General features: G+C 66.3%; 53 protein-coding genes, 1 tRNA gene and 1 pseudogene (2 of these 55 cut by a window edge). 27 read left to right on the top strand and 28 right to left on the bottom strand.

The genetic code is table 11. The features are described 5' to 3' along the window. The 3 genes in view from BST12_RS07530 to BST12_RS07520 are tightly spaced (at most 20 nt apart) and all read left to right on the top strand, a layout consistent with a single transcriptional unit that may run on beyond the window. Nucleotides 1-360, top strand: the 3' portion of a protein-coding gene (locus tag BST12_RS07530; protein ID WP_083112479.1) for an NAD(P)/FAD-dependent oxidoreductase. Its footprint begins 1,023 nt before the window's first position; only the last 360 of its 1,383 coding nucleotides appear in the window; its start codon lies off the left edge, out of view; the stop codon is at nt 358-360. A gap of 20 nt (nt 361-380) precedes the next feature. Continuing rightward, nucleotides 381-1,667 (top strand): cytochrome P450, encoded by a 1,287-nt coding sequence (locus tag BST12_RS07525; protein WP_083112478.1) that lies wholly within the window; start codon nt 381-383, stop codon nt 1,665-1,667. Between the two features lie 10 nt (nt 1,668-1,677). Continuing rightward, nucleotides 1,678-1,878 (top strand): hypothetical protein, encoded by a 201-nt coding sequence (locus BST12_RS07520; protein ID WP_083112477.1) that lies wholly within the window; start codon nt 1,678-1,680, stop codon nt 1,876-1,878. Between the two features lie 9 nt (nt 1,879-1,887). Here BST12_RS07520 and BST12_RS07515 read toward each other — a convergent pair whose 3' ends face one another. The 7 genes from BST12_RS07515 to BST12_RS07485 all read right to left on the bottom strand — a co-directional run bounded on the left by BST12_RS07515 (nt 1,888) and on the right by BST12_RS07485 (nt 8,905). Continuing rightward, complete coding sequence (locus tag BST12_RS07515) at nt 1,888-3,408, bottom strand: molybdopterin-dependent oxidoreductase (RefSeq protein WP_372510896.1); 1,521 nt, start codon at nt 3,406-3,408, stop codon at nt 1,888-1,890. A gap of 66 nt (nt 3,409-3,474) precedes the next feature. After that, nucleotides 3,475-3,672: a hypothetical protein gene (locus BST12_RS07510; protein ID WP_083112476.1), complete on the bottom strand. Its 198-nt coding sequence runs from the start codon at nt 3,670-3,672 to the stop codon at nt 3,475-3,477. 83 nt (nt 3,673-3,755) lie between these two features. Continuing rightward, complete coding sequence (locus BST12_RS07505; protein ID WP_211281231.1) at nt 3,756-6,503, bottom strand: MMPL/RND family transporter; 2,748 nt, start codon at nt 6,501-6,503, stop codon at nt 3,756-3,758. Nucleotides 6,504-6,562: 59 nt separating this feature from the next. After that, nucleotides 6,563-7,006, bottom strand: a complete 444-nt coding sequence (locus tag BST12_RS07500; RefSeq protein WP_245850124.1) for an MmpS family transport accessory protein — start codon at nt 7,004-7,006, stop codon at nt 6,563-6,565. A 74-nt stretch (nt 7,007-7,080) separates the two neighbouring features. After that, nucleotides 7,081-7,497 carry a hypothetical protein gene (locus BST12_RS07495; RefSeq protein WP_083112475.1) on the bottom strand — a complete coding sequence of 139 codons (417 nt, stop codon included), beginning with the start codon at nt 7,495-7,497 and terminating at the stop codon, nt 7,081-7,083. A 65-nt stretch (nt 7,498-7,562) separates the two neighbouring features. After that, nucleotides 7,563-8,246: a C39 family peptidase gene (locus BST12_RS07490; RefSeq protein ID WP_083112474.1), complete on the bottom strand. Its 684-nt coding sequence runs from the start codon at nt 8,244-8,246 to the stop codon at nt 7,563-7,565. A gap of 125 nt (nt 8,247-8,371) precedes the next feature. Next, entirely contained in the window at nt 8,372-8,905 is a 534-nt protein-coding gene (locus BST12_RS07485) for a hypothetical protein (protein ID WP_083112473.1), read from the bottom strand. A gap of 144 nt (nt 8,906-9,049) precedes the next feature. Here BST12_RS07485 and BST12_RS07480 point away from each other — a divergent pair, with 144 nt between their 5' ends. Then, complete coding sequence (locus BST12_RS07480) at nt 9,050-9,301, top strand: hypothetical protein (protein WP_083112472.1); 252 nt, start codon at nt 9,050-9,052, stop codon at nt 9,299-9,301. 7 nt (nt 9,302-9,308) lie between these two features. Here BST12_RS07480 and BST12_RS07475 read toward each other — a convergent pair whose 3' ends face one another. Then, complete coding sequence (locus tag BST12_RS07475; protein WP_083112471.1) at nt 9,309-10,055, bottom strand: class I SAM-dependent methyltransferase; 747 nt, start codon at nt 10,053-10,055, stop codon at nt 9,309-9,311. Nucleotides 10,056-10,138: 83 nt separating this feature from the next. On the opposite strand from BST12_RS07475, the gene BST12_RS07470 reads away from it, so the two are divergent. From BST12_RS07470 to BST12_RS07460, 3 genes are read left to right on the top strand one after another with little or no spacing between them, the layout of a single operon-like run. Next, on the top strand, nt 10,139-11,131 hold the full coding sequence (locus BST12_RS07470) for a GNAT family N-acetyltransferase (protein ID WP_083112470.1): 993 nt from the start codon (nt 10,139-10,141) through the stop codon (nt 11,129-11,131). Nucleotides 11,132-11,137: 6 nt separating this feature from the next. Then, nucleotides 11,138-11,812: a DUF5642 family protein gene (locus tag BST12_RS07465; protein ID WP_083112469.1), complete on the top strand. Its 675-nt coding sequence runs from the start codon at nt 11,138-11,140 to the stop codon at nt 11,810-11,812. A gap of 28 nt (nt 11,813-11,840) precedes the next feature. Continuing rightward, nucleotides 11,841-12,500, top strand: coding sequence for a DUF5642 family protein (locus BST12_RS07460; protein WP_083112545.1), 660 nt, complete (start codon nt 11,841-11,843; stop codon nt 12,498-12,500). Nucleotides 12,501-12,503: 3 nt separating this feature from the next. On the opposite strand, the gene BST12_RS07455 is transcribed toward BST12_RS07460, so the two are convergent. Further along, nucleotides 12,504-13,100 carry an alpha-ketoglutarate-dependent dioxygenase AlkB family protein gene (locus tag BST12_RS07455; RefSeq protein WP_211281226.1) on the bottom strand — a complete coding sequence of 199 codons (597 nt, stop codon included), beginning with the start codon at nt 13,098-13,100 and terminating at the stop codon, nt 12,504-12,506. A 69-nt stretch (nt 13,101-13,169) separates the two neighbouring features. Here BST12_RS07455 and arcA point away from each other — a divergent pair, with 69 nt between their 5' ends. Next, entirely contained in the window at nt 13,170-14,378 is a 1,209-nt protein-coding gene (gene arcA / locus BST12_RS07450) for an arginine deiminase (RefSeq protein ID WP_083112467.1), read from the top strand. Between the two features lie 60 nt (nt 14,379-14,438). Here arcA and BST12_RS07445 read toward each other — a convergent pair whose 3' ends face one another. Both BST12_RS07445 and BST12_RS07440 read right to left on the bottom strand, forming a co-directional pair. Next, entirely contained in the window at nt 14,439-15,284 is an 846-nt protein-coding gene (locus BST12_RS07445) for a hypothetical protein (RefSeq protein WP_245850123.1), read from the bottom strand. Between the two features lie 119 nt (nt 15,285-15,403). Continuing rightward, nucleotides 15,404-16,915 (bottom strand): dolichyl-phosphate-mannose--protein mannosyltransferase, encoded by a 1,512-nt coding sequence (locus BST12_RS07440; protein ID WP_139801542.1) that lies wholly within the window; start codon nt 16,913-16,915, stop codon nt 15,404-15,406. A 69-nt stretch (nt 16,916-16,984) separates the two neighbouring features. On the opposite strand from BST12_RS07440, the gene rsmI reads away from it, so the two are divergent. Continuing rightward, nucleotides 16,985-17,842: a 16S rRNA (cytidine(1402)-2'-O)-methyltransferase gene (gene rsmI, locus BST12_RS07435; protein WP_083112464.1), complete on the top strand. Its 858-nt coding sequence runs from the start codon at nt 16,985-16,987 to the stop codon at nt 17,840-17,842. Between the two features lies 1 nt (nt 17,843). Here the strand turns inward: rsmI and BST12_RS07430 are convergent, their stop codons facing one another. From BST12_RS07430 to BST12_RS07415, 4 genes are all read right to left on the bottom strand, one after another. Then, nucleotides 17,844-19,199 carry an NEL-type E3 ubiquitin ligase domain-containing protein gene (locus tag BST12_RS07430; protein WP_083112463.1) on the bottom strand — a complete coding sequence of 452 codons (1,356 nt, stop codon included), beginning with the start codon at nt 19,197-19,199 and terminating at the stop codon, nt 17,844-17,846. Between the two features lie 133 nt (nt 19,200-19,332). Beyond that, nucleotides 19,333-20,622, bottom strand: a complete 1,290-nt coding sequence (locus tag BST12_RS07425; protein WP_083112462.1) for an aminodeoxychorismate synthase component I — start codon at nt 20,620-20,622, stop codon at nt 19,333-19,335. A gap of 47 nt (nt 20,623-20,669) precedes the next feature. Further along, nucleotides 20,670-21,569, bottom strand: a complete 900-nt coding sequence (locus tag BST12_RS07420; protein WP_139801534.1) for an RNA polymerase sigma-70 factor — start codon at nt 21,567-21,569, stop codon at nt 20,670-20,672. 5 nt (nt 21,570-21,574) lie between these two features. Then, nucleotides 21,575-22,750: an NAD(P)/FAD-dependent oxidoreductase gene (locus BST12_RS07415; RefSeq protein WP_083112460.1), complete on the bottom strand. Its 1,176-nt coding sequence runs from the start codon at nt 22,748-22,750 to the stop codon at nt 21,575-21,577. A gap of 295 nt (nt 22,751-23,045) precedes the next feature. Between BST12_RS07415 and BST12_RS07410 the strand changes: the two genes are divergently transcribed. The 4 genes from BST12_RS07410 to BST12_RS07395 all read left to right on the top strand — a co-directional run bounded on the left by BST12_RS07410 (nt 23,046) and on the right by BST12_RS07395 (nt 28,405). After that, nucleotides 23,046-24,914 (top strand): putative bifunctional diguanylate cyclase/phosphodiesterase, encoded by a 1,869-nt coding sequence (locus tag BST12_RS07410; RefSeq protein WP_083112459.1) that lies wholly within the window; start codon nt 23,046-23,048, stop codon nt 24,912-24,914. Between the two features lie 12 nt (nt 24,915-24,926). Next, complete coding sequence (locus BST12_RS07405) at nt 24,927-26,630, top strand: hypothetical protein (protein WP_083112458.1); 1,704 nt, start codon at nt 24,927-24,929, stop codon at nt 26,628-26,630. Nucleotides 26,631-26,944: 314 nt separating this feature from the next. Beyond that, nucleotides 26,945-27,619, top strand: coding sequence for a TetR/AcrR family transcriptional regulator (locus BST12_RS07400; RefSeq protein WP_083112457.1), 675 nt, complete (start codon nt 26,945-26,947; stop codon nt 27,617-27,619). Between the two features lie 90 nt (nt 27,620-27,709). Next, the gene (locus BST12_RS07395) at nt 27,710-28,405 is read left to right on the top strand and encodes a TetR/AcrR family transcriptional regulator (RefSeq protein WP_083112456.1); all 696 of its coding nucleotides are present in this window, start codon (nt 27,710-27,712) and stop codon (nt 28,403-28,405) included. A gap of 73 nt (nt 28,406-28,478) precedes the next feature. Here the strand turns inward: BST12_RS07395 and BST12_RS07390 are convergent, their stop codons facing one another. Both BST12_RS07390 and metG read right to left on the bottom strand, forming a co-directional pair. Next, a complete protein-coding gene (locus BST12_RS07390) occupies nt 28,479-28,844 on the bottom strand; it encodes a PAS domain S-box protein (RefSeq protein WP_083112455.1) in 366 nt (121 codons plus the stop codon). 196 nt (nt 28,845-29,040) lie between these two features. Then, a complete protein-coding gene (metG, locus tag BST12_RS07385) occupies nt 29,041-30,588 on the bottom strand; it encodes a methionine--tRNA ligase (protein WP_083112544.1) in 1,548 nt (515 codons plus the stop codon). A gap of 41 nt (nt 30,589-30,629) precedes the next feature. Here metG and BST12_RS07380 point away from each other — a divergent pair, with 41 nt between their 5' ends. The 5 genes from BST12_RS07380 (at nt 30,630) to BST12_RS07355 (ending at nt 36,508) form a co-directional block, all read left to right on the top strand. Then, complete coding sequence (locus tag BST12_RS07380; RefSeq protein WP_083112543.1) at nt 30,630-31,481, top strand: TatD family hydrolase; 852 nt, start codon at nt 30,630-30,632, stop codon at nt 31,479-31,481. A gap of 166 nt (nt 31,482-31,647) precedes the next feature. Further along, a complete protein-coding gene (locus tag BST12_RS07375; RefSeq protein WP_211281225.1) occupies nt 31,648-32,775 on the top strand; it encodes a resuscitation-promoting factor in 1,128 nt (375 codons plus the stop codon). Beyond that, on the top strand, nt 32,748-33,662 hold the full coding sequence (gene rsmA / locus BST12_RS07370; protein WP_083112454.1) for a 16S rRNA (adenine(1518)-N(6)/adenine(1519)-N(6))-dimethyltransferase RsmA: 915 nt from the start codon (nt 32,748-32,750) through the stop codon (nt 33,660-33,662). Before BST12_RS07375 ends, rsmA begins: the two co-directional genes overlap by 28 nt. A 48-nt stretch (nt 33,663-33,710) precedes the next feature. Continuing rightward, nucleotides 33,711-34,667: a 4-(cytidine 5'-diphospho)-2-C-methyl-D-erythritol kinase gene (locus BST12_RS07365; protein WP_211281230.1), complete on the top strand. Its 957-nt coding sequence runs from the start codon at nt 33,711-33,713 to the stop codon at nt 34,665-34,667. A 206-nt stretch (nt 34,668-34,873) separates the two neighbouring features. Beyond that, on the top strand, nt 34,874-36,508 hold the full coding sequence (locus BST12_RS07355; protein ID WP_083112540.1) for a fatty acyl-AMP ligase: 1,635 nt from the start codon (nt 34,874-34,876) through the stop codon (nt 36,506-36,508). 13 nt (nt 36,509-36,521) lie between these two features. Here BST12_RS07355 and pth read toward each other — a convergent pair whose 3' ends face one another. The 8 genes from pth to BST12_RS07315 form a co-directional block, all read right to left on the bottom strand. Next, nucleotides 36,522-37,097, bottom strand: a complete 576-nt coding sequence (gene pth, locus BST12_RS07350; RefSeq protein ID WP_083112453.1) for an aminoacyl-tRNA hydrolase — start codon at nt 37,095-37,097, stop codon at nt 36,522-36,524. A gap of 6 nt (nt 37,098-37,103) precedes the next feature. Further along, entirely contained in the window at nt 37,104-37,769 is a 666-nt protein-coding gene (locus BST12_RS07345) for a 50S ribosomal protein L25/general stress protein Ctc (RefSeq protein ID WP_083112539.1), read from the bottom strand. Nucleotides 37,770-38,066: 297 nt separating this feature from the next. Continuing rightward, nucleotides 38,067-38,936 (bottom strand): oxidoreductase, encoded by an 870-nt coding sequence (locus tag BST12_RS07340; RefSeq protein WP_083112538.1) that lies wholly within the window; start codon nt 38,934-38,936, stop codon nt 38,067-38,069. 8 nt (nt 38,937-38,944) lie between these two features. Then, nucleotides 38,945-39,589 (bottom strand): LpqN/LpqT family lipoprotein, encoded by a 645-nt coding sequence (locus BST12_RS07335; RefSeq protein ID WP_083112452.1) that lies wholly within the window; start codon nt 39,587-39,589, stop codon nt 38,945-38,947. Further along, entirely contained in the window at nt 39,586-39,951 is a 366-nt protein-coding gene (gene arsC, locus BST12_RS07330; protein ID WP_083112451.1) for an arsenate reductase (glutaredoxin), read from the bottom strand. Before arsC ends, BST12_RS07335 begins: the two co-directional genes overlap by 4 nt. Continuing rightward, the gene (locus BST12_RS07325) at nt 39,952-40,932 is read right to left on the bottom strand and encodes a ribose-phosphate diphosphokinase (RefSeq protein ID WP_083112450.1); all 981 of its coding nucleotides are present in this window, start codon (nt 40,930-40,932) and stop codon (nt 39,952-39,954) included. It lies immediately after the preceding gene. 70 nt (nt 40,933-41,002) lie between these two features. Continuing rightward, nucleotides 41,003-42,466 carry a bifunctional UDP-N-acetylglucosamine diphosphorylase/glucosamine-1-phosphate N-acetyltransferase GlmU gene (glmU, locus tag BST12_RS07320; RefSeq protein ID WP_083112449.1) on the bottom strand — a complete coding sequence of 488 codons (1,464 nt, stop codon included), beginning with the start codon at nt 42,464-42,466 and terminating at the stop codon, nt 41,003-41,005. A gap of 105 nt (nt 42,467-42,571) precedes the next feature. Further along, nucleotides 42,572-42,643: transfer RNA gene (locus BST12_RS07315), tRNA-Gln, on the bottom strand. Nucleotides 42,644-42,832: 189 nt separating this feature from the next. On the opposite strand from BST12_RS07315, the gene BST12_RS07310 reads away from it, so the two are divergent. Continuing rightward, the gene (locus tag BST12_RS07310) at nt 42,833-43,426 is read left to right on the top strand and encodes a TetR/AcrR family transcriptional regulator (RefSeq protein WP_069418729.1); all 594 of its coding nucleotides are present in this window, start codon (nt 42,833-42,835) and stop codon (nt 43,424-43,426) included. 172 nt (nt 43,427-43,598) lie between these two features. Here the strand turns inward: BST12_RS07310 and lysA are convergent, their stop codons facing one another. Then, the gene (lysA, locus tag BST12_RS07305) at nt 43,599-44,975 is read right to left on the bottom strand and encodes a diaminopimelate decarboxylase (protein WP_083112447.1); all 1,377 of its coding nucleotides are present in this window, start codon (nt 44,973-44,975) and stop codon (nt 43,599-43,601) included. Nucleotides 44,976-45,081: 106 nt separating this feature from the next. Between lysA and mfd the strand changes: the two genes are divergently transcribed. The 8 genes and pseudogenes from mfd (at nt 45,082) to BST12_RS33250 (ending at nt 54,734) form a co-directional block, all read left to right on the top strand. Beyond that, on the top strand, nt 45,082-48,750 hold the full coding sequence (mfd, locus tag BST12_RS07300; protein ID WP_083112446.1) for a transcription-repair coupling factor: 3,669 nt from the start codon (nt 45,082-45,084) through the stop codon (nt 48,748-48,750). Further along, nucleotides 48,747-49,808 (top strand): nucleoside triphosphate pyrophosphohydrolase, encoded by a 1,062-nt coding sequence (locus BST12_RS07295; protein WP_083112445.1) that lies wholly within the window; start codon nt 48,747-48,749, stop codon nt 49,806-49,808. The genes mfd and BST12_RS07295 overlap by 4 nt, the downstream gene beginning before the upstream one ends. A 233-nt stretch (nt 49,809-50,041) precedes the next feature. Further along, entirely contained in the window at nt 50,042-50,776 is a 735-nt protein-coding gene (locus BST12_RS07290; protein WP_083112444.1) for a lytic transglycosylase domain-containing protein, read from the top strand. Between the two features lie 54 nt (nt 50,777-50,830). Then, nucleotides 50,831-52,120 carry a phosphopyruvate hydratase gene (gene eno, locus BST12_RS07285; RefSeq protein ID WP_083112443.1) on the top strand — a complete coding sequence of 430 codons (1,290 nt, stop codon included), beginning with the start codon at nt 50,831-50,833 and terminating at the stop codon, nt 52,118-52,120. 12 nt (nt 52,121-52,132) lie between these two features. Then, a complete protein-coding gene (locus BST12_RS07280; RefSeq protein WP_083112442.1) occupies nt 52,133-52,759 on the top strand; it encodes an FtsB family cell division protein in 627 nt (208 codons plus the stop codon). Then, nucleotides 52,752-53,234, top strand: coding sequence for a DUF501 domain-containing protein (locus tag BST12_RS07275; protein WP_083112441.1), 483 nt, complete (start codon nt 52,752-52,754; stop codon nt 53,232-53,234). The genes BST12_RS07280 and BST12_RS07275 overlap by 8 nt, the downstream gene beginning before the upstream one ends. Then, the gene (locus BST12_RS07270) at nt 53,225-54,172 is read left to right on the top strand and encodes a Ppx/GppA phosphatase family protein (protein WP_083112440.1); all 948 of its coding nucleotides are present in this window, start codon (nt 53,225-53,227) and stop codon (nt 54,170-54,172) included. The genes BST12_RS07275 and BST12_RS07270 overlap by 10 nt, the downstream gene beginning before the upstream one ends. Nucleotides 54,173-54,388: 216 nt before the next feature. Continuing rightward, nucleotides 54,389-54,734, top strand: a pseudogene (locus tag BST12_RS33250) (hypothetical protein). A gap of 1 nt (nt 54,735) precedes the next feature. Here BST12_RS33250 and BST12_RS07260 read toward each other — a convergent pair. Further along, nucleotides 54,736-55,416, bottom strand: a complete 681-nt coding sequence (locus BST12_RS07260; RefSeq protein WP_083112439.1) for a response regulator — start codon at nt 55,414-55,416, stop codon at nt 54,736-54,738. Next, nucleotides 55,413-57,671 carry the 3' portion of a sensor histidine kinase gene (locus BST12_RS07255; protein ID WP_245850128.1) on the bottom strand. The gene runs 288 nt beyond the window's last position, so only the last 2,259 of its 2,547 coding nucleotides appear in the window; the start codon falls outside the window, past its right edge — the gene reads right to left on this strand; its stop codon occupies nt 55,413-55,415. Before BST12_RS07255 ends, BST12_RS07260 begins: the two co-directional genes overlap by 4 nt.

Genomic DNA, 57,671 nt, shown 5'->3' with positions numbered 1-57,671 from the left:
TGGTCGGGCCAGTTCGGCATCAACATAAAATCCGTCGGGGTTCCCTCCTACGGCGAGGAAATCATGTTCACCCAGGGCTCGGTCAAGCAACGCCGGTTTGCCGCGGCCTACGGCCGCCGGGGGCGCATCGTCGGTGCCGTCACCTTCAATCACGGCAAATGGATCCCCTATTACGAAGCGCAGATTGCGCGTTCGGCACCGTTCCCGCCGAATCCGGCTGGCACTGATTTTCCCGAGGACATGCGGGTAATGCCGGCCGATTTCCCGGCGCGCGGGGTGCCCACCGAGGCGCCCGACGTGGTGCTGACCGGTCACGACCCATCCGAACGCCGAGCCGAATTCCGGCCCCGCCGAAGCTGATTGACGACAAGCGAGCCGTTATGACCCCCGAAGAGGCCTGGAACGAGGCCATGAAACACGAGAACCGGGCCAACCCTTACCCGTTCTTCGACGAGCTGCGCAAGACGCCGGTCGACCGGGTGGCCAACGGCGTCTACGCCGTCACCGGATATGAGGAACTCATTGCACTGGCGCACGATCCGCGAGTCAGCTCCGATATGCGCAGGAGTCCGCTGGGTGCGCGTCCCCGGGAAATCACCGATCCGGCAGTGGCCGAGATGGTCGAACGATATGGGCAGGACGCCAGTTTCATCATGCAAGACCCGCCCGACCACGACCGGGCGCGCCGATCGTGCATGCGGTATTTCGGCCCACCGCATGCGGTAGACGTCATCCCCAGCCAGGAGCCGCTGTGTCGCCAGATCGTCAACGACCTGCTCGATGCGGCGATCGGCAAAACGCGCATCGACGTGGTCGACGAATTCGCCTACCCGCTGCCGGTGCAGGTGATCTGCCACATCCTGGGTGTGCCGACGGAAGACGAGCCGCAGTTTCACGCCTGGATTGCCGACGTGATGGCCGGCATCTTCGACTTGGGTCCCGAGATCGAAACCGAGGAGGGCCAAGTCCGTCGCGCCAAAGGCCTTGCGGCTAACCAACAATTCAGGAGATACCTGATCGGGCTGGTCGAGCGGGCCGAGAAATCGCCGTGCCCCGGCATGATTTCGCAACTGGTGCACGACCGCGGACCCGACGGACCCATGTCGCCGAGCGAAATCGTGAACAACACGGCACTACTGTTGGTCGCCGGCCACGATTCCACGGTCAACCTGATCTCGCACTGCATCCTCACCGTGCTGCGCAACCCGGAGTCCATCGAATTGTTGTGTAGCCGGCCGGAATTGATTCCCGGCGCCATTGAAGAGGTACTGCGCCTGCAGTCCTCGGTGCAGTTCTTCCCCAGCCGCTCGGCGCTGGCCGACATCGAGATCGCCGGCACGGTAATCCCCAAGGGAGCGCCCATTTTCCTGATGTACGGCGCAGCCAACCGTGACCCCCGGCGCTTCGCCGACCCCAACAGCTTCAACCCCGAACGAAAAGACAACGAGCACGTGGGTTGGGGGCGCGGCATTCACGTCTGCTTCGGCGGTCCTCTTGCCCGCCTGGAGGTCAACACCGCATTCGAGGCGTTCCTGCGCCGGGTGGTAAACCCGCGGTTGGTAGCGGACCCGCCGCCGTACCGTATAAGCCAGGTCTTCCGAGGGCCGCGCCATCTGCTCGTCGACTTCGACGAAATAGCGCCCGAAGAAGGACGAGAGAGGCCCTAGGCTTCCGGGTATGAGTAGGGCTTTCGTCGTCACATTCGCATTCGGGTTGCTCGTTGCGCTGTTCGGTCTGATCTGGGCACTGCAGGGTTTCGGCGTGCTGGGCGGCAGCCCGATGAGCAATACCACCACCTGGTCCATCATTGGTCCGATCACCGTGCTGATCGGCATCGGGATTGCGGTAATCAGTTGGCGGAAACTGTCTTCCAAATAGGAAGTCGCCCTAGCCGACGGTGAAGTTCACCGTATGCCAGCCGGTGGCACCGTCGGGGTCAGGGCTGGCCCGCTCGGAGGTCTGGACGGCACCGGTGTTGTCGGTGGCGCGCACCGAGATGGTGTGTTTGCCAGGGCTGTCCGCCTGCCACGGGAAGCGCCACAACCGCCACGTCTCGTTGGAATAGCTTGCGCCCAGTTCAGCCGGCTGCCACTCGCCGTCGCCGATGCGTACCTCCACCGCCCGTACGCCACGGTTTTGCGCCCACGCGACACCGCCGAACATTGCGGGTCCCAGCGGCACTTGCTGGCCACCCCGCGGCACGTCGATGCGCGATTCAGTCTTAATGGGTGCCCGCGCCGCCCAGCCCTGGCGGGTCCAGTACGCCTTGGCTCTGTCGAAGCGGGTCAGCTCCAAGTCGACGACCCATTTGGTAGCCGATACATATCCGTACAGCCCGGGCACCACCAGCCTGGCCGGGTAGCCGTGTTCGATCGGCAGGGGCTGGCCGTTGAGACCGACGGCCAGGAGCGCATTGCGCCCCTCGGTGAGTGCAGCTACCGGTGTGCCGGCGGTGAACCCGTCGATCGACGTCGAGAGCACCATGTCGGCGTCGGTGTGCACATGGGCCGCCGCGAGCAGCTCAGCCACCCGGTAGCCCGTCCAGACGCCGGTCGAAATCAGGTTGCCGCCAACGGGATTCGACACACAGGTCAACGTCGTCACCGTTTCGACGACTTCGAAGCGGGCAAGGTCGTCGAGGCTGTAGGTCACTTCCCGATCCACCATGCCGTGGATGCGTAGCCGCCAGTCGTGTTGGCTGAGCTGGGGGACACTGAGTGCGGTGTCGACCCGATAGAAGTCGGCGCTGGGAGTGATAAAGCTAGGTAGCGCAACGCCATTCGGTTGCACATCGGCAGGTATGGGCGGCGCGGGTGATCGTGGCCGGGGAAGGGTGAAGTTGTTTCGGTCGCCGGCCACCGAATGCACCGCCCGCGTGATGACGGCACCCACCACGCCGCTTACCAGTCCGAATCCGAGCAAGCCGAACACGACCAGCCGCCGTCTGCCGGTATCCGCCATGTCTTCGGGGTCCTCCGGGCCGGGCCAGAAACGGCGGGTGAGAAAACGCAGAACCGCCACACCGCATGCGGTGCCCGCAACGGTGGGGATCAGGTCGACTGCCGTCGCACCCTGCCTCGACAGCACTGCGGCGCAGCCCAGAACGCCCGCCGCGGTGAGCACGGCACTGCCGATCGGGCGCCGCTGGGTCTCCAGGCTTCCGGCGATCGCTGCGATCGTAATGATGCCGACGAGCACGGCGCCGGCCAGGAAGAGTTTGTCCAGAGAACCCAGCGTCTGAATCGCCCACTCTTTGATGGGCCCCGGTGTCAGGTCGACGAGCACGGCGCCGATCGCGGTACGTGCATCGGCCCGCGCTCCGAACGGGATGTCCGCTAACTGGGCTACCCCAAGTGAGACGAACGCCGCGGCGACACCGGCAACCATCCGCGCATTCGACTGGGTCATCGAGCTACTGTACTCGCATTCGGCCGTATGACGTGTAAAACGTTGGCGGGCAGGCGAAAGCGGAAGTCAGGTCAGAGGCGCTGATGCGAAGGTGCGGGCGGGTTCCCCGGTGTCGGCCCGGCAGGTCGCGGCAAGACCGCCGAAGCCGACGATGGCCGCCGCGGTCAGCACGGCGATGATCACGCAGCGGTGCAGCAATCCGACTTCCGCGACGGGCGCGGCGCTTATCGCGGCGTCGCAGGTGGGGTTGGGTGAAGTGGTCATGACACTGATCGTTCATTCGGCGACCACCCCGCAGTAGTGGCCGCGTCCTTGCAGGGGTACAAGCGCGCCTTGTATCTAACGGCTTAGACGCGTAACGGACGCGGCCGCACCAGCGTCGGCCACCAGAACCACGGCCCGAGGATTCGCACGATGCACGGCACGACGAACGATCGCACGATCAGCGTGTCGAGCAGCAGGCCGATGCACACCGTCGAACCCACCTGACCGATCGTGCGCAAATCGCTGGTGAGCATTGCCAGCATGGTGAACGCGAACACCAAACCCGCAGACGTCACCACGCCACCGGTACTGCCCAGCGCGCGAATGAGACCGGTGTTCAACCCGGCATGAATTTCTTCTTTGGCCCGGGCGATCAACAGCAGGTTGTAGTCCGATCCCACCGCCACCAGGATGATGAACGTCAGCGGCAATACCAGCCAATGCAAATGCAGGCCGATGAGGTGCTGCCAGACGAGCACCGAAAGACCGAACGCCCCGGCATAGGAGAAGGCGACGGTGCCCGGAATCACCAAGGCCGCCACCAGACTCCGGGTGAGGAACATCATGATCAAGAAGATCAGCACGAAGGCGGCGATCGCCACGATGAGCAGATCGGATGCGGAGTACTGCTTGATGTCCTTGTCGTTGGATCCCGAGCCGCCGATGTAGACCCGCGCGCCGGCCAACGAGGTCTCTTTCAAAGCGATGGTTATCGCCGCGGGGAACTGTTCGACATGGGTCACGCCTTCGGGGCCCATGGCATTGCCCTCGTGGGTGACGATGAACCGAGCCGCCTTACCGTCCGGCGACATCATGAGCGTCATACCGGTCTGGACGTCTTCGTTGTCGAAACCTTCGTGGGGAATGTAGAAGAAGTCGTCGCTGCGGGCCCGGTCGAAGTCGAGCCCCACATTGATCAGGTCGTCGAATGTCTGGTCGGTCTGGATCGACTGCAGATTCGCCGAACCGTAACTGTTGACCAGCAGCGCCTGCAGGGCCGCCGTGTCGTCCCTCATGAGCTTGAACTGTGTGACCATTTGCGGCAGCAGCTTGTCGATGATCTCGAGAGACCCGACGGCCTGGGTGATATCGGCGGCCAGGTGGTCGATGCCGTCGAGGGTGTCGAATACCGATCTGAAAGCCCAGCAAACCGGAACGTCGAAACAGTGCCGCTCCCAATAGAAATAGCTGCGGATGGGCCGGAAGAAATCGTCGAGATTTGAGATCTCTTCGTTCATCTGGTCGGTGACCCGCTTCATGTCCTCCATGGTGACGACCGTCTTGTGCATCTCGTCCGACATCCGCTGGAAGAGGCCGACCAATCTGTCCAGTACCGCGACGGTGTGCGATTGAATCTCTGCCTGCCGGTCGGTATTGGCATTCTGCTGCATGTTGAACGGCAGCTGTTGACCGTTGCCGCTGCCTTGCGTGGTGAACAGATAGGGCAGCGTGGCGTGTTCCAATGGCCGGCCCATGGGCCTGGTGATGCTTTGCACCATCGCGACGCCGGGGAGGCGAATGAGGCTCTTGGCGACCCGGTCCAGCGAGATGAAGTCCGCCGAGTTTCGCATGTCATGGTCCGTCTCGACCATCAGCATCTCGGAGAATAGCTTGCTCTTGGTGAAGTGCCGGTTGGCCGCCGCAAACCCTTGGTTGGCAGGGGCATTGGGCGGCTGGTATTGGCGGTCGTCGTAGTTCACCCGGTAGGTCGGCACGAAGATCGCACCGATCATGACGACGGCCGAACTGGCCGCCAGGATCGGCACCGGCCACCGCACTACGCTCGCCCCGATCCGGCGGTACAACCGCGCCTTGGCCTGCTGCCTTGGATCGAAGAGCCCGAACAGACTGCCCACCGTCAATAACGCCGGGCCAAGCGTCAGCGCTTGCACGATGGTCAACACCATGCTGATCGCCACGGCCGGACCCATGGTGTGGAAGTAGTTGAGCCGCGCAAAGGTCAGGCAATAGCACGCGCCGGCAATGGTCAGACCCGAGCCTACGATGATGGGCGTCACGCCCTTGTAGGCGGTGTAAAACGCCTCTTCTCGGTCTTGGCCCGCCTGTCGCGCCTCGTGGTAGCGACCCATCAGGAAGATGCCGTAATCGGTGCCCGCTCCCAACGTCAGCGCGACGACGATGTTCACCGCGAACGACGAGAGCTCGATGAACCCGAAATGCCCGAGGGTTGCCACCATCCCCTTGGCGACCAGCATCTCGATCAGAACTCCGAGCAACGGCACCAGCAGCGTGCTGATCGAGCGGTAGACGAGCAGCAGCATCACCACGATCAGGATGATCGTCACGATGGTGATGTTGTTCAGACTCGAATTGGCGATGGCCACTGTGTCCGAGGCAAGCGGCGCCGCGCCGCTGACGTAGACCTTGAGGCCGGGCGGCGGGGTGTCCTTGGCGACGGTATCCCGAACGGCGGCAACGGACTGATTCGCTTGCATTTGGCCGATATCGCCGGCCAGCCGCAGCAGCACGAATGCGGCCTTGCCGTCGACGCTTTGCGCCCCCGCCGCGGTGATCGGCTTGCCCCACAGATCCATGACGTACTGCACGTGCGCGGTGTCTTGCTTGAGCCGGCGCATCAGGTCGTCGTAGTACTGGTGGTCCACATCGCCCAACGGCCGGTCGGCTTCCAGGACGACCATGGTCAAGCTGGTCGAGGTGGACTCGCGGAACTTCTCACCGATGCGCAGCATGGCCCGTTGCGACGGCGCGTAATGCGGCACCATCGGCCCGGCGAGTTCTTCTGCGACCCTTTCCACTTGGGGCACAAAGGTATTCGTCGAGACTGCGAGCAGGCCCCAGAACAAGATCATCGGTATGGCGAAGGTGCGGACCGTTCTTGGGATGAAGGGCCGTTTCGCCCGCTGCTCGCTCACGCGGATTTCACTCTGCAGGTAACGTCCGCATCCTGATGGGTGTCGGATTGTTCGTCGCGGACAACGCCATTGACCAGTATCCGGCAGCCGATCTGGCCACCGTGAACCTGCGCCGAAAGACTGCCGGACACCACGGTCAGCGTGGTCGCCTCGGTGTGCGACCAAGGCAGGTTGGTGATGTCGACCCGATGCGGATGGCCGTCGACGTCGACGTAGACGAGCATCCCCCCGGCACCGGCAGAGCCGAACAACTCGTAGGTGAGCCGTTTGAGCGTGGACCGCTCCGGCGCTTGCGGGCCGTTGACCGTGATGACCGGCTCAGGAGCGGATTGCTGATGCACCTTCCACATGCCCAATACGCCCACCGCGACCACAATGACGGCGACCAAAGGCATCCAGGCTCGCGCCAACACGGTCCTGCCGACTGGGCGGGGGCTCACTCGATCACCCCTGAAGAATCCGGTTCCGGATCGTGCATCCTCACCTCCGCCTCATGCCCATGCCTGACGGAACGCTACTGCAGACGCTTTTTCATCCGCGCGCTGCTGCGTAATCGAATGGCGAGGTTCGTCGACGTCAGCATCGGGAACACACCGAGAAATGTCCGCTCTGATGGAGTGGCCCCATGCAAGTGGTAGAGACTGCCGAACACAAAAAAGCAACCCAGCATGAACAAAGTGCCGGGAATGCAGAGCGCCATCAATGATCCGCGATCGGCAACGATGCGTTTTGCATAAGTCAATTCGTCGTCGGTCATCGGTTCGCGTTTGCGCACTTTGGCCATCACCGTTTTAGCGCTGCCAAGCTCTTCGCTAATCGGAGTAGGCCCGCGGCCCACGAGCCGTTTTACGAATACCGAAGCGACGGTGGCAAAGATCAATGTCAGCGCCAAGGTCACCATTGTCAGATAACCCCATAGGCCTACGTCCATTGGTCCGCTCCCTCGCCGCGCCCTTGAACCTAGCATCGCGCGGCGCTGCCACGGCGGACGAGACGTCAGGTAGTGACGGCCATCAGGTCGCCGCTGGTCGCCCACGCTTGCAGGAAGAGTGCAAAGGGGACTTGCTCGTCGGCTCCGCGACGGGTACCGCTGTCGTTGAGGTGGACGATTTCGGCGCCGGTGTCGACGCCGGTCACCACCACGGTGTGGTTATGCCCGGGGTTACCGCTGTTGTCCCAATCCTTGACAGGCTGGTTCCAGATGAGTTCACCATTGACGCTGGCAACCACCTTGTGGCCGGCGCCCAGTGCCTGCTCGAGCCCCGCCATGTCGCTGTTCACGATCACCGCGGCGACGTTGTAGCGCGCCAGCAGCGTCGGAATGTCCCTGAACCAGGTGCCCTCTCCCGAATTCGGGTCCTGAGGGTTAGCCGGACGGGTGTAGATCGGGCCGGGGCCCTGCGAGCTCGGAGTCGACTGCGCCATCTCGATAATGTCCTCCTCAGCGGGCTCCGCACCAGTCATTTCACCGACCACGTCGGCGCTCGACATGAGGACGCAATCGTCCCAATACTGCTGGTAGCGCCAGTACTTGGCGGCCGCCGCCGGATCGCCGTACATGGCGCCCGGCGTCGAGCCGGCCGGGGCGGCCAATCCCAGCACCACACCACTGGCCACTGCAGCGACGGCGAGGGTCATGGGGAGGGTCTTGGCGAGCGTCGCCAACCTGATGGTCCTCATCGGCTGCCCCTTTCTCCTTCTGCGGTGGAGCGGAGTTCGGGTGCAAAGGATCCGACGCCGGCCTTGGCGTTTTCTAAAAGGATTCTTGGCGTGACGGCCGCCGCGGCAACCGGTGAACGCGGCCGCTATCGGGATACGAGCGAAAGCAGTTCTGCAGTAACAAGTTCGGTCGTATAGCTGCGTTCACCTGACGACACGGTGAGCACCGTACGCGCGGGTTGGTCGGGGTCGCCCGCAACGGCCTCGGCGAAATGCTGTGCGTTCTGCAGTTTGGTGAGGAAAGTTGCACTGCCCCCTGGCGCGATGTCGTGTGGAACCTCAGCGCCGGCGCCCGGCTCGTCGACCGGAACCAATGACGTACCACCGCGATCGGCGCGTATTGCCCACCCGGCGACATGAAATGGCACCCGTCCGGCGTTGACGACCTTCACGCCGATGAGGAACTGGCCCTCCGGGGTCGCTTCGGCCGCGTTGAGCAGGGCCTCGCGTACGTCGGAGCCGGCATCGTTGGTCACCAGTCCCTCGGGCGTCAAACGGCCAATGACGGGTGTCAGCTTCGGCCGCCGTCTGGCCCGCAGGGCCGCGACCACTTGCCAGCCGAGCGACGCCGCGGCGAGCACGATGGCGATCACGCTTAGGACGAACGCGGCGACGGTCACCGGGCCACGCTACCAACCCGTAAACCGCTGTGATCAGGGCGATCCCGCGCGAAGCCTGATGAAGTTCCTAAATTCAGCTGAACATTCGCTAAGACAAGCGTGGCGAAGACCAAACCGTAACAAGCGGCCCCTACTGTCAGGGAAATGAGTACCAAGTACTACCTGCAAAAGGTACCTGTCGAAGCTGTCGAGCCGGGCTTTTCACTGGCCATTCCCGCCGACGGCGAGTATCGCCTGTTTCAGGTCGAATGCACGCAGCTGAGCCAGCGCAGCGGCCAGCCCGTGATGGTCAGGCTGACGTCAGAAGCCGTCAACGGCGGCGAACCGTGGGTCTTGGAGTACGAAGCCGGCACGCCGGTGGTCCGGCTACTCGGCCTCTGCCAGGCGGCGTCGTAGGCGGCTGTCACCGAGGTTTGGCGGCAGTGACGAACTGCAGCGCGCGCTGCGCGTGTTGGTCGATGTCGACCAGTCCCGCCGCGGCGAACAGGTCGACGAAGGCGTGCGCGTCGAACATGGTCAGTCCGATCGCGCGGGCGACGGTGTTCAGCGCATAGCGGATGGGTGGTGCTTGTCCGGAATAGCTGGTGAGGATCGCGATCCGCCCGCCGGGGCGAAGTACCCGTACCATCTCGTGCGCGATCCGAAACGGCTCGGGCATCAGGTACAGGGCGCCGAAACAGCAGACGGCGTCGAATGTTTCGGCGCCGAACGGCAGCTCGCGCGCATCGCCGCGGACATAACACGTCTGCGGCGTGCTGTTGTCCAGTACCGCCCGGGTCAACATCGGCTCGGAGATGTCGAACCCGACCGCGAGGCCGCCCGCCGGCAGGTGTGCTGCCAGCGGAACGGTGAAATTGCCTGGCCCGCAAGCCACGTCGAGCAACCTGTCGGCATCGGCCAGATGTAGCGCCGCCGCGGCGCGGCGCTGCTCGGCGCGGGTGGTGACACCGCTGGCCAGATAGAACGACGTCGGCCGCCACAACCGTTCGTAGACGGTTGCCACGAACGCACTGTTCATCGCGCGCTGAGCAAACGTCGGGACTGGAGAACTCGTCGATTCCCCCAGCACGTCGAGAAACCCATGCCGCAGCACCGCGGACTTGTCGAGCAGACCGCGAGTGAGCTCGATCGGATCCTTGGTGTCGTCCATCCCGGTCCATCTTGCCGCAGCGGCAGCCGACGCCATAACCTGAGTCGAATCTGGTCGTGGAGGGAACAGGGGCGGATATCGCGGTGGCCGAACTGACCGGCGCTCGGGTCGAAGAACTCGCGGGCCTGGACATCTTTCAGGGATGCCCGCCCGAGGATCTGATGCCGCTGGCAGCCAGCGTCGCGCCGCTGCAGGCCGGGGCCGGCCAACTGCTGATGCGCCAAGGTGAGCAGGCCGTTTCATTCCTGCTCATCTCGTCGGGCAGTGCCGAAGTCAAACACGTCGGCGACGACGGAACGGTGATCGTCGACCAGGCGTTGCCGGGGATGATCGTCGGGGAAATCGCGCTGCTGCGTGACATTCCGCGCACGGCAACGGTTATCACCACCGAGCCACTGACCGGTTGGATCGGCGACAGCGACGCGCTGGCCCGGATGGTGCACATCCCCGGGATCATGGACCGGCTGCTGCGCACCGTGCGGCAACGGCTGGCCGCCTTCGTCACGCCCATCCCGATTCGGCTGCGCGACGGGACCGAACTGATGCTGCGTCCCGTCCTTCCCGGCGACCGGGAACGCACCGTGCATGGACACGTCAAGTTCTCCCACGACACGCTGTACCGGCGATTCATGTCGGCCCGTGTCCCCACCGAGGCGCTGATGCATTACCTGGCGGAGGTCGATTACGTCGACCACTTCGTGTGGGTGATCACCGACGGCGGCGACCCGGTGGCCGACGCGCGCTTCGTACGCGACGAGACGGATCCGACCGTCGCCGAAATCGCGTTCACCGTCGCCGACGCCTATCAAGGCCGGGGGATAGGCAGCTTTCTGATCGGGGCGCTGGCCGTCGCCGCGCGCCTCGACGGGGTCGAAAAGTTCTCTGCGCGAATGCTTTCCGATAACGTGCCGATGCGAACCATCATGGATCGCCACGGCGCGATTTGGCAGCGCGAAGACGTCGGGGTCATCACTACCGTCATCGACGTGCCGGGTCCACGCGACCTGGGCCTCGGACGCGACATGGCTGAGCACATCAAGCGGGTGGCCCGGCAGGTGATCGAGGCGGTCGGCTGAACGCCCATGAGCCGCTCACAGGCCTGGATTGGCGCGCTGGCAGCCCTTGCGGTGGGCGGGTGCGCTCACTCGCCCGCGCCGGCGCCATCGTCGGTTCCGTCGTCACCGCCGGCCCATCGGGCCGCCATCAACCCGGGCAACATCAAACGAGTCGCCCGCGAACTGCCGCCCGGCTACGAGGTGACGAACGAAATCCCCAGCGGACTATCCCCGCGGGTGATCTGGGGTGTGGAGGTCGACGCGGCGGCCAAGCCGCCCGAGTGCTTGACGCTGGCCGATCCCGGCTATGGGCTAGACCAATCCGCGCAGGGTCTTTCCGGGTCGGGCTCGGGCGGCATCGTCGACGCGGTAGTGGTGAACGTTGCCGTGGCGCTGGACCACAGCGTCGTCGCAAACTGCGGGCAGTGGACCGTATCGGACCGGCACACCACGGCCCGGGTGGGCCTCGTCGACGCCCCGCACATCGACGGCGCCGAAACCGTCGGCATGGTGGCCGATATCCGCACAGCCGTCGAGTCGGGCAGCCAGATCGATTCGCGGACGGTGACATTCATCGCCTACCTGGGCGACTACTACGTGTTCACCACGCTGACCACCGATCCCGGTTCGATGCTGCCGCCGTTGCCGCCGCAGTTCGCCGCCGATCTGCTGGTCAAAACGGTGTCGACGTTACGCAGTTGAGCACCCGCGCTTGGGTAGGGTGACCACAATGTTGAAGGCAGTGCTCGCTGTCGGCTCGGTGTGCCTGCTCGTCGGCTGCTCGCCAGGGGCCAATTCTTCGCAACCCGCCAAGGTCGAGATCGCCAAGGTCGCCGAAGTGAAGTCGAGTTTCGGCCCGGAGTTCAAGGTCACCGAGGTCGGCCTGCGAGCTATCGATCCGGCCTTCTTTTCGTCGCGGAAGTTGCCCGAGGGGCTGACCTTCGATCCGCCGAACTGCGCGAAAGCGGCTGCCGGCCCGGACATGCCGGCCGGAGTGCAAGGCAACATGGCCGCCGTCTCGGCCGAAGGCAACGGCAATCGGTTCGTGGTGATCGCGGTGGAGACCTCGCAGCCGTTGCCGGTCAACGACCCGGGCCAGGACTGCAAGAAGGTTGCCTTCAGCGGCGCCCAGTTGCGCGGCGCCATGGAGGTGGTCGATGCGCCGAAGATCGACGCGGCCCAGACGCTGGGTATCCACCGCGTGCTGCAGGCGGTGGTCGGCGGGGCGGCGCGCACCGGGGAGCTGTACGACTACTCCGCGCACTTTGGTGATTACCAGGTGATTGTCATCGCCAACCCACTGGTGATCCCGGATCAGCCGCTGGTCAAGATCGACACCCAACGGGCCCGGGATCTACTTGTCAAGGCCGTCGCGGCGGTGCGCAGCTGATTGCTAACGCACGCCACGCGGGCGGAACTGGATGCTGACCCGCGGGCCCGACGGCGCGGACGTCTTGGGAACCGAGTGCTCCCAGGTGCGTTGGCATGACCCGCCCATCACCAACAGGTCGCCGTGGGCCAGCGGCAACCGCAGCGACGGGCCGCCGCCGCGGCGGCGCATCGCGAAGGTGCGGGTGGCGCCCAGGCTGACGATGGCGACCATGGTGTCCTCGGTGCTGCTGCGCCCGATGGTGTCGCCGTGCCAGGCCACGCTGTCCGAGCCGTCGCGGTAGCAACACAGTCCGACGGTGGTGAACGGCTCGCCCAGCTCGCCGCCGTAGATGTCGTTGAGCCGCCGGCGAAGCCGCGCGAGTTGCGGATGCGGCGGGTCCTCGACCGTAAGGTCGTGGAAGCTGACCAGGCGCGGCACGTCGACCAGCCGGTCGTACATCTGGCGGCGCTCGGCTCGCCACGGCACTTTCGCGAGGAGTTCCCGTAGCAGGTCATCGGCCCCGCTGAGCCAGCCGGCGCGCACGTCGATGAAGGCGCCGTCACCGAGTTGCCTGCGCTCGTTGTGCTGGAATAGCGAGCCTTGTACCGCGATCGCCACGACCGCGATTCTATCGCACACGCGTTCGATCAGCGGGTGCGCGGCGCGCTCGCAGGCTACGTTTGTCGTGTGGCTGTCGAGTTGGGGTCGGATTCCGAGGTCGGAACGCTGCGGGTGGCAATCCTGCACCGCCCGGGAGCCGAACTGCGCCGACTCAACCCGCGCAACGTCGACCAGTTGCTCTTCGACGGGCTGCCGTGGGTATCGCGCGCGCAGGACGAGCATGACGAATTCGCCGAGGTGCTGCGTTCACGCGGGGTGGAGGTGCTGCTGCTGTCCGATCTGCTGACCGAGGCGCTGCACCACAGCGGTGCCGCCCGGATGCAGGGGGTGGCCGCAGCGGTTGACGGACGGCGATTGGGTTTGCCTCTGGCGCAAGAACTTTCGGCATACCTGCGCAGCCTCGACCCGGTCGCGCTGGCGAATGTGCTGACGGCCGGCATGACGTTCAACGAGCTGCCCGCCGAGATCCGGGCCGCGGTGTCGCTGGTACTTCGCATGCACCACGGCGCGGATTTCGTCATCGAGCCGTTGCCGAACCTGGTGTTCACCCGCGATTCGTCGATCTGGATGGGGCCGCGGGTGGTGATTCCGTCGCTGGCGCTGCGGGCGCGGGTGCGCGAGGCGTCGTTGACCGACCTCATCTACGCCCACCACCCACGGTTCACCGGCGTGCGACGGGCCTACGAATCGCGTACCGCCCCGGTCGAGGGCGGTGACGTGCTGTTGCTGGCTCCCGGTGTGGTCGCCGTCGGCGTGGGGGAGCGCACCACTCCGGCCGGCGCGGAAGCGTTGGCGCGCAGCCTTTTTGACGACGAGCTGGCCCAAACGGTGCTGGCGGTGCCGATCGCGCAGCAGCGGGCGCAAATGCATCTGGATACGGTGTTGACGATGGTCGACACCGACACGGTGCTGATGTATGCGAACATCGTGGATACGTTGTCGGCGTTCACAATTCAGCGCACACCCGACGGCGTGACCATCAGCGACGAGGCCCCGTTCCTGGAGGCGGCGGCCGCGGCGATGGGCATCGACAAACTGCATGTCATCCACACCGGCCTGGACCCACTCGTCGCCGAACGCGAGCAGTGGGACGACGGCAACAACACGCTGGCGCTGGCGCCCGGTGTCGTGGTGGCCTATGAGCGCAATACCCAGACCAACGCGCGTCTACAGGACGCGGGCATCGAAGTGCTGACCATCGCGGGCTCTGAATTGGGTACCGGCCGCGGCGGGCCGCGCTGCATGTCCTGCCCGGCCGCGCGCGATCCCATTTAGCGCATGTCCCCGTCCGCCGAGATTGCCGTCAGGGTCGCGACAAACGCGGAACCACAGCCGCTACGGCAATTTCGGCGCTGACCGGCGGGCCAGCGCCGCACGCACCCGCGCTATGACGACGGCGGGGCGATCCTCGTTGATCACCTTGATCACGTGCCAACCGAGACCTTCGATCATTTCACCTCTGCGAATGTCCTTGACGTACTGTCGTCGATCACTGCGATGGTGGTCGCCGTCGTATTCGAGGGCGACTTTCGGTCCCTCCCAGCCCATGTCGAGGTAGGCGACGAGAGTGCCATCCGAGATCTTGATCTGCGTTGCCGGTCTGGGTAATCCCGCATCGATGAGGACTAGCCGCAGCCAGCTCTCTTTCGGCGACTGGGCGCCACCGTCCATGAGTGACAAGGCATCTCGGCATCGCCGTACGCCCCTGGCGCCCTTGTGGCGGGCGATCAGGGGCGCTATTTCATCGGCCGTCAGGCCGCTCGCGGCCGACAGAGCGTCCAGATGAGTGACGGCCCGGTCCCGCGGCAGATGACGAGCGATATCGAACGCCGTACGAACCGGATTAGTCACCGCTAGCCCGCCCACTTCGATGACGTCGTCGGCTCCCAGCCGCTCCCGGCGGACGATGACGCCCGCGGGCGGATGGCTGAACTGGCCGATCAGGTCTACCGGCGTGAAGTTGTCCAGCCATTTCGCTTCGTGCAGCGCGGCTGCCGCGAGCCCACCGATGACGCCCCTTCGCCCTGACCACAACCAGGCCGCGTGGATGTTGTCCCACAGTGTCCTGTCGGCGTCCTTGGGCAGGTACACGTTGGGATGGAGTTGCCGGTAGTTCCAACGCAATTGGCCGCGGGTCAGGGTTCCGCCGGCGATCGCTTCGCTGGCCAGGAATACGGTCACGCGGCGATCATGCTCTGGGCGACCGACACGCCTCGCCGAAATTGCCACCATGGTCGTGACGCCCGCCGAACCACAGCCCTCACGGCAATCTCGGCGCAGGAAGCGGGAACCGGAACGAGCTAACGCCAGCTGGGCAGCCAGATCTCCATGTTCCAGGTCTGCTGGGATATCGGCAGACCGGTGAGCACCGGGAACAGCCACGCGAAATTCGTCACCACCAGCGCCACATAGCAGCACACGGCGATCAGGCCCAAGGTGCGGCGCTCCCTGCTCTGGCCGGGGTGGTGGAGGATATCGCCGAGTATCAGCGCAATGGCCATCACCAGAAACGGCCCCATCGTCGCCGCGTAGAAGAAGTACATCTGCCGGTCGATGTCGGCGAACCACGGTAACCACCCGGCGCAATAACCGGTCAGGACAACCGCATAACGCCAGTCCCGGCGGACGAACATCCGCCACAACGAATACAACAGAACGGGGACCGCCAGCCACCACAGGGCCGGTGTGCCGACCAGCATCTCGGCCTTGACGCACGACTGCGACCCGCAGCCCGGGACGTTCTGCTGATCGATGGCGTAGAGCACCGGCCGCAACGACATCGGCCAGCTCCACGGCTTGGACTCCCACGGGTGGTAGTTGCCGGCCGAATTCGTCAGGCCCGCATGGAAATGCAACGCCTTGGCGTGGTAGTACCACAACGAACGGATGGCGTCGGGCAACGGCACGACGCTGTGCGGACCGATGGTCTGGCCCACCTGGTGGCGGTCGATCGCGGTCTCGGACGCGAACCACCCCGCGTAGCTGGCCAGGTAGACGCCCAACGGGATCAATGCCAGCGCGTAACCGGTCGGGATCAGATCGCGGCGCAGTGTGCCCAGCCACGGCCGCAGCACGTGGTACTGGCGGCGTGCCGCCACGTCGAACACCAGCGACATCGCGCCGAAGAACACCACGAAGTACAACCCGGACCACTTTGTCCCACAAGCCAATCCGAGCAGCACTCCGGCGCCGAACCGCCACCAGCGCACCCCCAGCCGCGGGCCCCACACCGTATCGGCGATGCGGTTCTCCAGCGCGGCTATGTGCATGCGTTGTCGCACCTGATCGCGGTCGACGATCAGCGCGCCGAACGCCGCGACCACGAAGAAGGTGAGGAAACCATCCAGCAGCGCGGTCCGCGCGGCGACAAAGCTGACGCCGTCGCAGATGAGCAGCAGCCCCGCGATGGCGCCCACCAGCGTCGAGCGACTGATCCGCCGGACGATCCGGGTGACCAGCCCAACCAGAACGACCCCTAATACCGCGCCGCTGAATCGCCAGCCGAATCCGTTGTAGCCGAACAGCGCCTCGCCGATGGCGATCAGTTGCTTGCCGACCGGCGGGTGAACCACCAGTCCGAATCCGGGATTGTCCTCGATCCAATGGTTGTTCAGCACCTGCCAGGCCTGCGGGGCGTAGTGCTTCTCGTCGAAGACGGGCGTGCCGGCGTCGGTGGGCGAGCCCAGGTTCAAGAACCGGGTCAGTATGGCGAGCAAGGTGATTGCACCGGTCACGATCCAGCCGCGCATGCGGTCCAGCGGACCGAAATCGGCTACCGGCAGCACCGGGCCGGGGCTGACGACGGGCGCCACGCGGTCCCCATCCAGGACGGACGTTTCGGTGGGCGGGGCGGTCATCACGTCGATCGTAGGCTGTCCGTCATGACCTCTGGCCGTCTGTTGCTGGGCGCAACCCCGTTGGGTCAGCCGTCGGATGCCTCGCCCCGGCTGATCGAAGCGCTGGCCAGCGCCGATGTGGTGGCTGCCGAAGACACCCGGCGGGTGCGGACGTTGGCCAAGGCGCTCGACGTCACGATCGGGGGCCGGGTGGTCAGCCTGTTCGACCGGGTCGAGGCGTCCCGGGCGGCCGCGCTGGTCGACGCGATGGCCGCCGGAGCGACCGTGCTGGTGGTCAGTGACGCCGGGATGCCGGTGATCAGCGACCCGGGCTATCGGCTGGTGGCGGCATGCGTCGAGGCCGGCCTGCCGGTGCATTGCCTGCCCGGGCCGTCGGCGGTGATCACTGCGCTGGTGGTGTCGGGTCTGCCGGCCGACAAGTTCTGCTTTGAGGGCTTTGCCCCGCGCAAGAGCTCGGCGCGCCGAACGTGGCTTGCTTCGCTGGCCGACGAGCGGCGCACCTGCGTGTTCTTCGAATCACCGCGCCGGCTGGCCGCATGTTTGCGCGATGCGGTCGAGCAACTGGGCGGGGCGCGCCAGGCCGCGATCTGCCGGGAGTTGACGAAGGTGCACGAGGAAGTGGTGCGTGGATCGCTGGGCGAGCTGGCCGCCTGGGCGGACGGCGGCGTGCTCGGCGAGATCACCGTGGTGCTGGCCGGTGCGACTCCGAGCGCCGATGTGGCATCGCTGATAGACCAGGTCGAGGATCTCGTCGCGGCCGGCGTTCGTATCAAGGACGCCTGCAGTGAGGTGGCCGCGGCGCACGCGGGGGTGCGCTCGCGCCAGCTCTACGACGCGGTGCTCCAATCACGCCGGGAGGCCGGCGAACCGGAACAACCGTAGGTTACCCGCACAAGGGCGCGATCGGACCGATCGCCGGTGTGCAGCCGTGGATCGCCGGCGGTCCGGGCAAGCCAGGCGGCAGGCCGGGCAGACCGGCCGGCAGCGCCGGCAGACCCGGCAGACCAGCGGGCAGACCCGGCAAGCCGGCCGGCACGCCAGCGGGCAGACCCAGCAGACCAGCGGGCAGACCCGGCAGGCCGGCCGGCAGACCAGCGGGCAGGCCCGGAATGGCACCCGACGCGAGCAGTCCCGGGATCATCGCGGCGATGGCCGCTGGATCCGCCGGGAGACCGGCCGCGGCCAGCATTCCCGGCAGTGCGGCAGCCAGCGCCATCGGGTCCACACCCGCGGGCAGACCCGGGATACCGGCCGGCAGACCCGGCAGGCCCTGCAGCGTCGGCAGCACGGCGGCCAGCTGCGGCAGGCTGCCGGCGGCCAGCGCGACCAAATCCTGCGGCGACATTCCCGGCAGACTCGGCAAACCGATACCCGGAAGAGCGGCGGCGGCCATGCTGATCAGACCCTCCGCTGACGCGCCCGGCAGACCCGGCAGGCCGATGCTGGGCAGGCCACCCGTCCCCAGCAGCCCGACCAGGCTGGCCGGTGACAACCCGGGGATGGACGGCAGACCAGGCAGGCCCAGGCCCGGCAGGTTCACCGCCGGTAGCGCCTTGGACACGGGCAGCAGCAGCGAGCTGACGGTGTTCACCGCGCCGTTCACGGCGTTTGACGCCGCGGGCAGGATGCCCGAGGACTGCAGTGTGTTGTAGGCGAGCACGACATAGGTGACGGCCAGTGCGGTGGTGCTGATGGTGCCGGAGATGGTGTTTCCGACGCCCAGGACGCCGTTGACGACGGCGGTGGCCGCGTTCACGCCCTGCGGGATGCTGGCCAGGCCGGCGACCTCGGGAACGCCGGGAATGCCGATCCCCGGGATGCCGACGCCGGGGATGCCGATGTCGGGCACTCCCGGTGGCAGCGCGGGCAGGGCGGCCGCAGGTGGCACGGCTACCGGGCCGGCGTCGGAGATGCCGGGCAGCATGCTGGCGCCACCGGGGTTGGTAGCCACACCCGGGACGGCGCGGGCCGCTGCCGGCTCTGGCGGCGCCGCTGCCATGGCCGGCGCGATGGTCGGTGCCGGCGGCTCGACGGCCGCGGGAACCTGGCGGGCGGGTGCCGCCGGAGCGGCCTTGCCGGACCCCGGCATCAGCACCGAAGCCAACCGATCACATTGCTGACCTGCCGAGCATCCCCCTGGGTTCGGCGAGTTCATCTGCCCGGACAGCGTCAACGGTGCAACCGCCAGCGTCGCCCCTACTGCGGCGGCAGCCGCAACCCCAACGACGGCGACTCTCATGAAAAGACCCCTCTCCCAATCTCCACGCGCGATCCCCTCGGGTCGATTATTGGAGCTTAGGCACGGTTGGCCGCTCGTGTGGGCGTTATGGCGAAATTCGACCGCCCGGTCCGTGGGCTCGAGTTTGCTGGGGTCAGCCCACCCGGGTCGCGTTCGGCGCTGCCGGGAGCCCGACGACCGGAGCCGCCTTGTGTAGGCATTCCTCCCATTCGGCGTCGGGGTCGGAATCGGCCGTGATTCCGCCGCCGACGCCCAGCACGGCAGTGCCCAAGGCGTCGAACTCGACGGTCCGGATCGCGACATTGAGCTCACACCCGGCGATTGGCGATGCCAAACCGACTGTGCCGCAGTATATTCCACGCCTATGCTGTTCCCATGTCGAAATCAGTTGGCGGGCACGAAGTTTCGGAGTTCCGGTGACGGATGCCGGCGGGAAGGCGGCATCCAGCAGCGCCGAGGTCGGCAATTCGATAGGAACGCGCGCCGACACCGTGGACACCAGGTGCCACACCCCGGGCGCGCGCCGCACCACCAACAGCTCGGGCACCGTGACCGTGCCGGTAATCGCCACGCGCCCAAGGTCATTGCGAACCAAGTCCACGATCATGATGTTCTCGGCCACTTCTTTGGGTGAAGCGCGCAGCGCCGACGGCCAGGCGTCCAGTGGCAGCGTTCCCTTGATGGGGCTGGACGCCACGACGTCGCCGCGGCGGCGCAGGAAAAGCTCCGGCGACAGTGAGGCCACCGCGCCCCAGTCGCCGGCGACGAAGGCCGCCCGCGCCGGCGTGGTGCGCGCGATTCCGTCGATGAAGAAGTCCAGCGGTGAGCCGTTGACCGTGCCGGTGAATTGGGTGCACACGCACGCTTGGTACACCTCGCCGGCGGCTATGGCTTCCAGGCAGGCCAGCACCCCGTCGCGGTGTGCTGGCCGGTCGGCGGGCGCCCAATTAATTCGGCACGCGGGTGCCGATCTAGGCGGCTGGGCCGGAATCGGGGCCGGCGTTGCGGCCAGCGCGCTGGCCAGCCAGTCCGGCATCGCGGCACCCGAGAGGCTCTCGTGGAACCACTGCCCGTCGCGGTCGCGGCGCAGCACGCAATCGGTCCAGCCACCTGCGGCTTCGGGGATCCGGCCGGGTTGTCCGTCGGCGCCGGGGTCCGGGTAGGACAGATAGCCGATCCAGCCGCCCCCCACCTCGCTGAACCCGGGCGCCGTGCTCGCCGGCGAGACCGCCGCGCTAGTGGCGAATGCATCGCTGACCTGCACCGGGCGCACCGCGACGCTCGGGGCGATCACCGCCAGCGCTCCGAACCATTCACCGGTCAATGCGGCCGGGGGCGGCAAACCCAGCCGGGCGGTGGCATAGCCGACCGCGCGCAGCACTTGGGGTGCCTCGCCAAGATTGCCGAGCCGGTCGATACGCACCGCCTTAGCTTGACAGAACGGTGGATCTTCGCACGCCAGGGACTGGTTTAGCTGCGGCTGATCTCGCGCGCGGTGGCCAGGGCCGCCAACTTGTCGGGGTTACGCATCACGTAGAAGTTGGTGATCTTGTCGCCGGCGATCTCCAGAGTGATCACTCCCAAGAGGTGCTTGCCGAGGTACAGCAACACCGCCGGGGCGCTGTTGCAGGTCACCATCTCGACGTTCAGTTCGGCCCCCGCCTTGCGCATCAGCCCGGCGATGGCCCGCGCCACCCGCTCGGCGCCTACCACCGGCTTGCGTGCCGCGCTGACCTTGCCGCCACTGTCGGCCATCCAGGTTGCGTCGGGTGCCAGCATCGCCATCAGCGACTCCACGTCACCGCTGGCCGCGGTGGCCAGGAACTGCGCGGTGATCTGCGCGCTGCGTTGCGGGTCGACGTCGTCGAATCTCTTGCGCCGCGCCCGTACGTGTTCCCGGGCGCGATGGGCGACCTGTCGCACCGTGGCGGCCGGCTTGCCCACCGCCTCGGAAATCTCGCCGTAGTCGAAGCCGAACACCTCGCGCAGCACGAACACCGCTCGCTCGTCGGGACTCAGGGTCTCCAGCAGGACCAGCATCGCCATCGAAACCGATTCCGCCAGCACAACATCGGCCGACGGGTCCTGCTCGTCGAGCAATAGCGGCTCGGGCAGCCAGGGACCCACGTAGTCCTCGCGGCGGCGGGCCCCGGCCCGCAACGCGTTGAGCGCCTGCCGGGTAACCAGTTGCGCCAGGTAGGACTTGGTGTCCTGCACGGTCGACAGGTCCACGGCCGCCCACCTCAAGTAGCTGTCCTGCAGTACATCGTCGGATTCGGTTGCCGAGCCCAGGATTTCGTAGGAGATGGTGAACAGCAGCGGGCGCAGCAGGGTGAACCGTTCGGCGTGCTCTTCGGTTGCCCCCGACATTCCGGTCATCGCAGCGCGACCTGCTGCTCGGTGGGCAGCTGCGCGGGCCGCTTGCCGCCCCGGAACCAGAAGTAGGAGCCGGGCTTGGCCGCTTCGTGCCGGATGGACCACACCGTGCCCTTGCAGACCGCTTCCTTGATGGAAGCCGCCACCCGGCCGCCGATGTAGGCGTTGATCGGGGTGTCGTCGGAGCGTGCCAGCTGGACGGTGGCATACGAGCGGCCCAGGCTGATGCACTGTCCGACGAAGGCCTGGCTGATGGCCGCCGGGGTGTCGCCGGCGATGCGGCTGAGCACGGTGTTGGCGGCCTGGGCTCCCAGCGGCCCGGCGGCTTGGCAGCTCATCCGCAGCGGCTGGCCGGACGGCGCGACGGCATCGCCCGCGCCGATGATGCGCTGGTCGCCGATGCTGGTCAGGGTTTCGTCGGTGAGCAGCCGGCCCAGGGCGTCGGTGCGCAGCCCGCTGCGGGCGGCCAGATCCGGTACCCCGAACCCGGCGGTCCACACCGTGGCCGCGCTGGGCAGCGCGGTGCCGTCAGCCAGCACCACCGCATCCCACCGCACTTCGGTGACCGCCGCGGATTCCAGCACGTCCACCCCGAGTTTGCGCAGCTGCTTGCCTACCGAACGCCGGCCCCGCCTGCTCAGCGACGGACCCAAGACGCTGCCGCACACCAGGGTGACCGGGCGGCCCAGCTGGGCGAATTCGGCAGCCGCCTCGATACCGGTCAGGCCGCCGCCGACGACGATGATGGGCGCGTCGGCGGGCAAATCGGCCAGCGCATAACGCAGCCGCTGCGTGCTGTCCAGATCGGCGACCGAAAAGGCGTATTCGGCGGCGCCGGGCACTGCCGGCGTCGCACCGCTGCTGCCCACCGCATAGATGAGGTAGTCGTAGCTCAATTCCGCACCCGATGCCAGCACCACGGTGCGCGCGGCGGCGTCGATGCGGTCGACGGTCTCGACGACCAGCTCGATGCCTTCGCCGAGCAGGGTCGGGTATTCGACGGTGGCGGTCCCGGAGCCGGCGGCCAACTGGTGCAGGCGGATCCGTTCGACGAAGACCGGACGAGCGTTGACCAGGGTGATGTCCACGTCGTCGCGCAGGCGCAGGTGGTTGGCGGCGACGGTGCCGGCGTATCCGCCACCCACGACGATGACGTGCGTCCGTTGACCAGTCATGGCTATCTCTCCCTCTTGTTGTGGTTGGTGCGGTACCTGAAAACGGTTGTGACCTCCAGACACCGCGGACCGGTCGGGCGTGACAGTTCCGGTGCGATTGTGAGCCGGATCACGCTGCGTGTCGCAAAGCAGGAACGCCGGGGTGAAACGGTTTGGGCGGCGGCCCAATGGCCGCCGGTGCTACCCTTCTCTCACGAATATCGAAGCGTGACCTGCGCCATTCGGGGTTCAGTACCCCATAATTGGGCCAGTCGCCCATCTTTTTTGATACGTGTACACACACCGGAGGTCGGAGTTGCCGCGCAGCTTGGACCTCGTCGTCACCTCGGTAGCCACTCAGCTCATGGAGGCCACCGCATCCACCGCTACTAAGGTGAGCGAGAAGGTACTCGCGCAGCTCGTTGAGCAGTTCGATGTGGACGCGAGTTTCCTGCGTCACCACGACCACGAGATCCGGGCTTCGATTCTGGTCGCCGAATGGCCACCGCGAACCGACATTCCGGATCCCGACCCGCACGCCGTCGTGCACTTCACCAGCGCCGACCCGGTGCTGGCCCAATGCGAGCACGGCAGAAAGCCGGTGGTGATCCGGCCGGATCAGAGCAACCGGTCGCTGCAGCGCTGGATGGGCGGCGGCAGGCAGGCGGCAGCACCGCCCTCGGTCGCGGCCGCACCGCTGGTGTCCGGGGAGATGACCACCGGCGTACTCGTCTTCGTCAAGTTCGGCGCCAGGAAGTGGAAGCAAGAAGAGATCAACACCCTCGAGGCGGTCGCCGCCTTGTTCGCCCAGCTGCAAGCCCGTATTGCCGCCGAGGAGAAGCTGCGCTACCTGGCCGAGCACGACGACCTGACCGGCCTGTACAACCGTCGCGCGCTGGTCGCTCATCTTTCCGAGCGACTGGCCGTCGGCCAGTCGGGACCCGTCACCGTTCTGTACCTGGATCTGGACCGGCTGAAGTCGATCAACGACTATCTCGGCCATACCGCCGGCGACTGGTTCATCCGGGTGTTCGCGCAACGATTGCGGGTATGCGCCGGACCGCAGAGCATGATCGCCCGCCTGGGCGGCGACGAGTTCGTCGTCATTCCGGAGCAGGCGATGTCGAGCGGCACCGCCGAGGCGTTCGCCCGCCGTCTCGGCACGATGCTGCGCGAACGCCTGGCGATCGGGGGCCATCAGATCACCCGCACGGTCAGCATCGGGGTGGCGGTGGGCATGCCGGGTCGCGACAACAGCACTGACCTGCTGCGCCGCGCCGACGAGGCGGTGCTGACGGCCAAGCGCGCCGGCGGCAACCAGGTCGCGATCTCCACCGACGACATGTCGCTGAAGAGTGCCTTCCGCAACGACATTGAGCTGCATCTGCAGGGCGACATCGACAGCGAGGCGCTGCTGCTGCACTATCTGCCCGAGGTCGACCTGTGGACCGGGGCGATCGTGGCCGCCGAGGCGCTGGTCCGCTGGCGGCACCCGATTTGGGGTCTGCTGCTGCCGGATTCGTTCATCGGGGTCGCCGAATCGACGAACCTGGCCGGCGAACTCGGCCGCTGGGTGATGCGAAGCGCGTGTGCCGAATTCAGCCGGTGGCGAGCCAACGGCGTGGGACAGAGCGCGATCCTGCGGATCAATGTGTCGCCGGTTCAATTGATTACGCGCGGCTTTGTCCGCAGCGTCGCCGACACCATCGAGGAGTTCGGCATTGACGGCGGATCGGTATGCCTCGAAATCACCGAGCGCGCAGTGGTGCACGACATCGAGGCCACTCGCAAAACTCTTTCGGAACTAAAAGAGGTCGGGGTCCAGATCGCCATCGACGACTTTGGCACCGGTTATGCCGTGTTGTCGCACCTGAAGTCGTTGCCGGTCGACATGCTCAAAATCGACACCGGCTTCGTGCGCGATCTGGGTACCAACGCCGGCGACCTGGCGATCGTTCGCGCCATCATCGGCCTGGCCGAGGCGTTCGGCCTGCAGCTGGTTGCCGAAGGTGTTGAAACACCGGCCGCCGCACTGACTTTGATGCAACATGGGTGCCACCGTGCGCAAGGATTCTTGCTGTCGCGCCCTGTCCCGGGCAACGCCATGGAGGCGTTGCTGTCCGCGCGCTGGATGCCGATGCCGTTCCTCGCCGACCGCGAGGCGCTGACGCTCGGTGCCATCTAGCTCTAGGTGAGAGTGGTTCGAACAATTAGGAAACACGTCCTTGTCGTTGTCGCGTGCGCGGTCCTGCTGCTGGGTGGACTACTCGGTGGGCTGATCGGGTGCAGCCGCAACCAAACCCCGGCCGGCCCGTTGACCGCGATGGTCAGTCCGGCCATCCCGGCGGCCGCCCAGGAGATCCCGAATCCGCTACGCGGACAATACGAATACCAGATGCAGCCGCTTTTCCCGCAGGGCGCCCGGGTGCAGCAGCGCTACCCCGCGTGGCCCGCCTCCTATGACGCCAGCTTGCGTTTTTCGTGGCGGCAGTTGCAGCCCACCGATCCGCACTCCCTGCCGCCGGATGCTCCCGACGACCGCAAGTACGACTTCAGCGCGATCGACGACGCACTGAACAAGCTCGCCGAGCGCGGCATGCGGTTGACGCTGCGGGTGTACGCCTACAGCTCATGCTGTAGCTCTTCGTATCCGGACAACACCAACATCGCGATTCCGGACTGGGAGCGCGCAATTCCCGGCACCAACACCGCCTACCCCGGGCCGGCGAACGGTGCTGGCGCCGGGGTGACTCAGGTGGTGCCCAACTTCAACGACCCGACCTATCTCAACGACTTCGGGCAGCTGCTGGCCGCGCTCGGGCGCCGCTACGACGGTGACGAGCGGCTCAGCGTGTTCGAGTTCTCCGGGTACGGCGACGCGAGCGAAAATCAGCTCGGCTATCTGCGCGACTCGCTCAACGCTGCCGGCCCCGGGCCGGACGAAAGTGAAAAGGCCCTGGGGTATTACAGCCAGTTCCGGGACCAGACCATCACCACCGCGTCGGTTCAGCAGCTGGTCGCCGCCAACGTCGGCGCCTTCGGCCACACCCAATTGGTCGTCGCCCCCAACAACCCGGAAGTAGTGCGCGAACTACTCGCCGACGACGTGACGAAGAAACTGGCCGCGCCCGTCGGCATCAGCGCGGACTGCCTGGGGGTCGCTGCACCGTTGCCGCCGTGGGCCGAATCCAGCAGTTCGCATTACGTGCAGACCAACGACGCACTCGTCGGCGCGCTGCGCCAGCGGCTCACCACAGCCCCGGTGATGAGCCAGTGGTGCGAATTGCCCAGCGGGACAACGCCGGAGGCCTACTACAAGAAGGCGCTGCACGACGTCCTGAGGTATCACGTCTCGATGACGTCGAGCGTCAACTTTCCGGCCCAGAACGCCACCTCGCAGATGGACCCCAAGCTGTACGTGCTGTGGGCACAAGCCAACGCGACCTCCGGTTACCGATACTCGGTGGAAGCGCGTCCCGGGTCCCAGGCGCTACAGGACAAGGTGGCCACGATATCGGTCACCTGGACCAACTACGGCGCGGCGGCCGCTACCGAGAAATGGGTCCCTGGCTACCGGTTGGTGGACTTCACCGGGCAGGCGATTCGGACGCTGCCCTCCACCGCGGACCTCAAGAGTTTGGTCCCCGACACCTCCAGCAGCACCGACCAGCCACCGCCGGCGTCGGCCACCGAGACGGTCCGGGTTGATCTGAAGGGCTTACCGCCGGGCCACTACACGCTGCGGGCCGCGATCGATTGGCAACAGCACAAACCAAACGGCTCGCACGCGGTGAACTATCCGCCGATGCTGTTGGCCCGCGACGGGCGCGATGACTCCGGGTTCTATCCCATTGCCACACTGGACATTCCGCGTGATGACCAGACGGTAGCCGGCAGTTGACGACTGACGGCAAATGCATACTTTTGAAACGGAAATCGACGGCTAGCCAACCGCAAGTATTTCCAGACGCGGTGTGCGGCACCACAGCATGGAACGCTGCAGGTCGAGGCGCAGGGCTGATAATCTCAGATGCTGCGCCCGCTGCAATCCGTCGAACCGGCGGAGACACCCGGTGAATGCTCAATACCTGTCCTGCTGGAGGAAGGCATCGCGAACGTGAAGGCGATCGTCTCGACCAACGGTACCGGCCTCCCTCGTGTCGCCGATGGTCCCCGACGCATTGCTCGATCGATGCCATGAGTCCTTCGAGTCAGGTGACGACCGATTCGCCCGACGGGCGAGCAGACACTACCCGGAACCAGATCCTGCGCGCGGCAGCCCACCAATTCTCCGGCAAGCCCTACTACGCGGTCGGACTCGACGACATCCTCGCCGAGGCCGAATTGACCAAGGGCGCAATGTATTTCCACTTCCGCTCCAAGCACGCGCTGGCCGTCGCGATCATCGAACAACACATCGTCGCCGGCCGCTCAGCTGTCGAAGAACTACTCGCCAAGCAGCTTTCGGGCCTGGAGACGCTCATTGACTTCTGCTACATCACGGCCGTTCAGGACATCACCCAGAACATGTCGAGGGCGGCGTCGAATTTGCTCGGGTCGGTGGGGTCCACCGGCGGGCTGCGGGAGAGATTGCTGGGCGCGTGGATCGAATCCCTTGCCGAGGTGGTCGAGCGTGCCATCGCCGAGGGCGATGTCGCCGAAGGATGTGCGCCCGAGGATGTCGGACGGCTGGTCGCTTCCATGTATATGGGGTTGCGGCAAACCAGCGATCTGGACGATCCCGCACGCTTTCTCCAGGACCTGGAAAAGTGCTGGGCACTGCTGCTGGGCGGCCTCCTGCAGCCCGGCCGAAGCGATTACTTCCGGCAATTCATCAGGCGGCGTACCGCGCTGGCGATCAGCTCCGCCTCGCCCAAGGCGGCGCAGTGACTGTTAGGCTCACGCTCTGACCAGGAAATATGAGACGCGGAGGTTGGAGAGCCTAAGCGGATCGACGGCACTGTCGGAGGTGCAGCAAAGATGGCGCGCCAAGTTCGATCCGAGCTGACCCGACGAAAGATTCTCGACGCCGCGATCGACGTGTTCAGCGAAGTCGGGTACGCCGCGGCCAGCTGGGGCACGATCATCGAGCGGACCGGCATGACGAAGGGTGCGCTGTACCACCACTTCGATTCCAAGGAAGCGCTGGCTTCCGACATCATCGACGAAGGCTCCGAGGTATTGATCGGAGCCTTTCACAGTGTCTGTGGTTCGGCCTCGCCCGCCCTGGAGAACATGATCCACGGTACTTTTGCGATCGCCAACATACTCATTGCGGACAAGACGGCCCGCGCCGCCGAGCAACTGACTGCTGCCTTAAGCGGATTCAATGATGCGGCAGCCCGCTCCTGCGCAAGATGGGTGGACACGATGGCCGCCCAGGCCCGCCGGGCCGTCACCGAGGCTGACCTGCGTGAAGACGTCGATCCGGACGTGGTCAGTGCATCGATCGTGGGCGCCATGTTAGGTACGCGATTGTTGTCCATCTCGATGTCTGGGACCCGCAGCGGCGACGGACTGTCCGACGACCTCAGCGCGCGATTGAGTCAGATCTGGGGCCTGCTGCTCCCCGGTATCGTCGCTGACGCATCGCTGCCGTATTTCCGGCAATTCCTGGACCGCGAAGCGTTGCGCCATGCCCGTGCGTCGATTGCGGGCGGCGATGCCCACCGGTAGCTGAAAGGCTAGCGCCGGTTGGATACCGCGGGAATGAGAACGACCCGGCCGCCGAACTGATGGTTTGCCTGGGCTAGCCGCCGTCTTCCCAGAGCTGCTCGGTCAGATCCTGGAACGTCGCCAACGCAAAGCGGTCGTCGGCGCGCCGCACCGCCGACCTGCTCATCAGCGCGCGCACCACCGAGCCGTCCTTGTGTGCCAGTTCGACGACCTCGTTGGCAAGCGCGTGGACGAATGAGAGCAGCGACGATTCCGAGGCCGGGGCCTGATGGAAGATCTGATGGAACCGCAGCGACAGCACCTCTTCGGGTTCGCAGCCGACCATCGCGGCGAACGCGGAGTTGGTGAACAAGATGCTGCCGTCGTGCCCGATGGCCAGGACGGGGACCGGAATTCTTTCCAGGACAACCAGCGCCGGCAACTGCTTCAAGGTGGTCATCGGCGATTGGCTGGGCTGCCGATTTCGTCGTCGCTCCACAGCCCGATTATGGCCTATAACACAGACCCGCCTACCGGAATCGCTTATTTGGCGCTCGCCAGCAGCTCTCGGTGCGGGGTGCGGCGCGTTCTTGAACGGTATCGCAGCAGTGTTTTCAACACCATCGAATCTGCTTGATGGACAACCAGACTGGCGGCTAGTCGGGTGCCTGGTAGCGGGGAAACACGCCGGTCGGCGAGGGCAGCGCAGTGCCCGGAACAATTCGTTGACTCAGCGCAACGAATGACCGTTGGTCAGCGGGCTGGCCGAGCAGATCGAGCAGCTTTGCGGCCGACTCCGGCATAACCGGCTGCACCAGCAGCGCGGCGATGCGGACCGCCTCGCAGGTGGTGTAGAGCACGGTGCGGAACCTGATCTGGTCGGCCTCGGACTCGCTCTTGCGCAACACCCACGGCTGCTCGGCCGAAAAGTACTTGTTCGCGTCGCCCAGCATCAGCCAAATCGCCTCTAGGGCCAGATGCATCGCTTGGGTCTCGAAGTTGGCGCGCACCCGCTCCAGCAAGGCGTCGGCTGTGCTGAGCAGGGCCGTGTCGGCCTCGGTGAATTCGCCGGGTTCGGGCACCACCGCGCCCAGGTTCTTGTTCACCATCGACAACGACCGCTGGGCCAGGTTGCCCAGTTCGTTGGCGAGGTCGGTGTTGATCCGGGTGATGATGGCGTCGTCGCTGTAGTTGCCGTCCTGGCCGAACGGGACCTCGCGCAGCAGGAAGTACCGCACCTGGTCCACGCCGAACGTCTCGACCAGCGCAACAGGGTCGACGGTGTTGCCCACCGACTTGCTCATCTTCTCGCCGCGGTTGTGCAGGAAGCCGTGTGCGAAAACCCTGCGGGGCAACTCGATTCCAGCTGACATCAAGAACGCCGGCCAGTAGACGGCGTGAAACCTGATGATGTCCTTGCCGATCATGTGCAGATCGGCGGGCCAGTAGCGGCGGAATAAATCCGAGTCGGTGTCGGGGTAACCGGCCCCGGTCAGGTAGTTGGTGAGCGCATCGACCCACACGTACATGACGTGATCGGAATGCTCGGGTACCTGCACTCCCCAGTCGAATGAGGTACGGGATATCGACAGATCGTCCAGTCCGCCGGAGACGAAGCTGACGACCTCGTTTCGCCGCGCTTCCGGAGCGATGAAGTCGGGGTTGTTTTTGTAGTGGGCCAGCAGCTTGTCGGTATACGCCGAAAGCCGGAAGAAATAGGTCTGCTCCTCGGTCCAGGTCACCGGGGTGCCGGTCTCCATCGCGATCCGGGTGCCGTCTTCGCGGAGTTGGGTCTCGGATTCGACGAAGAACCGCTCGTCGCGCACCGAATACCAGCCGGCGTAGTTGTCCAGGTAGATATCGCCGGCCGCCGCCATGCGCCGCCAGATGTCCTTGGACGCTTCGTGGTGGTCGGCGTCGGTGGTGCGGATGAAACGGTCGAAGGAGATGTTGAGCACTTTCTGCATGCGCTCGAACACATCGGAATTGCGCCGGGCATGTTCGGCGGTCGGGACGCCCGCGGCCGTTGCCGCTTGGGCGACCTTGAGGCCGTGCTCGTCGGTTCCGGTCAAAAAGCGCACGTCGAAGCCGTCGAGCCGCTTGAACCGGGCAATCGCGTCGGTGGCGATGTATTCGTAGGCGTGACCCACGTGCGGCGCCGCGTTGGGATACGCGATCGCGGTGGTGACGTAATAGGGCTGCAGAGCGTTCATTGGGATCCCACCTTATGGGGTCGACCTATTGTGTGCGCGTGAGCTCCAATCGCAGACAACCGCCACCCCCGCCGGAACCATTGGCGCCGTTGATCGACGCCCACACCCATCTGGATGCCTGCGGCGCCGTTGATGCCGACGACGTGGCTGCCATCGTCGAGCGCGCCGCGGCCGTAGGCGTGGAAGCGGTGGTCACGATTGCCGACGATCTGGACTCGGCGCGCTGGGTGACGCGGGCCGCCGAGTGGAATCCGCGGGTGTACGCCGCGGTGGCGTTGCACCCGACGCGGGTGGACGCGCTGACCGACGCCGCCCGCGCCGAGATCGAGGCTCTGGTGGCCCATCCGCGGGTCGTTGCCGTCGGCGAGACCGGCATGGACATGTACTGGCCGGGCCGGCTCGATGGTTGCGCGCAGCCCGACGCGCAGCGCGAGGCTTTCGCCTGGCATATCGACCTGGCCAAGCGAACCGGCAAGCCGCTGATGATCCACAATCGCGAGGCCGACCGCGAGGTGCTCGACGTGCTGCGCGCCGAAGGCGCGCCCGAAACGGTGATCTTTCATTGCTTCTCCTCGGACAGCGCGATGGCCCGCGAGTGTGTGGCGGCCGGATGGTTGCTGAGCCTGTCGGGGACCGTCAGCTTCCGTAACGCGCGCGAGCTACGCGAAGCCGTTGCGCTGATACCGCCCGAGCAACTTCTGGTGGAAACCGATGCGCCGTTTTTGACTCCGCATCCTTACCGCGGCGCAGCGAACGAATCCTATTGTCTGCCCTACACCGTCCGGGCCCTCGCTGAGCTGCTCAATCGTCGGCCCGAGGACTTGGCGAACATCACAACGAGCAATGCGCGCCGGGCCTATGGAGTGCGAACTGCACTGCTATGATCGCCCAGGCTGTGCGCTAATACACCCGCGTTCGGGTTGCTCCGCATTCGCCGATTCGTTACCGTCTTGTGATCGAACGGGTGGGCCTGAGGGCCCATTTGTCATTTTCGGATTAGTAGGTCATCGATTCGTAACTGGTTTTTGCTGAGGTCGGGATACACGGACATTGAATCTGATTACAAAACTTCACCAGACCCAATCACCGATATTGCGCCTCATGGTTGGTGCCTTACTGCTGACGCTGGCATTCGCCGGTGGATATGCGGTGTCGGCGTCCAAGACCGTGACGTTGACCGTCGACGGGACCGCGATGCGGGTGACCACGATGAAGTCGCGGGTGATCGACATCGTCCAGGAGAACGGCTTCTCCGTCGACGAGCGGGATGACCTGTACCCGGCCGCCGATGTGGTGGTTTCCGATGCCGCCAACATCGTGCTGCGGCGCAGCCGCCCGTTGGAGATCTCGCTGGACGGACACGGGACCAAGAAGGTGTGGACGACGGCGTCGACGGTGGACGAGGCGCTGGCCCAGCTCGCGATGACCGACACCGCTCCCGCCGCCGCTTCGCGCGGCAGTCGCGTGCCGCTGGACGGGATGGCGCTGCCGGTCGTCAGCGCCAAGACGGTGCAGATCAACGACGGCGGTGAGGTGCGCACGGTCCACCTGCCCGCGCCCAACGTCGCGGGGCTGCTGAGCGCCGCAGGTGTGCCGCTGCTGGACAGTGACCAGGTGACGCCCAGTGCGACGTCGCCGATCGTCGACGGCATGGAGATCCAGGTGACCCGCAACCGCATCGAGCGGGTAACCGAGCGGTTGCCGCTGCCACCGAACGCGCGCCGCATCGAGGACCCGGACATGAACATGAGCCGCGAGATCGTCGAAGACGCCGGCAGCCCGGGCACCCAGGACGTGACGTTCGCCGTAGCCCAGGTCAACGGTGTCGAGGTCGGCCGGCTGCCGATCGCCAACACCGTCATCACGCCGGCCCGCGAAGCCGTGGTGCGGGTGGGGACCAAGCCCGGTACCGAGGTGCCGCCGGTGAACGACGGAAACATCTGGGACGCGATCGCCGGCTGTGAGGCCGGCGGAAACTGGGCCATCAACACCGGCAACGGCTATTACGGCGGTGTGCAGTTCGATCAGGGCACCTGGGAGGCCAACGGGGGCCTGCGCTACGCCTCGCGCGCCGACCTGGCCACTCGGGAAGAGCAGATTGCGGTTGCCGAGGTGACCCGTGCGCGTCAGGGCTGGGGTGCCTGGCCGGTATGCAGTGGACGAGCGGGTGCCCGCTGACGATTCGGCTTCTCGGACGTACCGAGATCAGGCGGCTGGCCAAGGAGCTGGACTTCCGGCCCCGCAAATCGCTCGGACAAAACTTCGTCCATGACGCCAACACGGTGCGACGGGTGGTTGCGGCCGCCGGCATCGGCCGGTCCGACCTCGTTCTCGAGGTCGGACCCGGGCTGGGCTCGCTGACGCTGGCCCTGCTCGATCGCGGCGCTGCCGTCACCGCCGTCGAAATCGACCCGGTGCTGGCCGATCGGCTGCCGCAGACTGTGGCCGAACACTCGCACAGCGAAATTCAGCGGCTGACCGTGCTCAATCGCGACATCCTGTCGCTGCGCAAGGCGGAGTTGGCCGTCGAGCCGACCGCGGTGGTGGCCAACCTGCCCTACAACGTCGCCGTCCCCGCGCTGCTGCATCTGCTGGCCGAGTTTCCCTCTATCCGCGTCGTGACGGTGATGGTGCAGGCCGAGGTCGCCGAACGACTCGCCGCCGAGCCCGGCGGCAAGGAGTACGGCGTGCCCAGCGTGAAGGTGCGGTTTTTCGGCCGGGTTCGCCGTTGCGGCACCGTGTCGCCGACGGTGTTCTGGCCCATTCCGCGGGTCTACTCCGGGTTGGTTCGCATCGACCGGTACGAATCTTCGCCCTGGCCCGTCGACGACGGCTTCCGTAAGCGGGTCTTCGAGCTGGTGGACATCGCATTCGCGCAGCGGCGCAAGACGGCGCGCAACGCTTTCGCCGAGTGGGCAGGCTCGGGCAACGAGTCGGCCAATCGGCTGCTGGCGGCCAGCATCGACCCCGCCCGGCGCGGTGAGACGCTGTCCATCGACGACTTTGTGCGGCTGCTGCGGCGTTCCGACGGTGCCGGCGACGAGCGGCACGTTTCGGCGAGCTGATGCGTGTGGTTCGCCGGTGACAGCGATAGTCTGCTGCGGTGGCGGTGGCTGGTGATATCTGACGGCAACACCGCTGAATTATGGGTGCCCACCGGGTCGGTCACCGTCCGCGTGCCGGGCAAGGTCAACCTCTACCTGGCCGTCGGCGATCGCCGCGAGGACGGCTATCACGAGCTGACGACGGTGTTTCATGCGGTTTCGCTGGTCGACGAGGTGACCGTCCGCAACGCCGATGTGCTGTCGCTCGAGCTCGTCGGCGAGGGGGCCGACAAGCTGCCTATCGACGAAGGCAACCTGGCCTGGCAGGCGGCCGAGCTGTTGGCCGACCACGTGGGCCGCGCTCCGGACGTGTCGATCCTGATCGACAAATCGATTCCGGTGGCCGGCGGGATGGCCGGCGGCAGTGCGGACGCGGCCGCGGTACTGGTGGCGATGAACTCGCTGTGGGAGCTCAGCCTGCCCCGCCGCGACCTGCGCATGCTCGCCGCGCGGCTGGGCAGCGACGTGCCGTTCGCGCTGCACGGGGGCACCGCGCTGGGCACGGGTCGCGGCGAGGAGCTGGCGACCGTGTTGTCCCGCAACACATTCCATTGGGTGCTGGCCTTCGCCGAGAATGGTCTGCTGACGCCGGCGGTGTTCGCCGAGCTGGACCGGCTGCGCGAGGCCGGTGATCCGCCGCGCCTCGATGAGCCCGGGCCGGTGCTGGCCGCGTTGGCGGCCGGTGATCCCGAGCAGCTGGCGCCGCTGCTGGGTAACGAAATGCAGGCCGCCGCGGTGAGCCTGGATCCCACGCTGCGGCGGGCGCTGCGCGCCGGCGTGGAGGCGGGAGCCCTGGCTGGGATCGTGTCCGGCTCGGGTCCCACGTGTGCGTTTCTGTGTGCGTCGGCGGCCTCGGCGATCGATGTGGGCACGCAGCTGTCGGGGGCGGGTGTGTGCCGCACCGTGCGCGTGGCGACCGGGCCGGTGCCGGGCGCCCGGGTGGTACCGGCGCCGTCAGAAGCCTGAAGCATGCCCAAACTGTGAAATCTGCCTCAAATCGCGCGTGCGTTTGGCAGTTACTTAAGAGTTGCTTAAGATAATCCGCGGTGTTCTCATCACCGCACCGAGACCTAACCGCTCCCCAACTGTGAGCGCGCGCCTGTCGCAAAGTTATGTACAGCAGGCGGAACATGAAAAACCGGACCCCGGGTCCGGAACCGAGGAGGTTTGCTTTGAGCAGGTTCACCGAGAAGATGTTCCGCAATGCCCGCACGGCGACAACGGGCATGGTCACAGGTGAACCCCACGAGCCCGTCCGCCACACCTGGGGTGAAGTCCACGAGCGCGCCCGCTGTATCGCAGGTGGCCTGGCGGCCGCCGGCATCGGCCTGGGTGACGCGGTCGGGGTACTTGCCGGCTTCCCGGTGGAGATCGCCCCGACGGCCCAGGGCCTGTGGATGCGCGGTGCCAGCCTGACCATGCTGCACCAGCCCACGCCGCGGACCGACCTGGCCGTGTGGGCCGAAGACACCATGACCGTCATCGGCATGATCGAGGCCAAGGCCGTCGTCGTTTCCGAGCCGTTCCTGGTCGCCATTCCGGTGCTCGAGGAGAAGGGCATCAAGGTGCTCACCGTCGGCGATCTGCTGGCGGCCGATCCGATCGACCCCATCGAGGTCGGCGAGGACGACCTGGCGCTGATGCAGCTGACGTCGGGTTCCACCGGTTCCCCCAAAGCCGTCCAGATCACCCACCGCAACATCTACTCCAACGCCGAGGCGATGTTCATCGGCGCCGAATACGACGTCGACAAGGACGTCATGGTGAGCTGGCTGCCCTGCTTCCACGACATGGGCATGGTCGGCTTCCTCACCATCCCGATGTTCTTCGGCGCGGAGCTGGTCAAGGTCACGCCGATGGACTTCCTGCGCGACACGCTGCTGTGGGCCAAGCTGATCGACAAGTACAAGGGCACCATGACCGCGGCGCCCAACTTCGCCTACGCGCTGCTGGCCAAGCGGTTGCGCCGCCAGGCCAAGCCGGGCGACTTCGACCTGTCGACCCTGCGTTTCGCGCTGTCCGGTGCCGAGCCCGTCGAGCCCGCCGACGTCGAGGACCTGCTGGACGCGGGCAAGCCGTTCGGGCTGCGGTCCTCGGCGATCCTGCCGGCCTACGGCATGGCCGAGACCACGCTGGCGGTGTCCTTCTCCAAGTGCAACTCGGGTCTGGTTGTCGACGAGGTGGACGCCGACCTGCTGGCCGCGCTGCGCCGGGCCGTTCCGGCCACCAAGGGCAACACCCGCCGGCTGGCCACCCTGGGGCCGCTGCTGCAGGACCTGGAGGCCCGCATCATCGACGAGCAGGGCGACGTCATGCCCGCCCGCGGCGTCGGTGTCATCGAGCTGCGCGGGGAATCGCTGACGCCGGGCTACCTGACCATGGGCGGCTTCATCCCGGCGCAGGACGAGCACGGCTGGTACGACACCGGTGACCTCGGCTACCTCACCGAGGAGGGCCACGTAGTCGTGTGTGGCCGGGTCAAGGACGTCATCATCATGGCCGGGCGCAACATCTACCCGACCGACATCGAGCGGGCCGCCGGGCGCGTGGAAGGTGTCCGTCCGGGCTGTGCAGTGGCCGTGCGCCTCGACGCCGGGCACTCGCGCGAGTCCTTCGCCGTCGCGGTCGAATCGAACGCCCACGAGAACCCCGCCGAGGTGCGCCGCATCGAGCACCAGGTGGCCCACGAGGTCGTCAAAGAGGTTGATGTGCGGCCGCGAAACGTCGTGGTGCTCGGGCCGGGAACCATCCCGAAGACGCCGTCGGGCAAGCTGCGGCGGTCCAATTCGCTGACGCTGGTCACCTAGTTCGGCTGGGGGCTTACCAGGCGTGGACGCGGTTCTGCGCGGGTTCCAGTCCTAGTTCGATGAGCAATTCCGTTGCGTCAGCGGCCTGTTCGCAAATTGTGGGCACCTCGGTGCGTTCTGCTGACGAGAAGTTCTCCAGCACGAAGGCGGCCGGGTCCTTGCGTCCGGGCGGACGGCCGATCCCGATGCGCACCCGTTGAAAGTCCTTGGTGCCCAACGCCGATGCCACCGAGCGGACGCCGTTGTGGCCGCCTTCGCCGCCACCGAATTTGAGCCGGACTCGGCCGAAGTCCAGGTCCAGTTCGTCGTGGATGACGATGATGTCGGCCGGTGCCACCGAGTAGAACTTCGCCAGCGGTCCCACCTGTCGACCGGACTCGTTCATGTAGCAGCGCGGTTTGGCCAGCACGATCGAGTGCCCGGCCAGCCGGCCGGTGACGACTTCGGCGCCAGAGCGCTTGTGCGCCTTGAACTTTGCGCCTAGCCGGGCGGCCAGCAGGTCGGCAACGAAGAACCCGACGTTGTGCCGGGTGCGGGCGTAGTTCTCTCCGGGGTTGCCCAGGCCGACCACCAAAAGGGGTTCGGCCATATCGGGCTACTCGGACTCGCCCTGGGCCGTGTCGCCCTCGGACTCGCCGGCCTCCTCGGCCGCCGGCTCCTCGGCTGCCTCGCCTTCCTCGCCGGCGCCCTCTTCCGCGAGGTCCTGCGCGGTGGGCGCCTGAACCACGTTGACGACCAGGAGTTCGGGGTCGGAGATCAGGTTGACGCCGGCCGGCAGGGTGATCTGCCCGGCGGTGAACTGGGTGCCGGGTTCGGCGCCCTCGACGGACACGGTCAACTGCTCGGGAATCGAGAGGGCTTCGGCCTCGATCTCGATTGCGTTGGCATCCTGAGTGACCAGGGTGTCAGGTCCGGCTTCGCCCTCGACGACGACGCTGACCTCGACGACGACCTTCTCGCCGCGGCGGACCACCAAGAGGTCCGCGTGCTGGATGGTGCGTCGGATCGGGTGGATATCGAGCGCCTTGGTCAGTGCCAGTTGTTCCTTGCCGGCGATGTCCAGGGTCAGCACCGCGTTGGTGCCTGAGTGGCGCAGCACCGCCGCAAAGTCGTGCCCGGGCAGCTCGAGGTGCTGCGGGTCGGCGCCGTGGCCGTAGAGAACGGCGGGAATCCTGCCCTCACGCCGGGCGCGCCGGGAGGCGCCCTTACCGGTCTCGGTGCGCACCGTGACGCTCAGCTGGTTGACCGTGGACTTAGCCATGTGTGTCGCTCGCTCCTGTGTGTAGGGCACGGCCAGGATCGCGACGAACTGTCGGTCTCCGTCGATAACGGTGCTGGTTGAGGTGGCCAGCTACCCTCGCCGTGACGCCCGGTCAGGTTAGCGCATGTGACGGGTGCAGGGGAAATTCCGCACCGACTGTCACGTCAGCCCCAGACGTCTCAGTATCTGCGCATAGTTCGGTTTGCCCGGCTCGCAGCGACAAGTCGCGCTGAGGCGAGCAAAGAGGGTTGCCACCCGGAGCCGGGGCCACTGGGGCAGATGTGACCGATGTGAACCTCAAAGCGGGAACTTGACCCCGGTGAGTTGCTCGGACAGCTCCCAGAGCGCGGCGGCGGTGCCCGTGTCTTTGGCCCGCCGGCTGCGACCCACCTGCCGGGTGGGTCCCACATAGCCGAACCGCGGACCGATGAATGCGTCGCCCGGCAAATCCTGGGACGCCGCGTACAACGTTTGCCGGGCACCGAAATCGGCGTCGGTGGCCACCACGCGGGTAGCGGCCGAAACGATAGCGTCGCCGAGTTTGCGGCCGGAAACCCCCTGCAGGTTGGTGTGCGAGTAGCCCGGGTGGGCGGCCAGCGCACGCAGGGGCGACCCGGCTGCAGCCAGGCGGCGTTGCAGCTCGCTGGTGAACAGCAGGTTGGCCAGCTTCGACTGGCTGTAAGCCAGCCAGGGCGAGTATCGCCGCTTCTTCCAGTTGAGGTCTTCGAGGTTGACCCGCCCCGGCCAGTGCGCCATCGACGACACCGTGACGACCCGATCGGTGAGCTTGGGCAGCAGTAGATTCGTGAGCGCGAAATGGCCGAGATGGTTTGTGCCGATCTGGCTTTCGAAGCCATCGACGGTGAGCGAATACGGCGCGGCCATGATGCCGGCGTTGTTGATCAGGATGTCGGCTCCGCGAGTCTCGTCGGCGAAGCGGCGTACCGACGACAGGTCCTGCAAATCGAGGGCACGCACCTCGACGTCGCCGGCGATCCGCTGCGCGGCGGCCGCGCCTTTGTCCGTGTTGCGGACCGCCATGATGATCTTGGCGCCGCGACCGGCCAGCTCGCGGGCCGTCACCTCACCCAGCCCGCTGTTGGCTCCGGTGATGATCACCGAGCGTCCGGCGAACGAGGGCAGGTCCGCGGCTGTCCAATCGGTCATGTCTGTGATCACTTCCTGGCTACGACGAACCCGCGGATGATCGCCTCGATGTCGGTGCTCTGCGCGACGGCCTCGTTGGCCAGGCTGGTGATGGTCAGCTGCACCAGATATCGCTCGTTGGCCGGGGGCGCTCCGGTGGCGATCACGATGCGGTTGTAGCTGTGCATGCGGGTGGCCTTGAGGTCGTAGCTGCCCTGCACCATCGACGACGGAAAGCCGTTGAAGTCGGCCGTCGAGGCGTCCAGTTGGTGAAAGTTCTCGGGCAGATCGGCATTGGCGTGTTTGATCGCGTCGGCCGGATTGAAATCCCCGCGCAACTTGAACACCACCAGCATGGCCGCTGGGTACTTGTCGCCCTTGGCGATCATCACCGCATTCGGGGTGGCCTTCGGGTCGCCATGCGGCACCCAGCCCGGCGGTGTGGGAATCGACACGGTGAGGTCGGTCAGCGCGTTCGGTGCCACCGGTTCCCCGGTGACGCCAATGCTTTCCAGGTATTTCGACAGCGGGACGGGCTTGTCGGTCGGCGACGGGGCGGTGGTGCTGGACGAACTGGTCGTCCAGATCGACTGGTAGTCAGGAACTTTCGGTCCGCAGCCGGCCACCGTCACGGTAAGCGCCGCCAACGCCGTAACGGACGCCAGCCGTCTCACAGAATCTCGCGGACCGCGTCGATTGGCCGGGCCAGCCGCGTCCCCTTCGGCGTGACGACGAACGGACGCTCGATCAGGATCGGATGCTCGGCCATGGCATCGAGCAGCTCGTCATCGGTCGCGTCGGCGAGGTTGAGTTCGGCATACAGCGGTTCGCGTTTGCGTACCGCGGTCCGCACATCGATGCCGGCGTCTGCGATCATGCGGACCAGCTCGTCGCGAGACGGCGGCGTTTTCAGATACTGGACGACCGTCGGCTCAAAACCGTTCTCCCGCAACAAGTCCAGCGTCTTACGCGAGGTGCTGCACTTCGGGTTGTGATAGATGACGGTGGAGCCGGAGCCGCAAGAAGCCGAAGCCATCTAGGCGTCTCCGTCGAATAGTCCTGTGACTGAGCCGTTTTCGAATACCGCGCGGATGGTGCTGGCCAATAGCGGCGCGATGGACAAGACGGTGAGCTGCGGGAAGCGCTTCTCCTCGCCGATCGGCAGCGTGTTGGTGACGATGACCTCCCGCGCGCCGCACGCCGCTAGCCGCTCGGCGGCCGGGTCGGACAGCACACCGTGGGTGGCCGCGATGATCACGTCACTGGCCCCGTCTTCGCGCAACAGGTTCACCGCGCCGGCGATGGTTCCGCCGGTGTCGATCATGTCGTCGATCAGCACGCACGTGCGCCCCTGTACCTCGCCGACCACGCGGTTGGACACCACCTGGTTGGGCACCCGCGGGTCGCGGGTCTTGTGAATGAAGGCCAGCGGAACACCGCCCAGCGCGTCGGCCCACTTCTCGGCGATGCGCACCCGGCCGGAGTCGGGGGAGACCACAACCATGTTGCCGTCGGGGTAGTTGTCCCTGATGTATCCGGTCAGCAGGTTCTGGCCGCGCATGTGGTCGACGGGTCCGTCGAAGAAACCCTGGATCTGGTCGGTGTGCAGATCGACGGTCACGATCCGGTCGGCGCCGGCGGTCTTGAGCAGGTCGGCGACCAGCCGCGCCGAGATCGGCTCGCGGCCGCGGTGCTTCTTGTCCTGCCTGGCGTAGGGGTAGAACGGCATCACAGCGGTGATCCGCTTGGCGCTGCCGCGCTTGAGCGCGTCGATCATGATCAGCTGTTCCATCAGCCATTGGTTCACCGGCATCGGGCAGGACTGCAGCACGAACGCGTCGCAGCCGCGCACCGATTCATGGAAGCGCACGAAGATCTCGCCGTTGGCGAATTCCCGCGCCGTCTGCGCGGTGACGTGCACATCGAGTTCCTTGGCTACTTGCTCGGCCAGCTCGGGGTGGGCACGGCCGCTGAAGAGCATTAGGTTTTTGCGATTATCGGTCCAGTCGTGGCTCACCGGGTTGCCCTCGCCGTATCGAGTTCGGGAATGGAACGCCTCATCGTAGCCGGGTTTCCGGTAAACGAAATCACGGTGTCTGTTCTGTATCGGGTTTTCGGCCTGCCTGCGCAGCTGCTTCGGCCGCCGCAGTTCCCGGCCGCTTCTGCTGTACCCAGTTCTCGATATTGCGCTGCGGACCTGCAGACACGGCCAGCGCACCGGGCGGGACATCCTCGCGCACCACGGTGCCGGCGCCGGTGTACGCGCCGTCGCCGACAGTGACCGGCGCCACGAACATGGTGTCCGACCCGGTCCGCACGTGCGAGCCGATGGTGGTGCGCCGCTTGGTGGTGCCGTCGTAGTTGACGAACACGCTGGACGCGCCGATGTTGCTGTGCTCGCCGATGTCGGCGTCGCCGACGTAGGTCAGGTGCGGCACCTTGGTGCCGGTGCCGATGGTGGAGTTCTTGGCCTCGACGAACGCGCCCAGCTTGCCGTCGGCGCCCAGCACGGTTCCCGGTCGTAGGTAGGTGAACGGGCCGACGGCGGCGCCGTTGCCGATCGCCGACGAGCTGCCGTGAGTGCGGACCACTGCGGCGCCGTCGCCGACGGTGACATCGGTCAGCGTGGTGTCCGGGCCGACCACACACCCGCCGCCTATCCGGGTACTGCCGAGCAACTGGGTGCCCGGGTGGATCACGGTGTCGCGGCCGATGGTGACGTCCACGTCGATCCAGGTGGTTCCGGGATCGATGACGGTGACGCCGGCCATCTGATGGGCGGCCACGATCCGTCGGTTGAGCTCGGCGCCCAGCTCGGCCAGCTGCACGCGGTTGTTGACGCCGGCCACCACCGCGCTGTCGTCGATGTGACGGGCATGCACGGGCTGGCCGTCGCCGCGCAGGATCGCAATCACGTCGGTGAGGTAGAGCTCCTGCTGGGCGTTGTTGGAGCTCAGCCTGCCCAGCGCCGAGCGCAGGGCGGCGATGTCGAAGGCGTAGACGCCGGTGTTGACCTCACGGATTCCGCGCTGTGAGGCCGTCGCGTCGGTCTGCTCGACGATCGCCATCACTTCGTTGTCCTGGGTGCGCAGGATGCGGCCGTAGCCGTGTGGGTCGTCCAGCGTGGTGGTCAGCACGGTGACCGCGGCGGACAGCGCGCTGTGACTGGCGATCAGATCCGCCAGCGTGTCGGCGTCCAGCAGCGGGGTGTCGCCCGCGGCTACCACGACGATGCCCGCATAGTCCTCGGGCAGCGCCGACAGCCCGCACCGCACCGCGTCCCCGGTGCCCAGCGGACGGTCCTGCAGCGCCACCTCGATCGTGCGGCCCAGCGACTCGGCGAGTTCGGCAACCAGCGGGGAGATGCGCTGATGATCGTGGCCAAGCACCACCACCAGGTGCTGTGGCGCGAGCTTGGTCATCGCGTGCAGCGAGTGCGACAACATGCTGCGCCCGCCGAGACTGTGCAGGACTTTCGGAGTGTCTGACCGCATTCGGGTGCCGGGCCCAGCCGCCAGGACCAGGACCGCGGTGTCACCACGAAGCGTCATCGATGTCCTTCCTCCCGCTCGCGAGCGTGCGTGTCTGCTCAGCGACACGCCGTCAAGCGTGTCATTTCACGCACGCTCGCGGCAAAGAGCTGGGCCTGTTTGGGGCTCCGTCGCCAGGACTCGAACCTGAACTATCTGAACCAAAATCAGAGGTGCTGCCGATTACACCACGACGGATTGAGTGCACTTGGCACTCTAGTCGACCGGTTCATCGTGACGCCCCGGCGTTGAGTGTGCTCGTAGGGCGGTCAAACTGCCGTTCGGCCACCGTGGCCACCCGATCGAAGCCACCAGTTCACGCTCGGCCCAGATACCCTGATCAGCATGGCAGCCCCGGAGAAGGAAACGCGGGCCCCGCGCGCCAGGATGACCGGCAGCGAGCGTCGGCACCAACTGATCGGCATCGCGCGCTCGCTGTTCGCCGAACGCGGCTACGACGGGACCTCGATCGAAGAGATCGCGCAGCGCGCCAACGTGTCCAAACCCGTTGTCTACGAGCACTTCGGCGGCAAGGAAGGTTTGTACGCCGTGGTCGTCGACCGGGAGATGTCGGCGCTGCTGGACGGCATCACTTCTTCGTTGACCAATAACCGGTCCCGGGTACGCGTCGAGCGGGTCGCGCTGGCATTGCTCACCTACGTCGAGGAACGCACCGACGGCTTCCGCATCATGATCCGCGACTCGCCGGCATCGATCAGCTCCGGCACCTACTCCAGCCTGCTCAACGACGCCGTCAGCCAGGTCGCGTCGATCCTGGCCGGCGACTTCGCCCGCCGCGGTCTGGATCCGGATCTGGCCCCCCTGTACGCCCAGGCCCTGGTGGGCTCGGTGTCGATGACGGCGCAGTGGTGGCTCGATACGCGTGAACCCAAGAAGGAAGTGGTGGCCGCGCATCTGGTCAACCTGATGTGGAACGGTCTGACGCACCTGGAAGCCGATCCTCGGCTGCAGGACGAATAGTTGGGGTCGGTAGTGGCCGGGACGCGGTGCACTTCTCGTCATGAACCCAATTCGACGCACGGTGTCCGTCATGGCGGCAGGAATTGTCGCGCTGGCGTTGGTGGCCGCACCCTCGGCGACAGCTGATCAGTGCAACTGCCCTCCTTCCTGGCGCACCATGCCTTGGTAGGGGTTAGCCGCAGTCGCGCGCGAGCAGATCGGCGACCGTCTCACGGCGAACAAGCTCGCGGATCCGGCCATCCTTGACCGCCACCAGCGGCGGCCGGCCGACCATGTTGTAGTTCGACGCCATGCTGTGGTGATAGGCGCCGGTGCAGGCCACGGCCAGCAGATCGCCGGGATGGATGTCGGCGGGCAGCTTGATGTCCCGGGCGATCTCGTCGCCGGCCTCACAATGCCGGCCGGCCACCGTGACCACCTTTTTCACCCCCAGGGAGTGGCGGTTGGCCAGCGCGACGGTGTATTGCGCGCCGTAGAGCGCGACGCGCGGGTTGTCGCTCATGCCGCCGTCGACGGCGACGAAGGTGCGTCCACCTGGCCGCTCCTTCACCGAATGCACGCGGTACAGCGTGACGCCGGCGCGCGCGCTGATAGCCCGGCCGGGTTCGACGACGACGGCGGGCCGCGGAAATTGCTCGGCCGCGCACGCATCGTCCAGCGCATCTTCGAGGACGCGGGCCAGCTCCTCGGGGTGCAGTTCGGCGTCACCGCGCACATACGGGACGGCGTGGCCGCCGCCGATGTTGAGTTCGGTGAGGATGACGCCGTGCCGGCGGCGGATGTCGGCCATGGCGGCGATCATCCGGTGAATCGCCTCGCCGTATAGAGCCGGGTCGCTGACCTGCGAGCCGATATGACAATGCAGCCCGATCAGGTCGAGGATCGGGTGCGCCAGCACCCGCTTGACCGCGTCGGCGGCATTGTCGGCGGCATTGTGGGCGGCCTTGTGGGCGGCCTTGTCGGCGGCCAGGGTGAACCCGAACTTCTGATCGCTGATTCCGGTGGTGACCGCGCGATGGCCGTGGATGTCGATGTCCGGGGTGACCCGGATCAGCACCCGCTGTCGGCGGCGGGCCAAGCCGGCGAGGTAGGCGATCTCCATGGCTGAGTCCAGCACGATGCGCCCGACCCCGACGGCCACCGCATCGCGCAGTTCGCCGGGTGATTTCGCGTTCCCGTGCAGGATGATGCGGGCCGGGTCGACGCCACCGGCCAGGGCGATGGCTAGTTCCGCGGGTGAGCACACGTCGATGCCCAGCCCCCCGTCGCGCGCCCACCTCGCCACGGCGGTGGTCAGCAGCGACTTTCCGGCGTAGACAACCTCGACGTCGCGCAGTGCCCGGCGGTACCGGCGGGCACGGTGCCGGAAGTCACACTCGTCGAGCACGTAGGTTGGGGTGCCGAACTCGTCGGCGATATCGGAGAGCGCGACATCGCCGACGCAGAGCCGGCCCTCGTCGTCGGAACGGGTGGTGACCGGCCAGATCGCGGGGTCAAACCGCCGGGGAGCGGCGTGGCCGATGGAAGGGAGCATGTCCAGCAATGTCATGCTCCCAAACTGCGCCCGCCCGCCCCGCTATGGCGCCTTCCTTACGATCCCTTGACGCCTTCGGGCCCAATATTGACGGAGTTGAGCACCCTAGAATGGCTTCATCATGACCGCACCGGGGGCTGCCAGCCCAGATACCCCGATCGCGGGGCTCGTCGAATTGGCGTTGACCGCGCCGACATTCACTCAACTCATCGAGCGCGCCGCCGATCGACCCGACGAGCTAACGCTGGTCGGGCCCGCCAGCGCACGCCTGTTCGTGGTGAGCGCGCTGGTCCAGCAGGCACCGTTGCTAGTGGTCACGGCAACCGGCCGGGAAGCCGACGATCTGACCGCCGAACTGAAGGGTGTCTTCGGTGCCGCGGTGGCGCTGTTTCCGTCCTGGGAGACGCTGCCGCACGAGCGGCTCTCGCCAGGCGTCGACACCGTGGGCACCCGGCTGACGGTGCTGCGCCGGCTGGCCCATCCCGACGACGGGAGGCTGGGGCCGCCACTGCGGGTGGTGGTGACGGCGGTGCGTTCGCTGTTGCAGCCGATGACGCCGCAGCTGGGCCTGATGGAACCGATCACGCTGAGCGTCGGTCAGGAGGTCGTTTTCGAGGACGTGATCGCCCGGCTGGTCGAGCTGGCCTATAGCCGGGTGGACATGGTTGGCCGGCGCGGTGAGTTCGCGGTGCGTGGCGGCATCCTGGATATCTTCCCGCCGACCGCCGAGCACCCGGTGCGCGTCGAGTTCTGGGGCGACGAGATCACCGAGATGCGAATGTTCTCCGTCGCCGACCAGCGCTCCATTCCCGAGATCGACGTCGAGACGCTGATCGCCGTCGCATGCCGCGAGTTGCTGCTCAGCGACGACGTGCGGCAACGCGCCGCGGAGTTGGCCGCCCAACATTCCACCGGCGCCGAGACGGTCACCGGCAGCGTCACCGACATGCTGGCCAAGCTGGCCGAGGGAATTGCGGTCGACGGCATGGAAGCGCTGCTTTCGGTGCTGCATCCCGCGAATGATGGACGTCACGCGCTGTTGACCGATCAGCTGGCGGCGGGCACGCCGGTGCTGGTCTGCGACCCGGAGAAGGTGCGGACCAGAGCCGCCGACCTGATCAAGACCGGCCGTGAGTTCTTGGAGGCGTCCTGGTCGGTCGCGGCGCTGGGCACGGATGCGCCCGTCGACGTCGAACAACTCGGCGGCTCCGGCTTCGCCGAACTAGATGAAGTAGAGGACGCCGCGGCCCGGTCCGGTCATCCGTGGTGGACGTTGAGTCAGTTGTCGAGTGAGGCGGCGGTGGAGCTGGATGTCCGCGCGGCGCCCTCGGCGCGCGGACATCAGCGTGACATCGACGGCATCTTCGCCATGCTGCGGGCACACGTCGCAACCGGTGGGTATGCGGTGATGGTCGCCCCGGGCACCGGGACCGCACACCGGGTGGTGGAGCGGCTGGCCGAATCCGACACCCCTGCCGCGATGCTGGACTGCGGCGCGGCGCCCAAGGCAGGCCTGGTCGGCGTGCTCAAGGGCCCGCTACACGAGGGCGTGGTGATTCCCGGCGCCAACCTGGTCGTCATTACCGAAAGCGATCTGACTGGGGCCCGGGCCACGGCCGTCGAAGGCAAGCGGCTGGCCGCCAAGCGGCGCAACACCGTCGACCCGCTGGCGCTCACCGCCGGCGATCTGGTGGTGCACGACCAGCACGGCATCGGGCGATTCGTCGAAATGGTCGAACGCACCGTCGGCGGCGCCCGCCGCGAGTACCTGGTGCTCGAGTACGCGTCGAGTAAACGCGCCCAACAGGCCGACCGGCTCTATGTCCCGATGGATTCGCTGGACCAGCTGTCCCGCTACGTCGGCGGGCAGGCGCCCGCGCTGAGCAAGCTCGGCGGCAGCGACTGGGCCAACACCAAGACCAAGGCGCGGCGTGCCGTGCGGGAGATCGCCGGCGAACTGGTGTCGCTGTACGCCAAGCGGCAGGCCAGCCCCGGCCATGCCTTCAGCCCGGACACACCGTGGCAGGCCGAGATGGAGGACGCGTTCGGCTTCACCGAGACCGTCGACCAGCTCACCGCGATCACCGAGGTCAAGGCCGACATGGAGAAGTCCGTACCGATGGACCGGGTGATCTGTGGCGACGTCGGCTACGGCAAGACCGAGATCGCGGTGCGCGCGGCGTTCAAGGCGGTTCAGGACGGCAAACAGGTTGCGGTGCTGGTGCCCACCACGCTGCTGGCCGATCAGCATCTGCAGACGTTCACCGACCGGATGGCCGGCTTCCCGGTGACCGTCAAGGGGCTATCCCGGTTCACCGATCCGGCGGAGTCGCGCGCCGTCATCGACGGGATGGCCGACGGGTCGGTGGACATCGTGATCGGCACCCATCGGCTGCTGCAGACCGGCGTGCGCTGGAAAGATTTGGGTCTGGTCGTGGTGGACGAGGAACAGCGGTTCGGCGTCGAGCACAAGGAGCACATCAAGTCGCTGCGTACCCACGTCGACGTGCTGACCATGAGCGCCACCCCGATACCGCGCACGTTGGAGATGAGCCTGGCCGGAATCCGGGAGATGTCGACGATCCTGACGCCTCCTGAAGAGCGCTATCCGGTGTTGACTTACGTCGGTCCGCACGACGACAAGCAGGTCGCGGCGGCTTTGCGTCGCGAGCTGCTGCGTGAGGGGCAGGCCTTCTACGTGCACAACCGGGTCAGCTCCATCGACCGGGCCGCCGCCCGGATTCGCGAGCTGGTGCCCGAGGCGCGCGTCGTCGTCGCACACGGGCAAATGCCCGAGGACCTGCTGGAACGCACCGTGCAAGGGTTCTGGAACCGCGAATACGACATCCTGGTGTGCACCACGATCGTGGAGACCGGGCTGGACATCTCCAACGCCAACACGCTGATCGTCGAGCGCGCCGACACCTTCGGCCTGTCCCAGCTGCACCAGCTGCGCGGCCGGGTCGGCCGCAGCCGGGAGCGCGGCTACGCCTACTTCCTGTATCCGCCGCACGCGCCGCTGACCGAGACGGCCTACGACCGGTTGGCCACCATCGCGCAGAACAACGAGCTGGGCGCGGGTATGGCCGTCGCGCTGAAGGACCTCGAGATCCGCGGCGCAGGCAATGTGCTGGGCGTCGAGCAGTCCGGGCACGTGGCCGGGGTCGGGTTCGACCTGTACGTGCGGCTGGTGGGTGAGGCCGTCGAGGCTTACCGCGCCGCCGCCGACGGCAAAACGGTGACCACACCGGAGGAACCCAAGGACGTGCGCATCGATCTGCCCGTCGACGCGCATCTACCGCCGGACTACATCGCCAGCGATCGGCTCCGGCTGGAGGGCTACCGGCGCCTGGCGGCCGCCCCTTCGGATGGTGCCGTCGGCGCCGTCGTCGACGAACTGACCGACCGATATGGGCCGCTGCCCGAGCCCGCCCGCCGGCTGGTGGCGGTCGCTCGGTTGCGGTTGCTGTGTCGCGAGTCCGGCATCACCGAAGTGAGCACGTCGTCGGCCGCGACGGTGCGGTTGTCGCCGATGACCCTGCCGGACTCGGCCCAGGTGCGGCTCAAGCGGATCTATCCCGGAGGCAGCTACCGGGCCACTACGAATACCGTGCAGGTGCCCATCCCGCGAGCCGGGGGTATCGGTGCGCCGCGGCTTCGCGACGTCGAATTGCTGCAGATGGTGGCCGACTTGATCACGACGCTGGCAGGAAAACCGCAGGAAGATATTGGTATAACGAGTCCGTTAACAACCCCGGCAGCGGTGGACGGAGAGGAGCGGCGCCGATGATCATCGTCCTGGTCGACCCCCACCGCCCTTCCTTGGTGCCGGTCGATGCGATCGCGTTGCTCAGCGGACCGGTGCAATACACCGAGGAGATGCCGGTCGCAGTACCGTGGTCGCTGCCCGACGCGCATCCGGTACACATGGGCGAGGACGCTCCGGTGTTGCTGTCGTCGGACCCCAATCACCCGGCCGTGGTGGCCCGACTGGCCTCGGGCGCCCGGCTCATTTCGGCACCGGAACGTCAGCGCGGCGAGCGATTGATCGACGCCGTCGCGATGATGGACAAACTTCGCACCGACGGGCCCTGGGAAAGCGAACAGACCCACGAGTCGTTGCGCCGTTATCTGCTGGAGGAGACCTACGAGCTGCTCGATGCGGTGCACAGCGGCAATGTCGAGGAGCTACGGGAAGAGCTGGGCGACCTCCTCCTACAAGTGCTTTTCCACGCCCGCATAGCCGAAGATGCGGCCTTACTCCCGTTCACCATCGACGACGTCGCCGACGCGTTGATCCGCAAACTGGGCAACCGGGCGCCGGGAGTGCTTGCCGGTGAATCGATTTCGCTGCAGGACCAGCTGGCGCAGTGGGAAGAACGTAAGGCGTCCGAGAAATCACGCAGCTCGGTGCTGGACGACGTTCACACCGGACAGCCGTCATTGGCGCTGGCGCAGAAGGTCATTCACCGAGTCGAGAAGGCAGGACTGCCGGCCGAACTGATCCCGGACGAGATCACCTCGATCTCGGTGTCCGCCGATATCGATGCGGAAAACACCTTGCGTGCAGCCGTTTTGGATTTCGTCGACACGGTCCGGCGAGTGGAGAGAGGCATCGCCGCCAGCCGCCGCGGCGACAGCGTGGCAGAGGAACTGGACATGACTCCGCTCGGGGTCATCACGGCTCAGGAATGGCTTGCGCACTGGCCGCCGGGAGCGGAACTAATTGCCGTCTTGCCGGAAGAACTGCCGGACGAACTGCCGGAAGAACCGTCAGAAGAAGCCGAGGCCGCTGAGCCCGCCAAAGTGGCTCGCGGCGGATCCAAAAAACGCAAAGGGCGGCGCTAGACCGCCACTTCGCCATGTTTGCGGCGACTCAGAGATTTTCCACAGCAAGCGATATCTGAAATATTTGCTGCACAGGTGTTTTGCTGTAGCAACATTGGGAACTGAAATAGCCAAATTAACTGGTAGCTAACAAACATTCAGACGTGATCGGCCGCCTGACCATGTGCTGAGCGTCCTGTGCAACGGGGCACCGGGCAAACCCATGGGACGATGATCATGACTGAAGGAGAACTGTGTCGCCGAGACGCTGGTTGCGCGCGGTCGCCGTGATAGGGGCGACCGCGATGCTGTTGGCGTCCAGTTGCACCTGGCAGCTCAGCCTTTTCATCCCCGAGGGCGTGCCGCCGCCGCCCGGTGATCCCGTTCCGCCGGTGGATACGCATGTGGCCAGCGGGCGGCCCGCCGATCAGCTGCGCGAATGGGCGGAGAAGCGCTCCCCGGCATTGGAGATCCCCGTCCTAGCCCTGGAGGCCTACGCCTACGCCGCCCGCGTCGCGGAGGTGGAGAACCCGAAGTGCCATATCGCGTGGACCACGTTGGCCGGGATCGGGCAGGTGGAAAGCCACCACGGGACCTACCGGGGTGCGACCATCGCACCCAACGGTGACGTCCGGCCTCCCATCCGCGGTGTCCGCCTCGACGGCACCGGCGGCACTCTGCGGATCGTCGACAGCGACCAGGGCGGTATGGACGGTGACGCCGGGGTAGAGCGCGCGATGGGGCCAATGCAGTTCATCTCCGAGACCTGGCGCTTGTATGGGGTCGCCGCCAGTACCAACGGCATTGCCAGCCCGGACAACATCGACGATGCCGCGTTGTCGGCGGCCGGCTATCTGTGTTGGCGCGGAAAGGATCTCGCGACACCCAGGGGGTGGATCACCGCGCTGCGGGCCTACAACAATTCCGGTGTCTATGCGCGGGCCGTGCGCGACTGGGCGACCGCTTACGCGGCGGGTCATCCGCTGTAGAAAGATGGATCGCTGACCCCCCAGGCCATCAGCTAGGACGCAAAGGAGAACCCAGTGCCGATTATCGAGCAGGTCGGGGCGCGCGAGATCCTCGATTCCCGCGGCAACCCGACGGTCGAGGTCGAGGTGGCCCTGATCGACGGGACCTTCGCCCGAGCCGCAGTGCCCTCCGGCGCGTCGACCGGCGAGCATGAAGCCGTCGAGTTGCGCGACGGCGGGGACCGGTACGGCGGCAAGGGTGTGAAAAAGGCCGTGCAGGCCGTCCTGGACGAGATCGGTCCGGCCGTCATCGGTCTCAACGCCGACGACCAGCGATTGGTCGACCAGGCGCTGGTGGACCTCGACGGCACTCCGGACAAGTCGCGACTGGGTGGCAACGCGATTCTGGGGGTGTCGTTGGCGGTGGCCAAGGCGGCCGCGGATTCGGCTGAGTTGCCGCTTTTCCGCTATGTCGGCGGGCCCAACGCGCACATCCTGCCGGTGCCGATGATGAACATCCTCAACGGCGGCGCCCACGCCGACACGGCGGTCGACATTCAGGAGTTCATGGTGGCGCCGATCGGCGCGCCCAGCTTCGCCGAGGCGCTGCGCTGGGGTGCCGAGGTGTACCACGCGCTGAAGTCGGTGCTGAAGAAGGAAGGGTTGTCCACCGGGCTGGGCGACGAGGGCGGCTTCGCCCCAGACGTAGCAGGCACGGTCGCGGCGCTGGATCTGATCAGCCGGGCCATCGAGTCGGCCGGTTTCAAGCCCGGCTCAGAAGTGGCGTTGGCCCTGGACGCGGCGGCCACCGAGTTCTACACCGACGGGACCGGCTACAAGTTCGAGGGCTCGATCCGCAGCGCTGAGCAGATGGCCGAGTTCTACGCCGGACTGCTCGGTTCCTACCCGCTGGTGTCGCTGGAAGACCCACTGTCCGAGGACGATTGGGATGGTTGGGCCGGTCTGACGACCGCTATCGGCGATCGCGTGCAGATCGTCGGCGACGACATCTTCGTCACCAATCCCGAGCGGCTCGAGGAAGGTATCGAGCGCGGTGTGGCAAACGCGTTGCTGGTCAAGGTGAACCAGATCGGAACGCTTACCGAGACTCTCGACGCGGTCGCGCTGGCGCACCACAGCGGGTACCGCACGATGATGAGCCACCGCAGCGGCGAGACGGAGGACACCATCATCGCCGACCTGGCGGTTGCCGTCGGCAGCGGACAGATCAAGACCGGGGCGCCGGCCCGCAGCGAACGCGTCGCCAAATACAACCAGTTGTTGCGAATCGAAGAGGCGTTGGGTGACGCGGCCCGCTATGCCGGGGATCTGGCCTTCCCGCGTTACGCGCCGGACCCGAAGTAGGTAGGTAAGAGCTTGCCTAACAAGCCCGATCCGAAGCGCCGCGCCCCGGCCTCACGCCCGGGGAAGGCGGGCGACTCGGGCCGCGGCCGTCGGGCCAGCAAGCCCTCGCCCGCACCGCATGCGGGCCGCAACACCACCCGCACGGCGCAGGAACATGTCGTCGAGCCGATCAAGCGGTCGTTCACCGAATCGGTCGAGCAGCGTTCCGATCAGCGGCTGGGCTTCACCGCCCGACGGGCGGCGGTGCTGGCGGCGGTGATTTGCGTATTGACGCTGACCATCGCCGGACCGGTACGCACCTACTTTGCCCAGCGCACTGAAATGGAGCAGTTGTCGGCGACGGAATCGGCGTTGCACCGCCAGATCGCCGAACTCGAGCAGCGCAAGGGCCAGCTGGCCGACCCGGCGTACATTGCCGCGCAGGCCCGCGAGCGTCTCGGTTTCGTCAAGCCGGGAGATATCCCGTTCCAAGTGCAGTTGCCGCCGACGGCGGCGGCGGCGCCGCAGCCGGGTACCGAAGCGGCCAGTCCAGCCCGCAACGAACCCTGGTACACCTCGCTGTGGCATACGATCGCCGACAATCCGCACCTGGCGCCGACCGCACCTGCCCCGTCTACTCCGGCGACGCCCGGTGGTTGACCGTGCCGATCTGGACATGGTGGCACGCCAGCTCGGCCGGGAGCCTCGTGGTGTGCTGGAAATCGCTTACCGATGCCCCGACGGTGAACCCGGAGTGGTGAAGACGGCGCCGAAACTTGCTGACGGAACACCGTTTCCGACGTTGTACTACTTGACGCATCCGGTGCTGACGGCGGCCGCGAGCAGACTGGAGACCACCGGGCTCATGCGTGAAATGACCGAACGGCTGGGGCGCGACCCCGAGCTGGCGGCGGCCTATCGGCGCGCGCACGAATCGTATCTGGCCGAGCGTGATGCGATCGAACCCCTGGGCACCACGTTCTCCGCCGGCGGAATGCCGGACCGGGTGAAATGCCTGCATGTGCTGATCGCGCATTCGCTGGCCAAGGGCCCTGGGGTGAACCCGCTCGGTGACGAGGCGGTGGCGTTGTTGGCAGGCGAGCCTGCGACGGCGGCGGTGCTGAAATGGGGATGAGCCGGTTTGCCGCCATCGACTGCGGTACGAACTCGATTCGCTTGCTGATCGCCGACGTGGCAGGTGGGCACTTGCACGACGTGCATCGCGAGACCCGGATCGTGCGGCTGGGGCAAGGAGTCGACGCGACCGGCCAGTTCGCGCCGGAGGCGATCGCCCGAACCCGGGCCGCGTTGGCCGACTATGCCGAACTGCTGCGGATCCACAACGTCGAACGGGTGCGGATGGTCGCCACGTCGGCTGCTCGAGACGTCTCGAATCGTGATGCCTTCTTTGCGATGACGGCCGAGGTGCTGGGCGCCGCGGTTGCGGGCTCGGTTGCCGAGGTGATCAGCGGCGCCGAGGAGGCAGAGCTGTCCTTCTGCGGCGCTGTCGATGAATTGGATAGTGCGGCAGGGCCTTTCGTCGTCGTCGACCTGGGTGGTGGATCCACGGAGATCGTGTTCGGCGAATCCGGCGTGCTGGCAAGCTATTCGGCCGACATCGGATGCGTGCGGCTGACCGAGCGGTGTCTGCATTCCGACCCGCCGACGCGCGACGAGGTGATGGCAGCCCGCCTGGTGGTCCGCGAAAAGCTTGACGCCGCACTGCGTGTGGTGCCGGTTGAGAAGGCGCGGACGTGGGTAGGGCTGGCCGGAACGATGACCACGTTGTCGGCGCTGGCGCACAGGATGCCGCGTTATGACCCGGTGGCTATTCATCTTTCACGGGTGCCCGGCAATCGGCTGCTGGAGGTCTGTGATCAGCTGATCGATATGACTCGACAGCAGCGTGCCGCTTTGCCGCCGATGCATGAGGGCCGCGTAGATGTGATCGGCGGCGGTGCCATTGTGGTGCAGGAATTGGCGCGCGAGCTGTCGGCGCGTGCCGGGATTGACGAGCTGACCGTCAGCGAGCATGACATCCTGGACGGTATCGTGCTGTCTATCGCTCGTTAAATCACAACTGCCACAGGCGTATCGGCTCCAGGGTAATAGTGCTTTTGCCCGCCTCTGAGCGACAACTTCGGTGGGTGCGGGCTGGCTGATCGAGTGAGCGGTCAGGGTGGCTTCTTCGCCGCGAGATCTTCGCCGTGAGCGCACACTCGAAACCCTGAATGCACAGTCGGTTTCGCGGAGCCGGTCGATGTCATACCCCCGTGCGAAGGTTGCCCAATGACCTTGCAACTGCGCGGAATCGAACTCCGCTACGTGTTGACGATGCACCTCCTGCTACACGGGCCGGCCACCGTCGCCGAATTGATCACAGTCCTTGACTGGCATGGCTTTCGGGTCCGCGGCCGACCGTCCAAAGCCGTTTCGGACGCCTTGCGCTGGGAGCTGGCCCGGGGCAGGGTGTACCGGCGCGGCCGCGGCCGGTACGTGCCCGGCTATGTGCCACGCGCCACCGAACATCGAATTCACCAACGGGTGCTGGCGCTGCGCGCCGCGGCAAAGCTGTCGCTCAGAGGCGGGCAAACGCACTATTACCCTGGAGCCGATACCCCTGTGGCAGATGTGACTCAAGCCTCGAAGCGGTATCCCATGCCCGACTCGGTCAGCAGATGATTGGGATGCGACGGGTCATCCTCGAGCTTGCGTCGCAGCTGCGCCAGATATACACGCAGGTAATGAGTTTCGGTCGCGTAGGCGGGACCCCACACTTCTTTCAGCAGCTCCTCGCGGCCGACCAGCTTGCCCCGGTTGCGCACCAGCACTTCGAGCATGCCCCATTCGGTCGGCGTCAGATGCACCTCGGCACCGTTCTTGATCACCTTCTTGGCGGCCAGATCCACAGTGAAAGCGGAGGTCTCGATAACCGGCTGGTCCAACTCCGAGGCCGCGGTATTGCGGCGTACAGCGGCACGCAGCCGGGCCAGAAACTCGTCCATACCAAACGGTTTCGTCACATAGTCGTCGGCGCCGGCGTCCAGTGCCTGCACCTTGTCCGACGAATCGGTACGCGCCGACAGCACGATCACCGGCGCGGAGAGCCAGCCGCGCAGCCCGGCAAGCACGTCGATGCCCGACATGTCGGGCAGGCCGAGGTCGAGGATCACCACGTCCGGTGGGTGTTCGGCGGCGGCACGCAAGGCACCCGCTCCGGTGGCAGCGGTAATGACCTCGTAGCCCCGCACGGACAGGTTGATCCGCAGCGCGCGCAGGATGTGCGGCTCGTCGTCGATCACCAGTACCCGCGTCATGAGTCATCCTGTGGCGCAGCCAGATCCACGACGACGGTCAATCCGCCCCCTGGGGTGTCGCCGGCGGCGATGGTGCCGCCCATGGCCTCGACGAAGCCGCGCGCCACCGACATACCCAGGCCCACTCCGGTGGTGTTGTCGTGATCGCCCATCCGCTGAAAGGCTTCGAAGAGCTGGTCTTCGGCGTCCGGTGGTATCCCGGGCCCCTCGTCGATGACGTTTATCAGCACACGATCGCCCACCTGGCCTGCGTTGACGCGGACCACACAATTGGGCGCGTACCGCAACGCGTTATCGATCAGGTTGGCGAAGACCCGTTCCAGCAGACCGGCATCGGCCAGGACCACCGCGTCACCGACGTCGACCTTCACCCGGTCGATCGCGGATCGGTAGAAACCCGTGGCGCCCTTGCCGATACTCACCAACGCGCGCTGCATCGTTTCCTCCAGATACACCCGGTGCGACTCCGGGCGCACGACGCCGGCGGCCAGCCGCGACGAGTCGAGCAGGTTACCCACCAGGGCGGTGAGCTGGTCGATGGATTCCTCGATGGTGGCCAGCAATTCGGCGGTGTCCTCGGGGGAGAAGGCCACATCTCCGGCGCGCAGGCTGGATACCGCGACCTTGGCCGCTGCCAGCGGAGTGCGCAGGTCGTGACTGACCGCGGAAAGCAGCGAGCGGCGCAGCTCGTCGGCCTGCACGATCGCCTGGGTTCGGCCGGCTTCTTCGGCCAGCTCGCGCTGTCGGACCAACCCCGCCGCCTGTTTGGCCACCGCGGTGAGGACGCGGCGGTCCCGGGCGGACAGCTTCTTGCCGGCCATCAGCATCCAGAACTCTTCGTCGCCCACCTCTATCGCGGTGTCGGCGGAATCGACGGTGACACACGGATCTTTGCCCACCGAGGCGATCACGTGACCCTTGTCGCGGTCGTCGTGTGTGCGCAACAGGCTGACGGCGCGCTGCGAGTAGGTCTCGCGCACTCGCTCCAGCAGCGTGTCGAGATCCGCGCCGCGCAGCACCGATCCGGCGAACAGCGTCAGCAGTTCGGCTTCCTGGGATGCCAAGCGGGCCTCCCGGGCCCGTTTGGCCGCGCCGTCGACAAGAACGGCGACCGCGACCGCAATCAGCAACAGCACCAACTCCGTGACAGCGCTGCTCGGCTCGGCAATGGTGAAGCTGTGCCGCGGAGTTATCAGATAGTAGTTCAACAGCATTCCGGACAGCACCGCCGAAAGAGCTGCGGGCGCAACACCTCCCAACAGGCCGACCAAGAGCACGCCCACGAAGAACAGCGCGCTCTCGCCGCCCGTGTCCAGGTACGGGTCCAGCACCGTCACCGTGAGGCCGCAGATCGCCGACGGCACGATCACCGCCGCCAGCCAGGACAGCACGCGTTGCCCCTTGGGTGGAATCGGCGGCGTCCGAACGCCACGCTCTTCATGCGTGACGATGTGCACGTCGATCTTGCCGGACTCCTGCACGATCGTCGAGCCGATGGGCTCTTCGATGAGGCGCGCCCACCGAGAGCGCCGCGAGGTGCCGATCACCAGCTGGGTGGCGTTGATCTCGCGGGCGAAGTCGAGCAACGCGCTGGGCACGTCGTCACCGACTACGGTGTGCAAGGACGCGTCGAGGCTATTGGCCAGCTCGCGGATCTTGCTCATCCTGGCCTCCGACAGGCCGGCCAGTCCATCACCCCGCAGGACATGCACCACCATGAGTTCGGCGCTGGACTTCGACGCGATCCGGGATGCCCGTCGTACCAACGTCTCCGATTCCGGACCACCGGTGACGGCCACCACCACACGCTCGCGGGCTTCCCACATGTCGGTGATCTTGTTTTCCGCGCGATACTTCGCCAGTGCGGTGTCCACCTGGTCGGCCAACCATAGCAACGCCAATTCCCTTAAAGCAGTGAGGTTTCCGCGCCGGAAATAGTTGGACAGTGCCGCGTCGATTCGCTCGGACGCATACACGTTGCCGTGGGACAGCCTGCGTCGCAACGCTTCTGGCGTGATATCGATGAGTTCGACCTGCGAGGCTTGCCGCACGACAGAATCCGGTATGGTCTCCTGCTGTTCGATGCCGGTGATCTGGGCGACGACGTCGTTGAGACTTTCCAGGTGCTGGATGTTGACGGTGGAGATTACCGTGATCCCCGCGTCGAGCAGCTCTTCGACATCCTGCCAGCGCTTGTGGTTGGTGCTGCCCGGGGTATTGGTATGAGCAAGCTCGTCGACCAGGACCACCTGGGG

The sequence above is a fragment of the Mycobacterium angelicum genome (assembly GCF_002086155.1).
Lineage (GTDB): Bacteria > Actinomycetota > Actinomycetes > Mycobacteriales > Mycobacteriaceae > Mycobacterium > Mycobacterium angelicum.
The sequence above is the reverse complement of the archived record's forward strand: the minus strand, read 5'-3'. Positions and strand labels throughout refer to the sequence as shown.

Excerpts from the sequence above, each read along its gene's own strand:
- BST12_RS07515 (WP_372510896.1), bottom strand. The coding sequence starts at position 3,408 with ATGACCCAGTCGAATGCGCGGATGGTTGCCGGTGTCGCCGCGGCGTTC.
- rsmI (WP_083112464.1), top strand. The coding sequence starts at position 16,985 with ATGACCTCTGGCCGTCTGTTGCTGGGCGCAACCCCGTTGGGTCAGCCG.
- BST12_RS07310 (WP_069418729.1), top strand. The coding sequence starts at position 42,833 with ATGACCGGCAGCGAGCGTCGGCACCAACTGATCGGCATCGCGCGCTCG.
- BST12_RS07525 (WP_083112478.1), top strand. The coding sequence starts at position 381 with ATGACCCCCGAAGAGGCCTGGAACGAGGCCATGAAACACGAGAACCGG.
- BST12_RS07480 (WP_083112472.1), top strand. The coding sequence starts at position 9,050 with ATGAGTACCAAGTACTACCTGCAAAAGGTACCTGTCGAAGCTGTCGAG.
- mfd (WP_083112446.1), top strand. The coding sequence starts at position 45,082 with ATGACCGCACCGGGGGCTGCCAGCCCAGATACCCCGATCGCGGGGCTC.
- BST12_RS07390 (WP_083112455.1), bottom strand. The coding sequence starts at position 28,844 with ATGACCACCTTGAAGCAGTTGCCGGCGCTGGTTGTCCTGGAAAGAATT.
- BST12_RS07520 (WP_083112477.1), top strand. The coding sequence starts at position 1,678 with ATGAGTAGGGCTTTCGTCGTCACATTCGCATTCGGGTTGCTCGTTGCG.
- lysA (WP_083112447.1), bottom strand. The coding sequence starts at position 44,975 with ATGACATTGCTGGACATGCTCCCTTCCATCGGCCACGCCGCTCCCCGG.
- BST12_RS07510 (WP_083112476.1), bottom strand. The coding sequence starts at position 3,672 with ATGACCACTTCACCCAACCCCACCTGCGACGCCGCGATAAGCGCCGCG.
- BST12_RS07495 (WP_083112475.1), bottom strand. The coding sequence starts at position 7,497 with ATGGACGTAGGCCTATGGGGTTATCTGACAATGGTGACCTTGGCGCTG.
- BST12_RS07340 (WP_083112538.1), bottom strand. The coding sequence starts at position 38,936 with ATGACCGATTGGACAGCCGCGGACCTGCCCTCGTTCGCCGGACGCTCG.
- rsmA (WP_083112454.1), top strand. The coding sequence starts at position 32,748 with ATGCAGTGGACGAGCGGGTGCCCGCTGACGATTCGGCTTCTCGGACGT.
- BST12_RS07295 (WP_083112445.1), top strand. The coding sequence starts at position 48,747 with ATGATCATCGTCCTGGTCGACCCCCACCGCCCTTCCTTGGTGCCGGTC.
- pth (WP_083112453.1), bottom strand. The coding sequence starts at position 37,097 with ATGGCCGAACCCCTTTTGGTGGTCGGCCTGGGCAACCCCGGAGAGAAC.
- BST12_RS07270 (WP_083112440.1), top strand. The coding sequence starts at position 53,225 with ATGGGGATGAGCCGGTTTGCCGCCATCGACTGCGGTACGAACTCGATT.
- BST12_RS07345 (WP_083112539.1), bottom strand. The coding sequence starts at position 37,769 with ATGGCTAAGTCCACGGTCAACCAGCTGAGCGTCACGGTGCGCACCGAG.
- glmU (WP_083112449.1), bottom strand. The coding sequence starts at position 42,466 with ATGACGCTTCGTGGTGACACCGCGGTCCTGGTCCTGGCGGCTGGGCCC.
- BST12_RS07415 (WP_083112460.1), bottom strand. The coding sequence starts at position 22,750 with ATGACTGGTCAACGGACGCACGTCATCGTCGTGGGTGGCGGATACGCC.
- BST12_RS07260 (WP_083112439.1), bottom strand. The coding sequence starts at position 55,416 with ATGACGCGGGTACTGGTGATCGACGACGAGCCGCACATCCTGCGCGCG.
- BST12_RS07475 (WP_083112471.1), bottom strand. The coding sequence starts at position 10,055 with ATGGACGACACCAAGGATCCGATCGAGCTCACTCGCGGTCTGCTCGAC.
- arsC (WP_083112451.1), bottom strand. The coding sequence starts at position 39,951 with ATGGCTTCGGCTTCTTGCGGCTCCGGCTCCACCGTCATCTATCACAAC.
- BST12_RS07460 (WP_083112545.1), top strand. The coding sequence starts at position 11,841 with ATGTTGAAGGCAGTGCTCGCTGTCGGCTCGGTGTGCCTGCTCGTCGGC.
- BST12_RS07395 (WP_083112456.1), top strand. The coding sequence starts at position 27,710 with ATGGCGCGCCAAGTTCGATCCGAGCTGACCCGACGAAAGATTCTCGAC.
- BST12_RS07465 (WP_083112469.1), top strand. The coding sequence starts at position 11,138 with ATGAGCCGCTCACAGGCCTGGATTGGCGCGCTGGCAGCCCTTGCGGTG.
- BST12_RS07430 (WP_083112463.1), bottom strand. The coding sequence starts at position 19,199 with ATGAGAGTCGCCGTCGTTGGGGTTGCGGCTGCCGCCGCAGTAGGGGCG.
- BST12_RS07490 (WP_083112474.1), bottom strand. The coding sequence starts at position 8,246 with ATGAGGACCATCAGGTTGGCGACGCTCGCCAAGACCCTCCCCATGACC.
- BST12_RS07420 (WP_139801534.1), bottom strand. The coding sequence starts at position 21,569 with ATGTCGGGGGCAACCGAAGAGCACGCCGAACGGTTCACCCTGCTGCGC.
- BST12_RS07505 (WP_211281231.1), bottom strand. The coding sequence starts at position 6,503 with ATGATCTTGTTCTGGGGCCTGCTCGCAGTCTCGACGAATACCTTTGTG.